General features: G+C 53.1%; 67 protein-coding genes (1 of these 67 cut by a window edge). 20 read left to right on the top strand and 47 right to left on the bottom strand.

The features are described 5' to 3' along the window. Nucleotides 1-930: the 3' portion of an ABC transporter substrate-binding protein gene (locus ORD20_RS02250; protein WP_158246297.1), read on the top strand. The gene continues 381 nt to the left of window position 1, outside the view; only the last 930 of its 1,311 coding nucleotides appear in the window; the start codon falls outside the window, past its left edge; the stop codon is at nt 928-930. 249 nt (nt 931-1,179) lie between these two features. Here ORD20_RS02250 and ORD20_RS02245 read toward each other — a convergent pair whose 3' ends face one another. From ORD20_RS02245 to ORD20_RS02155, 19 genes are all read right to left on the bottom strand, one after another. Further along, the gene (locus tag ORD20_RS02245; protein ID WP_103375816.1) at nt 1,180-1,365 is read right to left on the bottom strand and encodes a hypothetical protein; all 186 of its coding nucleotides are present in this window, start codon (nt 1,363-1,365) and stop codon (nt 1,180-1,182) included. Between the two features lie 224 nt (nt 1,366-1,589). Further along, nucleotides 1,590-2,009, bottom strand: a complete 420-nt coding sequence (locus ORD20_RS02240) for a PIN domain-containing protein (RefSeq protein WP_103375815.1) — start codon at nt 2,007-2,009, stop codon at nt 1,590-1,592. After that, nucleotides 2,002-2,262, bottom strand: coding sequence for an AbrB/MazE/SpoVT family DNA-binding domain-containing protein (locus ORD20_RS02235; protein WP_103375814.1), 261 nt, complete (start codon nt 2,260-2,262; stop codon nt 2,002-2,004). Before ORD20_RS02235 ends, ORD20_RS02240 begins: the two co-directional genes overlap by 8 nt. A gap of 391 nt (nt 2,263-2,653) precedes the next feature. Continuing rightward, a complete protein-coding gene (locus ORD20_RS02230; protein ID WP_103375813.1) occupies nt 2,654-3,913 on the bottom strand; it encodes a flagellar hook protein FlgE in 1,260 nt (419 codons plus the stop codon). Between the two features lie 44 nt (nt 3,914-3,957). Beyond that, nucleotides 3,958-4,428, bottom strand: coding sequence for a flagellar hook associated protein (locus ORD20_RS02225; RefSeq protein WP_103375812.1), 471 nt, complete (start codon nt 4,426-4,428; stop codon nt 3,958-3,960). Further along, nucleotides 4,428-4,865 (bottom strand): flagellar hook capping FlgD N-terminal domain-containing protein, encoded by a 438-nt coding sequence (locus tag ORD20_RS02220; protein WP_103375811.1) that lies wholly within the window; start codon nt 4,863-4,865, stop codon nt 4,428-4,430. Before ORD20_RS02220 ends, ORD20_RS02225 begins: the two co-directional genes overlap by 1 nt. A gap of 38 nt (nt 4,866-4,903) precedes the next feature. After that, the gene (locus ORD20_RS02215) at nt 4,904-6,127 is read right to left on the bottom strand and encodes a hypothetical protein (protein ID WP_103375810.1); all 1,224 of its coding nucleotides are present in this window, start codon (nt 6,125-6,127) and stop codon (nt 4,904-4,906) included. A 16-nt stretch (nt 6,128-6,143) separates the two neighbouring features. Further along, complete coding sequence (locus ORD20_RS02210) at nt 6,144-6,707, bottom strand: flagellar brake protein (RefSeq protein WP_242968553.1); 564 nt, start codon at nt 6,705-6,707, stop codon at nt 6,144-6,146. Next, nucleotides 6,685-7,209 carry a hypothetical protein gene (locus tag ORD20_RS02205; protein ID WP_103375809.1) on the bottom strand — a complete coding sequence of 175 codons (525 nt, stop codon included), beginning with the start codon at nt 7,207-7,209 and terminating at the stop codon, nt 6,685-6,687. Before ORD20_RS02205 ends, ORD20_RS02210 begins: the two co-directional genes overlap by 23 nt. Beyond that, nucleotides 7,163-8,524, bottom strand: a complete 1,362-nt coding sequence (locus tag ORD20_RS02200) for a FliI/YscN family ATPase (protein ID WP_103375808.1) — start codon at nt 8,522-8,524, stop codon at nt 7,163-7,165. The genes ORD20_RS02205 and ORD20_RS02200 overlap by 47 nt, the downstream gene beginning before the upstream one ends. Continuing rightward, nucleotides 8,502-9,221 carry a hypothetical protein gene (locus ORD20_RS02195; RefSeq protein ID WP_103375807.1) on the bottom strand — a complete coding sequence of 240 codons (720 nt, stop codon included), beginning with the start codon at nt 9,219-9,221 and terminating at the stop codon, nt 8,502-8,504. Before ORD20_RS02195 ends, ORD20_RS02200 begins: the two co-directional genes overlap by 23 nt. Then, entirely contained in the window at nt 9,205-9,981 is a 777-nt protein-coding gene (gene fliG / locus ORD20_RS02190; protein WP_430626484.1) for a flagellar motor switch protein FliG, read from the bottom strand. The genes ORD20_RS02195 and fliG overlap by 17 nt, the downstream gene beginning before the upstream one ends. 13 nt (nt 9,982-9,994) lie before the next feature. After that, a complete protein-coding gene (gene fliF, locus ORD20_RS02185; RefSeq protein ID WP_430626483.1) occupies nt 9,995-10,624 on the bottom strand; it encodes a flagellar basal-body MS-ring/collar protein FliF in 630 nt (209 codons plus the stop codon). Nucleotides 10,625-10,633: 9 nt separating this feature from the next. After that, nucleotides 10,634-10,852 (bottom strand): flagellar basal body protein, encoded by a 219-nt coding sequence (locus ORD20_RS02180; RefSeq protein ID WP_430626482.1) that lies wholly within the window; start codon nt 10,850-10,852, stop codon nt 10,634-10,636. Nucleotides 10,853-10,870: 18 nt separating this feature from the next. Continuing rightward, a complete protein-coding gene (locus ORD20_RS02175; RefSeq protein ID WP_103375801.1) occupies nt 10,871-11,617 on the bottom strand; it encodes a flagellar motor protein MotB in 747 nt (248 codons plus the stop codon). Then, nucleotides 11,614-12,453 (bottom strand): motility protein A, encoded by an 840-nt coding sequence (locus ORD20_RS02170; protein ID WP_103375800.1) that lies wholly within the window; start codon nt 12,451-12,453, stop codon nt 11,614-11,616. Before ORD20_RS02170 ends, ORD20_RS02175 begins: the two co-directional genes overlap by 4 nt. Before the next feature lie 45 nt (nt 12,454-12,498). Continuing rightward, nucleotides 12,499-13,074: a hypothetical protein gene (locus ORD20_RS02165; RefSeq protein ID WP_103375874.1), complete on the bottom strand. Its 576-nt coding sequence runs from the start codon at nt 13,072-13,074 to the stop codon at nt 12,499-12,501. Continuing rightward, entirely contained in the window at nt 13,067-13,546 is a 480-nt protein-coding gene (locus ORD20_RS02160; protein WP_430626481.1) for a hypothetical protein, read from the bottom strand. Before ORD20_RS02160 ends, ORD20_RS02165 begins: the two co-directional genes overlap by 8 nt. A gap of 3 nt (nt 13,547-13,549) precedes the next feature. Then, nucleotides 13,550-13,993 carry a FliM/FliN family flagellar motor switch protein gene (locus tag ORD20_RS02155; protein ID WP_103375798.1) on the bottom strand — a complete coding sequence of 148 codons (444 nt, stop codon included), beginning with the start codon at nt 13,991-13,993 and terminating at the stop codon, nt 13,550-13,552. A gap of 181 nt (nt 13,994-14,174) precedes the next feature. Here ORD20_RS02155 and ORD20_RS02150 point away from each other — a divergent pair, with 181 nt between their 5' ends. Both ORD20_RS02150 and ORD20_RS02145 read left to right on the top strand, forming a co-directional pair. Then, nucleotides 14,175-14,873, top strand: a complete 699-nt coding sequence (locus tag ORD20_RS02150) for an SCO family protein (protein ID WP_158246296.1) — start codon at nt 14,175-14,177, stop codon at nt 14,871-14,873. Nucleotides 14,874-14,926: 53 nt separating this feature from the next. Beyond that, a complete protein-coding gene (locus ORD20_RS02145) occupies nt 14,927-15,853 on the top strand; it encodes a hypothetical protein (RefSeq protein WP_103375796.1) in 927 nt (308 codons plus the stop codon). Here ORD20_RS02145 and ORD20_RS02140 read toward each other — a convergent pair. From ORD20_RS02140 to ORD20_RS02130, 3 genes are all read right to left on the bottom strand, one after another. Further along, entirely contained in the window at nt 15,831-16,211 is a 381-nt protein-coding gene (locus tag ORD20_RS02140; protein WP_103375795.1) for an FxsA family protein, read from the bottom strand. The two genes, ORD20_RS02145 and ORD20_RS02140, sit on opposite strands and share 23 nt — an antisense overlap. A 45-nt stretch (nt 16,212-16,256) precedes the next feature. Then, nucleotides 16,257-17,435 carry an MFS transporter gene (locus tag ORD20_RS02135; RefSeq protein WP_103375794.1) on the bottom strand — a complete coding sequence of 393 codons (1,179 nt, stop codon included), beginning with the start codon at nt 17,433-17,435 and terminating at the stop codon, nt 16,257-16,259. A 76-nt stretch (nt 17,436-17,511) separates the two neighbouring features. Continuing rightward, entirely contained in the window at nt 17,512-17,823 is a 312-nt protein-coding gene (locus tag ORD20_RS02130; protein ID WP_242968552.1) for a hypothetical protein, read from the bottom strand. A gap of 275 nt (nt 17,824-18,098) precedes the next feature. Between ORD20_RS02130 and ORD20_RS02125 the strand changes: the two genes are divergently transcribed. Continuing rightward, nucleotides 18,099-18,413: an MTH1187 family thiamine-binding protein gene (locus tag ORD20_RS02125; protein WP_103375793.1), complete on the top strand. Its 315-nt coding sequence runs from the start codon at nt 18,099-18,101 to the stop codon at nt 18,411-18,413. A gap of 84 nt (nt 18,414-18,497) precedes the next feature. Here the strand turns inward: ORD20_RS02125 and ORD20_RS02120 are convergent, their stop codons facing one another. The 3 genes from ORD20_RS02120 to ORD20_RS02110 are packed head-to-tail and all read right to left on the bottom strand — an operon-like array spanning nt 18,498 to nt 20,220. Next, a complete protein-coding gene (locus ORD20_RS02120; protein WP_430626480.1) occupies nt 18,498-19,196 on the bottom strand; it encodes a hypothetical protein in 699 nt (232 codons plus the stop codon). Next, on the bottom strand, nt 19,196-19,804 hold the full coding sequence (gene dcd, locus ORD20_RS02115; protein ID WP_103375791.1) for a dCTP deaminase: 609 nt from the start codon (nt 19,802-19,804) through the stop codon (nt 19,196-19,198). Before dcd ends, ORD20_RS02120 begins: the two co-directional genes overlap by 1 nt. After that, the gene (locus ORD20_RS02110; RefSeq protein WP_430626479.1) at nt 19,798-20,220 is read right to left on the bottom strand and encodes a hypothetical protein; all 423 of its coding nucleotides are present in this window, start codon (nt 20,218-20,220) and stop codon (nt 19,798-19,800) included. Before ORD20_RS02110 ends, dcd begins: the two co-directional genes overlap by 7 nt. Nucleotides 20,221-20,248: 28 nt before the next feature. On the opposite strand from ORD20_RS02110, the gene ORD20_RS02105 reads away from it, so the two are divergent. Both ORD20_RS02105 and ORD20_RS02100 read left to right on the top strand, forming a co-directional pair. After that, on the top strand, nt 20,249-20,896 hold the full coding sequence (locus ORD20_RS02105; RefSeq protein WP_103375789.1) for a DUF1054 family protein: 648 nt from the start codon (nt 20,249-20,251) through the stop codon (nt 20,894-20,896). Next, a complete protein-coding gene (locus tag ORD20_RS02100; RefSeq protein WP_103375788.1) occupies nt 20,893-21,312 on the top strand; it encodes a thioesterase family protein in 420 nt (139 codons plus the stop codon). The genes ORD20_RS02105 and ORD20_RS02100 overlap by 4 nt, the downstream gene beginning before the upstream one ends. Here the strand turns inward: ORD20_RS02100 and ORD20_RS02095 are convergent. Next, nucleotides 21,309-22,304: a LysR family transcriptional regulator gene (locus ORD20_RS02095; protein WP_158246295.1), complete on the bottom strand. Its 996-nt coding sequence runs from the start codon at nt 22,302-22,304 to the stop codon at nt 21,309-21,311. The genes ORD20_RS02100 and ORD20_RS02095 overlap by 4 nt on opposite strands. Nucleotides 22,305-22,482: 178 nt before the next feature. Between ORD20_RS02095 and ORD20_RS02090 the strand changes: the two genes are divergently transcribed. The 10 genes from ORD20_RS02090 to ORD20_RS02045 all read left to right on the top strand — a co-directional run bounded on the left by ORD20_RS02090 (nt 22,483) and on the right by ORD20_RS02045 (nt 31,076). Next, on the top strand, nt 22,483-23,550 hold the full coding sequence (locus ORD20_RS02090) for a 2-oxoacid:acceptor oxidoreductase family protein (RefSeq protein ID WP_430626478.1): 1,068 nt from the start codon (nt 22,483-22,485) through the stop codon (nt 23,548-23,550). A 1-nt stretch (nt 23,551) separates the two neighbouring features. Next, nucleotides 23,552-24,415 (top strand): 2-oxoacid:ferredoxin oxidoreductase subunit beta, encoded by an 864-nt coding sequence (locus tag ORD20_RS02085; RefSeq protein WP_103375785.1) that lies wholly within the window; start codon nt 23,552-23,554, stop codon nt 24,413-24,415. A gap of 125 nt (nt 24,416-24,540) precedes the next feature. Then, a complete protein-coding gene (locus tag ORD20_RS02080) occupies nt 24,541-25,569 on the top strand; it encodes a radical SAM protein (RefSeq protein WP_103375784.1) in 1,029 nt (342 codons plus the stop codon). Between the two features lie 189 nt (nt 25,570-25,758). After that, complete coding sequence (locus ORD20_RS02075) at nt 25,759-26,001, top strand: type II toxin-antitoxin system Phd/YefM family antitoxin (protein WP_103375783.1); 243 nt, start codon at nt 25,759-25,761, stop codon at nt 25,999-26,001. Between the two features lie 81 nt (nt 26,002-26,082). Continuing rightward, nucleotides 26,083-26,379, top strand: coding sequence for a type II toxin-antitoxin system VapC family toxin (locus tag ORD20_RS02070; protein ID WP_207654675.1), 297 nt, complete (start codon nt 26,083-26,085; stop codon nt 26,377-26,379). A 492-nt stretch (nt 26,380-26,871) separates the two neighbouring features. Then, on the top strand, nt 26,872-27,525 hold the full coding sequence (locus ORD20_RS02065) for a MerR family transcriptional regulator (protein ID WP_103375782.1): 654 nt from the start codon (nt 26,872-26,874) through the stop codon (nt 27,523-27,525). A 141-nt stretch (nt 27,526-27,666) separates the two neighbouring features. Beyond that, nucleotides 27,667-28,176 carry an HAD family hydrolase gene (locus tag ORD20_RS02060; protein WP_430626477.1) on the top strand — a complete coding sequence of 170 codons (510 nt, stop codon included), beginning with the start codon at nt 27,667-27,669 and terminating at the stop codon, nt 28,174-28,176. Beyond that, nucleotides 28,083-29,189 carry a helicase-associated domain-containing protein gene (locus ORD20_RS02055; protein WP_430626476.1) on the top strand — a complete coding sequence of 369 codons (1,107 nt, stop codon included), beginning with the start codon at nt 28,083-28,085 and terminating at the stop codon, nt 29,187-29,189. Before ORD20_RS02060 ends, ORD20_RS02055 begins: the two co-directional genes overlap by 94 nt. A gap of 97 nt (nt 29,190-29,286) precedes the next feature. Beyond that, a complete protein-coding gene (locus ORD20_RS02050) occupies nt 29,287-30,054 on the top strand; it encodes a helicase-associated domain-containing protein (RefSeq protein ID WP_430626475.1) in 768 nt (255 codons plus the stop codon). Continuing rightward, entirely contained in the window at nt 30,051-31,076 is a 1,026-nt protein-coding gene (locus ORD20_RS02045; RefSeq protein ID WP_103375777.1) for a hypothetical protein, read from the top strand. Before ORD20_RS02050 ends, ORD20_RS02045 begins: the two co-directional genes overlap by 4 nt. Before the next feature lie 8 nt (nt 31,077-31,084). Here ORD20_RS02045 and ORD20_RS02040 read toward each other — a convergent pair whose 3' ends face one another. Further along, nucleotides 31,085-32,278, bottom strand: coding sequence for an acetyl-CoA C-acetyltransferase (locus tag ORD20_RS02040; RefSeq protein ID WP_103375776.1), 1,194 nt, complete (start codon nt 32,276-32,278; stop codon nt 31,085-31,087). Nucleotides 32,279-32,373: 95 nt separating this feature from the next. On the opposite strand from ORD20_RS02040, the gene ORD20_RS02035 reads away from it, so the two are divergent. Continuing rightward, the gene (locus ORD20_RS02035; protein WP_103375775.1) at nt 32,374-32,877 is read left to right on the top strand and encodes a flavin reductase family protein; all 504 of its coding nucleotides are present in this window, start codon (nt 32,374-32,376) and stop codon (nt 32,875-32,877) included. Here ORD20_RS02035 and ORD20_RS02030 read toward each other — a convergent pair. The 15 genes from ORD20_RS02030 to ORD20_RS01960 form a co-directional block, all read right to left on the bottom strand. After that, on the bottom strand, nt 32,874-33,143 hold the full coding sequence (locus ORD20_RS02030; RefSeq protein WP_103375774.1) for a hypothetical protein: 270 nt from the start codon (nt 33,141-33,143) through the stop codon (nt 32,874-32,876). The genes ORD20_RS02035 and ORD20_RS02030 overlap by 4 nt on opposite strands. A gap of 3 nt (nt 33,144-33,146) precedes the next feature. Then, nucleotides 33,147-34,187: a glycosyltransferase family 4 protein gene (locus tag ORD20_RS02025; RefSeq protein ID WP_103375773.1), complete on the bottom strand. Its 1,041-nt coding sequence runs from the start codon at nt 34,185-34,187 to the stop codon at nt 33,147-33,149. Next, complete coding sequence (locus ORD20_RS02020; protein WP_242968551.1) at nt 34,188-34,799, bottom strand: guanylate kinase; 612 nt, start codon at nt 34,797-34,799, stop codon at nt 34,188-34,190. It lies immediately after the preceding gene. A 28-nt stretch (nt 34,800-34,827) separates the two neighbouring features. Continuing rightward, nucleotides 34,828-36,357: an MDR family MFS transporter gene (locus ORD20_RS02015; protein WP_242968550.1), complete on the bottom strand. Its 1,530-nt coding sequence runs from the start codon at nt 36,355-36,357 to the stop codon at nt 34,828-34,830. Beyond that, nucleotides 36,318-37,673 (bottom strand): MFS transporter, encoded by a 1,356-nt coding sequence (locus ORD20_RS02010; RefSeq protein WP_430626474.1) that lies wholly within the window; start codon nt 37,671-37,673, stop codon nt 36,318-36,320. Before ORD20_RS02010 ends, ORD20_RS02015 begins: the two co-directional genes overlap by 40 nt. 48 nt (nt 37,674-37,721) lie before the next feature. Beyond that, on the bottom strand, nt 37,722-38,480 hold the full coding sequence (locus ORD20_RS02005; protein ID WP_103375769.1) for a glucosamine-6-phosphate deaminase: 759 nt from the start codon (nt 38,478-38,480) through the stop codon (nt 37,722-37,724). Then, nucleotides 38,473-39,327 (bottom strand): glycoside hydrolase family 3 protein, encoded by an 855-nt coding sequence (locus ORD20_RS02000; RefSeq protein ID WP_430626473.1) that lies wholly within the window; start codon nt 39,325-39,327, stop codon nt 38,473-38,475. The genes ORD20_RS02005 and ORD20_RS02000 overlap by 8 nt, the downstream gene beginning before the upstream one ends. Then, a complete protein-coding gene (locus ORD20_RS01995; protein ID WP_103375767.1) occupies nt 39,324-40,499 on the bottom strand; it encodes an exo-beta-N-acetylmuramidase NamZ family protein in 1,176 nt (391 codons plus the stop codon). The genes ORD20_RS02000 and ORD20_RS01995 overlap by 4 nt, the downstream gene beginning before the upstream one ends. 114 nt (nt 40,500-40,613) lie before the next feature. Then, the gene (locus tag ORD20_RS01990) at nt 40,614-41,450 is read right to left on the bottom strand and encodes a GNAT family N-acetyltransferase (RefSeq protein WP_430626472.1); all 837 of its coding nucleotides are present in this window, start codon (nt 41,448-41,450) and stop codon (nt 40,614-40,616) included. A gap of 46 nt (nt 41,451-41,496) precedes the next feature. After that, nucleotides 41,497-42,540, bottom strand: coding sequence for a GNAT family N-acetyltransferase (locus ORD20_RS01985; RefSeq protein ID WP_430626471.1), 1,044 nt, complete (start codon nt 42,538-42,540; stop codon nt 41,497-41,499). 19 nt (nt 42,541-42,559) lie between these two features. Beyond that, complete coding sequence (locus ORD20_RS01980) at nt 42,560-43,063, bottom strand: serine hydrolase (protein WP_430626470.1); 504 nt, start codon at nt 43,061-43,063, stop codon at nt 42,560-42,562. Nucleotides 43,064-43,138: 75 nt separating this feature from the next. Beyond that, nucleotides 43,139-44,140, bottom strand: a complete 1,002-nt coding sequence (locus tag ORD20_RS01975) for an oligopeptide/dipeptide ABC transporter ATP-binding protein (protein ID WP_103375762.1) — start codon at nt 44,138-44,140, stop codon at nt 43,139-43,141. Next, nucleotides 44,137-45,060: an ABC transporter ATP-binding protein gene (locus ORD20_RS01970; protein WP_430626469.1), complete on the bottom strand. Its 924-nt coding sequence runs from the start codon at nt 45,058-45,060 to the stop codon at nt 44,137-44,139. The genes ORD20_RS01975 and ORD20_RS01970 overlap by 4 nt, the downstream gene beginning before the upstream one ends. 6 nt (nt 45,061-45,066) lie before the next feature. Then, nucleotides 45,067-46,059 (bottom strand): ABC transporter permease, encoded by a 993-nt coding sequence (locus tag ORD20_RS01965; RefSeq protein WP_242968549.1) that lies wholly within the window; start codon nt 46,057-46,059, stop codon nt 45,067-45,069. Nucleotides 46,060-46,128: 69 nt separating this feature from the next. Further along, nucleotides 46,129-47,262 carry an ABC transporter substrate-binding protein gene (locus ORD20_RS01960; protein WP_430626468.1) on the bottom strand — a complete coding sequence of 378 codons (1,134 nt, stop codon included), beginning with the start codon at nt 47,260-47,262 and terminating at the stop codon, nt 46,129-46,131. A gap of 239 nt (nt 47,263-47,501) precedes the next feature. On the opposite strand from ORD20_RS01960, the gene ORD20_RS01955 reads away from it, so the two are divergent. Then, the gene (locus tag ORD20_RS01955; RefSeq protein ID WP_158246292.1) at nt 47,502-48,386 is read left to right on the top strand and encodes a MurR/RpiR family transcriptional regulator; all 885 of its coding nucleotides are present in this window, start codon (nt 47,502-47,504) and stop codon (nt 48,384-48,386) included. A gap of 188 nt (nt 48,387-48,574) precedes the next feature. Here ORD20_RS01955 and ORD20_RS01950 read toward each other — a convergent pair whose 3' ends face one another. Further along, nucleotides 48,575-49,426, bottom strand: a complete 852-nt coding sequence (locus ORD20_RS01950) for an NAD(P)-dependent oxidoreductase (protein WP_158246291.1) — start codon at nt 49,424-49,426, stop codon at nt 48,575-48,577. A 151-nt stretch (nt 49,427-49,577) separates the two neighbouring features. On the opposite strand from ORD20_RS01950, the gene ORD20_RS01945 reads away from it, so the two are divergent. Next, the gene (locus tag ORD20_RS01945; protein ID WP_242968560.1) at nt 49,578-50,930 is read left to right on the top strand and encodes an O-antigen ligase family protein; all 1,353 of its coding nucleotides are present in this window, start codon (nt 49,578-49,580) and stop codon (nt 50,928-50,930) included. A gap of 22 nt (nt 50,931-50,952) precedes the next feature. On the opposite strand, the gene ORD20_RS01940 is transcribed toward ORD20_RS01945, so the two are convergent. Beyond that, complete coding sequence (locus ORD20_RS01940; RefSeq protein ID WP_103375756.1) at nt 50,953-51,564, bottom strand: alpha/beta hydrolase family protein; 612 nt, start codon at nt 51,562-51,564, stop codon at nt 50,953-50,955. A 626-nt stretch (nt 51,565-52,190) separates the two neighbouring features. Further along, entirely contained in the window at nt 52,191-52,793 is a 603-nt protein-coding gene (locus ORD20_RS01935; protein ID WP_430626467.1) for a hypothetical protein, read from the bottom strand. Between the two features lie 87 nt (nt 52,794-52,880). Between ORD20_RS01935 and ORD20_RS01930 the strand changes: the two genes are divergently transcribed. Beyond that, nucleotides 52,881-53,231, top strand: a complete 351-nt coding sequence (locus tag ORD20_RS01930; RefSeq protein ID WP_103375753.1) for a hypothetical protein — start codon at nt 52,881-52,883, stop codon at nt 53,229-53,231. A gap of 4 nt (nt 53,232-53,235) precedes the next feature. Here the strand turns inward: ORD20_RS01930 and ORD20_RS01925 are convergent, their stop codons facing one another. Together ORD20_RS01925 and ORD20_RS01920 are read right to left on the bottom strand one after the other, a co-directional pair. Next, nucleotides 53,236-54,390: an aminotransferase class V-fold PLP-dependent enzyme gene (locus tag ORD20_RS01925; protein ID WP_103375752.1), complete on the bottom strand. Its 1,155-nt coding sequence runs from the start codon at nt 54,388-54,390 to the stop codon at nt 53,236-53,238. 26 nt (nt 54,391-54,416) lie between these two features. Then, on the bottom strand, nt 54,417-56,099 hold the full coding sequence (locus ORD20_RS01920; RefSeq protein WP_207654673.1) for a M14 family metallopeptidase: 1,683 nt from the start codon (nt 56,097-56,099) through the stop codon (nt 54,417-54,419). Nucleotides 56,100-56,210 lie beyond the last annotated feature (111 nt).

The raw sequence follows: 56,210 nt of genomic DNA, 5'->3' as shown, positions 1-56,210 counted from the left end.
TCGCATGGCTTCTCGTTATCGCCTTTTTATCCCAACATGCTCAAACCCGGCAAATGGCCAGGCGGCCAGCAATATCTGATGCCGTTCAATCTGGGTGCTGCCATTATGTACTATAATAAGGCCGCTTTTCAGGCTGCCGGCATTACCCATCCCCCGACCACTTGGGCTGAATTTGCCCAAGACAGCGCAAAATTATCTGGCCCGGGCAAGCAAGCGTTTGCCATCACCCTCGTGCATACCTATCCATGGTTGGCATTCTTTGACCAAGCGGGTGGCAATTTTGTTGGTAAGAATGGCGAACCCAATCCTGCCGCATTCGCTGCCAATGGGCCTGCGGTCAAAGCGCTTACGCTTTGGAGCAATATGGTCAAGAACGGCTCAGCCGTGCTGACCCACGGATACGCCTCACAAACCGATTTTGCCAATGAAACCAGTTCGATATTGATTGGCACCACGGGCTTTTACCCCTATTTAGACCAAGCTGTCGCCAACAAATTCCCGATTGGTGAGGCTCCGCTGCCGGCTGACAAGATCGCAGCGACAAGCTTATTTGGTGGTTACCTCGGCATGTTTTCCAAAGCGACCCCAGCACAGCAATCGGCGGCATTTGCGTTCATTAAATACCTCACATCCAAAGCGGGGCAATTATACTGGATGGAGAAAAGCGAAGGATACCTCCCGGTTCGTAGCGACGTAGCACAGGCCGCGCAGTCCTTCTTAAACACCCATCCAGCCCAGCAAGTATCCTTAAGCGTGCTCCCCAACGCCATCGCTGAACCCAAGGTCGCTTGGTGGGACGAGTTCTCCCATGAGGTCTTGCTCAATGCCATTACGGCCGTGTTAATCAACAAAGAAACGCCTCAAGCCGCCATGCACAGTGCATATCAGCAAGCGGTGGCCCTGGCGCAAAAAGACGGAACGTACCAGTAATCACGACACCTACATCAAGCACCGAACGGGTAATACTTCTCGTTCCTGGTCGGTCTAAAAAGCCCGTGGCACTATGCCATGGGCTTTTTTTCTAGCACAATACCAACCCTTTCGTATCTCGGTCAGTTGGGACTCGTATTGCTCTACAATAATTGGGAAAAATTCGGAGGAAATTTGGTACAGATGAAAAGCCCGACGACATATGCTGCAAATAATTCTCTCATAAAAAGCGGCGAAGACAGTAGCCCATTAGCGCCGTAAGACGGACCACGCAATGGAGATGAGTATCAAGGCCGTTAACCCCCACCGCACAATCCATGGCCACCCAGGCCCCGTAGACTTCCAGCCCCCACGATGATGACGCATAGCTGGCCACACGCTTGCGCCTAAAATCGCAACGAAAAGTACTATGACGCCTATCACGGTAGCCTGCATAAGCTATCTCCCTCATTCAGTGAGCTTAACACGGCGACGCCTCCTTGGCGGGTAGCCGCGTCAAAGAGCCTTTTTGTTACGGTCTTACTTTCTTTGAGTCGAAGTACGAAGTACGGCCTTTTCCGATCGATGCTGGAAAGATGGGAAAAATCATGCCCAAAAAAGGCCCAGATGCTGCATCAACGACGCCAGACGAAATCGGACCGTCGCTCTCCTTGACGAGGTTAGTCGGCACGCTTAGGGTGAATTCCCCCCGCAGCCACCATCGCGTGGTCGAAAGTGTAGACGGGGATTTCCGGCGAATATGCGAGTAGAAGACAGTCCACCCAGTCGAGATGTGTTTCCTCAAATTGGTGGAGTGCTTTAAGTACCACGTCGAGGTCTACAACTTCTACACCCTCCAATGCAAAAAACCCACGTAGGACGTCTGCCACCTGTCGTCGTGAATAAGCTGCCAGTCTAGGCGACGTGAGAACGTATATCACCTCAGCGCATACGACTGGATGGATTACTGCAGTGAGTTCTGCTCGCGATGCCCGGTCGAATATCGCCTTTGCAGAGCAGGCCTGGTCCTCCGGTTCCCCTAAGAGAAGGCGCAGAATCACATTAGCGTCAACATGAGCACGACGAGCCTCCTTAGCCATCGGAATGCCCTTCTTTGAGCTTGTCGACCAAGTGGTCCTGATAGTCTTGACGCGCCTCCTTTACATTGACCGACTTGGGCATCCGAAGAATACCAAGAAGGTCAGATGTGGTACGGGCAGGCACGGGAGTCAGAACTACCTTTCCCTCTTGCATGTCAAATACTACTCGGTCACCTGGGCCAATCCCGAGTATATCGCGAAATTCCTTCGGCAGAACTACCTGACCCTTTGGACCAATGCGCGACATAGCCATGGACGTATCACCTCTTACTCAGTGTATTACTATTTTCGAACCTGTGCCACCATATAACAAGAGTCATACCATATTGCTTTTTAACATAATAATTCACCAGAACCCAACTAAATGCGTGCAGCATGATCCGTCACATGGAGTCATTATTGTGTTGACGAGCAGTCCCCAATCATCATTATTTGTGTCTTAGGTGCATAGGGTTAGGTATTTATTTTTCTTTTTCGGCTGATTATATATGATGCTGGTTTTATGGGAAAGAACCCGAGACAGGCGACGCGCTAAAGCATCCTTCACTAAAGGATAGCGTGTCAACAGAATAGAAAAGCAGACACCCATGCAAAAGCCTGGCCGTTAGCCAGGCTTTTCTTGGTAATTGAAGCGCCTTGAGCGGTTACGGCGCGATGGTATTGACCAATGTCGTATCCAGGGCTTGCGCAACCGATATCACCTTGGCATTCGCTTGATAGCCTTGTTGGGCCATAATCATATTGACAAACTGGTTGGCCAAACTCACATTCGATTCTTCGACGGATCCGCCAGCAATGGACCCAAAGTTCCCAGACGCGGGCTGACCTACCTGCGGCGTACCTGAGTTCGCTGATTGTTGCCACATCGTGTTCCCGACATTGACCAGACCCGCGTTATTGCTAAAGTTGGCCAAAGCCACTTGCGCAATAGGCTGCGTTTGCCCATTCGAAAAGGTTCCGGTAATGACGCCATCGGAGCCAACCGTATAGTTGGAGAGGCTGCCTTGGGGATAGCCGTTGGCACTGGCTGTCAATTGCGTGCTGGCGGCGTCCCCAGTCATTCCGCTTAAATTGATGTTAAAGGTCTGCGGACTCGTCGAACCATCCGTAGTGGTTAACGACACCGCCAAGGTCTGTCCCGATGTGATGGCGCCGGTCGGACCAAAGGTGACCGTGCCGCTTCCGAGCGACGTCGTACTAGGCGGTGCAGTGACTGTTGCTGTCCAGCTGGTCCCATTTCCTGAGGAGACCGTTGGATTGCTAAAGTTGATGGCCAGCGTCACCGGATTGCCCAGTGAATCGTAAACGGTCAAAGGCACTGTGCGCTCGGTATTCGTTCCAGCTGGTGCCGATGCTAACGCCGCATTAAGGTTTCCTGTCACCGTCGCACTACTCGTAGCGCTTGGTGGCATCGTCATGCCGGGTTGAATCACGATCGCACCAATATTTCCCGCCGATTCACCGGTGAGCTTGCCATTCACCGCGGTCCACCCCTGGACTAATCCCCCTTGGGGATTGACCAACTGGCCTTGAGCATCGAGCGTAAAGTCTCCCGCGCGCGTATATTGAATGCCTTGAGGAGACCTGACCACAAAAAAGCCGTTGCCTTGAATGGCCATATTTGTCGCAATGCCCGTTGTTTGCAAACTTCCTTGGCTCATGTTGACATTGACACCATCAACCCCAACCGCGGCCCCTGCCGAAATTTGCTCCGGGTTGGTCCCCCCCAGCGTAGCCGTCGGAGCAGTTCCTCCCGACAGCGTCTCCTCCATCGCCTGTCCAAACGTGACATGACTGCTCTTGTAACCGGTAGTGTTAGCGTTCGCAATATTTTCAGACACCACTCCTAATAAGGCCTGTTCCGCGTTAAGACCCGATATCGCTGCGTAAAGACTGCCTGACATAATATCTCCTCCATTGTCCTATAACGAGTCGCCGTTCTTCTCCATCACGTTTCAGGATTTGTAATTAAACTCCAATGCGGCGCGGCGGCGGTTCCGTCAGTCGTTCGGGAACCCGAAGCTTCCTCTATCTCTTGGTGCGAGGTCCGGCTTATATAGACCACTGCGTCGACTTGCGTAATCACTTTCATTCCGTCGGTGGGCGGGTGAATGCTGGTAATGACGGTTCGCGCCGGCGGTGAGACAATATAAATATCGTTTCCCAAGATAATGGCTGCTTGCTTCGATCCTTTGCTATCGACAGCAGTCATCGCTTCACCCAAGCGCTTTGTATCCGCTTCTGATAAGGTCATGTGCCGTGCCTGCATCCGGGACATGGCATGCTGACTCAATGTCACGCGTTCTTGCACCAGGGCTTGAAAGTTAACACCCGTTGCCGAGGCACGGCCTGGTCCACCTTCTTGGGGAACAGCCGTGGCAGAGGGCCCCAAGATGGCACTGGGGTGATGAATCCCCATTAGTTCTGCACCTCTGTAATGTCTGAAATCGGCACAGTTCCCACCCCGTTGATATCGGCCATCAAGCTTTGTCCTTGTTGGGATACCGCGCTCACGGTGCCAGAGCCTTGAGTGGTCGTGACCGTTTTGCCAATTAATTGAGCCATAGCCACGACAGGGTTTTGTTGCTGTAAGGTTGAGAGAATGCTATTTAACGTGGATGTTTGGGTTGTGGTTGCCGCCAATGCCGAAAATTGGGCAAGCTGCGCCACAAACTGCGTATTATCCATCGGTTGCAAAGGATTTTGATACTGCAGTTCGGCCGACAACAGTGTCAAAAAAGCCGATTCCCCCAAGTTGCTGGAGGGCGACGAAGAAGGCGCCGTAGCTGAACCGGTCGCTTGTGACGATGCCTGTGGGGTAAGCAGAGACGAAAGGCTATTCACCGTTGAAGACATGCTTTAAACCACTCCTCTCACAATATTTCTTTGACCAATCATACGCGGTAATCAATGCCGTCTAAGGTCATCGCGGCCGACCCCCAGGGCGACGCGGCACCAACCGACGGGCTTCGTCGCACGAGGTCATATCCATCCCGTCCCTGTGTCTCGGATCCGCTCTGACTCCCACTTTGTCCGGTGCTCGATTGGCCCAAAAATACAGACACTTGCTGCACCGGTACCGCATTGGCCGTCACGGTTTGCCCTGGTGAGAAAGCTTGGGCAATAGTGCCTGCCCAATTGGAAGACGCCACTTGAAAATCCACTTTCCACGCATTATGCAAGGCGGTCAGCGTTATGACTAAGGGCTCGGGATTTTTCGGTACCGTCACCAACCATTTGCTGCTAGAGGCTCCAGCACCTTTCCAATGAATAGGTCGAATCACCCAGCCCTTAGCTGGATGCGGCTCCAAGGCCCCTTGGTTGACAGCCCTGTGCACGGCTTGAAACGTAGACGGTTTGGCCACCACATGTTTTGCAAAGGACTCCATTCCAAGCACAATGGGACTCGTCAAATCTTTCCCCGACGGCGCTTCTTGTTTTGATACCGTGCGAGACGCACCGTGGCTGACAACGGTATGATTGCCGCCCTTGGTCTGGGCACGATAAATCAAGCGTCCGGGGGTCTGCGGCATGGTAATAGCCTCGTCGGAACTTTGCTTCTGACCCCGGGCCACTTGCATATGCAATGGTAGCGACTCACGCCTTAACGGGGTCGTGGTCGTCTTGGCTTGCATGGGCGATGACGCCGCAACCGTGTCAAGACGGTTTGGCTCCTCTGTGCGGTGGCCTGGGATATTCGCATCAGAAGGACCCCCGCCTGGTAAGGGGAGCGTGGGCACCGGAAGACTCATTGTCAAGTCTTGCGCCTTCTTAGTCTTAGAATGCTTATTCTTCGTATCGTCTGAGCTAAAAGAAGACGTTTTGGGCGATGCCTTCGAAGAATGGGGATGAGACGACGCATTAGACTTTGCTTTAGGCCTTTTCTCATGGCTAATCCCAACTCGAGCACTATAATCTTCTTTCACCATTTTCACCAGCACTCGTTTGGCTTTGACGTCCACGGCGACCGGCACATGAAAAGCCGCGGCCTTTTTTTGAGGCGCCTTGTTTGTGCGCACCATTTGGGCAAATCGCCCCGGACTCCTATCCTTATGCACAGGGCCTTCCTTTCCCTGACGCGTAGGTACCTCGGGCAATTCAGGAACCATGTTAATCATTTGGACTCACCTCCTTTCAGTCACTACGCGGGCGAGCGCCTTTCTTGTGTTGTTGCCGCTGATACTGGGATCGTACAAAATTTTCCAAGGTCTGGCGGTCTTGCGGTTTGACTTGGAGAAATGTCACAGCCGTTTCCCACGTTTTATGGCCCCGAATCTCGCGCGGCTTAGCCGATACGCGGTTGACTTGGCCCACGACCTCGACGGCATTGTGATCCACGAGCAAACGCATTTTCAAATGCAAGCCATTCCATACCCGCACAGAGCTCGGAAATCGCAAACCACTCGCAGACAAATCGAGCGTGGTCGTCATCCACACCTCAGAACCCGCTCGCAACAGCCCATACTCTAAGGGAACGGTAACCTTCACCCGCAAGCTCCCACGTTGCTCAATCATGTGCACATCCCCAATGAGTTTGAGCACAATCATAGGAATAGGATCGAGCACTTCCGTAATTTCAGCTGGCTGCTCAAAGAGACAGTCATCAGAGATCCAACGCACCTGGACCGTTTGACCTGGCAAAGGCGTCAATTCCAGGTCGTGGTCTTTTAAGGCTTCAAGATAAATCTCCTGTTTCACGCACCGAATAACCCGAGTGGGCACTACCCGTCCGGGGCGTACCACGAGAAAGACGGATTGATGGGATTCGAGCACAGCCACCAGTCTTTACAGCCTCCCTGCCTATCTGCTGCCGGGTCATGCTGAGGGAAACCATCTCGTCATTCCAAAGCCTTTGGCGCCTGCGTTCCGCAACCGCCTCTTGACGCGCTTGAAAACGTTCCAGCTGTCTTTGGGCCTGGCGAATGGCCATAAGTTCCTCCCGACATTCTAAAATTCGCTGCGCTACGACAAATTCCTCTTTTTGGGCCCGCTCTAATCGGGCTTTTTGGAATAGGCTGTCGGTAAAATAATCGGCAATGTCAAATGCCGTCATTTCGGCTCCCAGGTTAATAAATTGAGGCACAATCCCGCGCGCAATCTCCTTTTGCAAGGCCTTTTGCTGTTCCGACCAATGCTGATATGCAGCCTGGCTCTCACGCTCCCTCCGCCGCAAATGGTTCATCAACCGTTGCCACGTCATGGACATCCTCTTCCTTTCCTGCTAATCCCTCAAGGGCCTGCTGCATCACATGCGGCTGCACAATGTCGCCTACCTCCTGATCGAGGAAGGCGCGAATGTGCGGATAACGCGCCAACGCTTCATCCAAAGCGACATCTTGTCCTGGCACATAGGCCCCCACCGCGCGCAAGTCTTCCGAGTCCATAACGTGAGAGACGTACCGGCGAATCCGCGCGGCTGCCCGAAGATGATCCGCGCTCACCAAGTCGGGCATCAAACGACTGAGACTTTTCACCACATCGATGGCCGGAAAATGGTGCTGTTCGGCTAAATCCCGTGACAACAAGATATGCCCATCAATCAAGCCTCGCACACTATCGCCCAACGGGTCTTCGCGCGCGTCGACACCGTCCACTAGCACCGTGTAAATTCCTGTCAACGACCCGCGCTGATAAGCGCCGGGTCTCTCCAATAGACGTGGTAGAAGATGGAATACAGAGGGTGTGTACCCCCGTGAAGCGGGCAACTCGCCCGTCTCCAACCCAATCTCACGCTGAGCCATTGCCACACGGGTGAGGGAGTCCATGACCAGCAGCACATCTAGGCCTTGTTTGCGAAACGTCTCGGCCACCACCGTAGCCGACCAAGCCGCTTTGAGGCGCAAAATGGCAGGCATATCAGATGTGGCGGCAATAAGCACCGTGCGTTGCCTGGTTGCCATATTCATTTCCCGATAAAATTCTGCAACCTCTTTGCCGCGCTCGCCAATGAGCGCAACCACCATCACATCGGCCTGCACTCCTTGCAAAATCAGTTGCAGAAGCGTAGTTTTCCCGTACCCAGCCCCGGCAAAAATTCCCGTCCGCTGACCCTTACCCAGCGTCAGCAATCCATCGATCGCTTTAATGCCAGTCCAAAGTGGCGTATGCACCCTTGTGCGGCTTAAGGGGGGAACAGGCCCCACCCGCAATGATTGTCTCGGGCCCATGGGTGCGGGCCCCCCATCCAGGGGCTGGCCCAATCCATCCAGCAACCGTCCTAGCACCGCAGGTCCGGTAACCACACTCGCGCTATGGCCGGTCGCTTTAACCCACAGACCCGGCCTCAGCCCCTCGACGTCGTGATAGGGGGTCAGCAACACTTCTTCACCGGGTAAAAACCCGACACACTCCACGGCTAATGAAGCGCCTCCCGCTAAGGCCACTGTCCCCATCTCACCCACGGCCATGCGCACGCCTCGCGCGATTAAGCTTGCCCCCCGCAGAGCGACAATGCGGCCGGCTGGAATAAAGCGATGCGCATCAGACATCTTTTCAATCCTCGTGGTAATCCCCATATAGCACCTCATCTAATACTGCCGTCAGCGTGGTAATGGGGCCTGCTAAAAAACTTTGCCCACCAGGTTCCCCTTGGACCCGGCATTCCAGCGCATCCAACTCACGGTCGACTGCCACGCGCACCTGCTGCCAGGGGCCCGCCCACTCTTTCGCTAGCGATTCCACGGTGGCTTTAAAAGACGGGGAGACGAATAGGACCACCTCGTCGTCATCAACGGTTCCGAGCAACGCCGTCAAATATTCTTTCAGCACTTGGGGATTTTCTCGCGCTTGCTGACTAAAAAATTTTGCACTTAAAGCCGCAGCTTGGGCTAACACGACCTCGGGCTCAAGCCGGTCTGCATAATGCTGCAGACGTTGGGTCCGCTCTAGAACGCCTTGCACCACCTCCTGAATCTTAAGCCATTCCTTGTGCGCTGCTTGTTTTCCGGCTGCGACGCCCTCCGCGTGGCCCGCCTGATATCCCTCAGCATGGGCGGCTTGGTGAATGTGCTGACGCTCCTCGCGCGCCTCATCCAAAATGGCTTGCGCTTCGGCTTTAGCTCGCTCAATGATTTCTTCAGCGGCGTTCATTGCCTCATGCATCGTCCCATCCATCGACGACACCCACTTTACATCGACTGCGCTCCCTAGTTGGACAGGTTCATCCCCGTGTCGTATATGCCCCGCTTTAATCACTTTAGACGACAAAGTCATCACGTTCCCCTCGTGAAATCACCAATTCCCCTTGGTCTTCCAACTGACGGATCGCATTGACAATCTCTCGTTGCGCCTGCTCCACGTCACGAATACGAACCGGCCCTAACACATCGATATCTTCTTTTAAAAGCTCGGCAGCCTTTTGGGAAAGATTTTTCATGACTTTCTGCGACACTTCGGCAGGGGTCCCCTTAAGTGCCAAGGCCAAGGTCTTATTGTCTACCCGCCGCAGCACTTTTTGCATCGCCCGGTCATCAATCTGCACAATGTTCTCAAACACAAACATGCGGTTTCGAATTTCATCCGCCAATTCCGGATCAAACTCTTCTAAGCGCTGTAAAATCAACCGCTCAGAAGTACGATCGGTGTTGTTTAAAATCGGTACAATGGCATTGATTCCGCCAGCACCTGAAATTTCCTCAGCGGCTAAGTTGGTGAGCTTTTTTTCCATCAACGCCTCAATTTCTTTAATGACTTCCGGCGCCGCTCGCCCCATAATTGCGATACGCCGGGCCACATCGCTTTGCAAATCAGGCTCCAACGAGGACAAGACCTGGGACGCTTGGGTGGGATCCATATAGGCCAATACGACGGCAATCGTCTGCGGGTGCTCATTCATCATCAGCGTCATGACTTGACTGGGATCTGCCTTGCGCAAGGCTTCAAAAGGCCGCCGCTGTAATAGTCCGGTCAGCCGTGTAAGAATTTCTTGAGCCCTTGGTCCATCAAACGCTTTTTCGAGCATGTCCCGGGCCATGTCCATGCCGCCTTCAGCCAATTGCGAATCTGCCCGCGACTGAAACGGAATGGGCTACCAAATTCATAATGCCTTTGACCTGGGCCCCACTTAAATTAGCTCCCGGATTTAGATCTAAAAATACCGACGCCGTGGGCTGTGCCGTGCTCTCCCCAAAGAGGGCAGGAGACGGCTCATTAATGAGCACACGGGAATCATGGACGCCATTAATCGAATTAATCGTCGCCTCGAGTTCCGCCTCGACATTCGCCAACTGGCTCAGCGTAATCTCTTGATCCGTCTCCCCCAAACTAAAGGTCAGAGGTTGTGGCAAGCCCACCGTACCGGAGGGAATATTTTGGTCCGCCAAGTCCACTCGCACCTGGTCAACATCCTTTTTGGGAACGAGCACGGTACGACCTTGGTCGGCCAGTTCATACGGCACCTTCATCGACGTTAATTGCGTCGTAATTTGCCCGGCCGTTCGGGCACTGAGATTGGTATAGAGCGGCTGCCAATCAGGACTGGTAACCCAATGCCCGACCACTACCAAGATGCTCGCCGCCATTGCCACAATCACTAAAAGGCGCAAGCGCTTGGTGGACGAAAGATTCTTCCACCAAGCAACGAGCCGTTGTCCCCATTGTTTAATTCGTTCGTTCATCGTCAACCCCTAATCAGTTACACGGACATGTTCATAATGGTCTGATACGCCTGTACCACATTGTTGCGAACGGCCGTTGCCACATCCAGCGTGCTCTGACAGGGTTTCCGTTTTATAGCCAGGGGTATCATAATTGGCCAAGTTGTTGGCGACTAAGGCTTCGGCTTTACGCGAAAGATTGAGCGTCGTGACGACGGCTTGGTTGGTTACGGTATCGAACAACCCCATGATCTCTTCCTCCTCCTATTAGGGTCCATTGCCAATGGCCACTTGCGCCACTTGCGAATAAAGCACCAAGATATTGACCCGCCGATTCTGTTGCCGTCCTTGCGCCGTCTGATTACTGGCCACGGGATGATATCGGCCAAATGCGGCAATGGACAATCGCTGCGGCATAATCCCTGGCACATGCGCCAAAACATAGACGACATTGGCCGCGCGCGCTGCAGACAACTGCCAATTACTCGGATATTGCACGGTCCGGATCGGTGTCGAATCCGTATACCCCGCAACCTCAATATCGTTCGGCACAGTTTTCAGAGCCTGGCCTAGCGTGTCTAATAAGGCTTGCGCTTGTAAAGAAATCCGCGCTGACCCTGGCGGGAACAACAAAGAAGCATTTAAACTGACCTCTACCCCTCGTCCATTGCTACCGACCGATACTTGGTTAGCGAGCCCCTTTGCAGCAATCGCCTGCTGCAACTCATTTTGCAAATGATTCATACTGGCTAATTCCGCATGTGTTCCGGAGAGGCCGTTAATAATCGAAGGGCCAGGCGACGATCCGACCACACTTTTGGAATCAAATTGCTGGGCGAGCGCTTGCGAAACCATGGCGAATTTTACCTCTTGGTTTCGGCTCATGGCATAAAGAATGATAAAAAAGGCCAACAGCAACGTAATCAAATCCGCATAGGTCAACAGCCAGCGCATCATCCCGCCGCCTTCGTTGCCAGCCCCTTCTTCGTCATCTTTCTCCCATAACGTGTTCATGACGCTTGCGCCGCACCGTTCGCGGCTGACGCACCTTGAGCCCCTACATCGGCCGTGGTGCTAGGGGCCGTCTGTGGGGACCCGGAAGGACGAATAATGGACATCAGCTTGTCTTTCAGTAAACTGGGCGCCATGCCTTCTTGAATCGCCAAGAGACCTTCCAAACCAATTTGACGCATCAGCAAATCGTGCTTGGCCTTGTTCTTGAGATTGGTCGCTAACGGCAACCATAACAGATTAGCACTGGAGACGCCGTACAATGTTGCTACAAATGCAAGGCCAATGGCACTGGCCAGGGCATTGGGATTCCCCGTCAATTCTCCTAAGACATGGACCAAGCCCATGACCGTCCCCACAATCCCCATCGTTGGTGCATAACCCCCAGCTTGTTCAAAGATACTGGCCCCCATCTTTTGCTGAGAGTAGCGCGCATAAATATCAGACTCAAGCATTTGGCGCATCAAGACAGGGTCGGCATTATCCACAATCAATTGCAATCCTTTGCTTAAGAACTCATCGTGGGTCAGCGCGATTTCCGGCTCCAAGGCCAAGGGCTGCTGTTTGCGGGCAATATCGGTATAGCCCGCCAACTGATCAATGAGGACGATGGGATCAAAATTGCTGCGCGTCATACCCATGCGGAACAACATGGGGACTTTTTTCAAATCATCAATCGAAAAAGATACCGCCGTCGCCCCCATTGTGCCGCCGATTACGATCAAGGCCGCGGTGCCTTGCAACAACGCGCCTGCCCGGCCGCCCTCTAAGACGAATCCCGTCACAATGGCCAACACCCCAAAAATAACTCCGCCGATAGCCGTGATATCTAAGCGCATAAATCCTCCTTTACTCCCCATCCGTCCAACACCGCGCGTTGACCTCTACATCCAAATGCCGCGTTTAGCGCGGTCAATCGCCAGACGGCGTACCGAAAGATAAGGGCTGGCAAACCATTCGTATTCTTCCGGTGTGGCAAATCCCCGGCGAATAATTTCGCGGCGCAAACGCACCGGATCCATTTCAATTCCATTAAGCTTTCCGACGCCAATAAAGTTGCCCGGTGACACGGTAATTTGGGGAAGCCACACTCCATCTTCGGGAATGTACTCCGCATGAATATCAAACATCCGGCGATTGCCAATTACTTCCCAAACTCCCGTCCACGACGGCGGGCCCAGCACGACGTGATACATGCTCTCCCGATTGCGCTCACGGTTGGGCTTAATGATGTGCTTGCAAAAAATTGGCCCCCCCAAGACAGGATCGATTTGGTAGAGAACATGGTTCAGAATGTATTGGATAAGCTCTTCACGGCCTGGAATCAACTCGCCGCTGGGAAAATAACGGTCACTATCCCGGCGTCGACCTCGCGGACGGGACCGGGGCGTCTGAAAAATTGGTGTGGTCATCGGGACCGCTTGTCCATTCTCAAAAAATGCCAGCGACTTATTAACCAACGTCATCCCTCCCCTCGTGCATTTCTACGGTTTTTCGACACCATTTTGGTAACTTGGCCCGAATCGCTCCACGAAATCCCACCGCGGCAGGCCTTTTCAACACGCGGATCTCCTGGTGTGTCGACTCCTTGTCTCGAGCCACTGGCAACGCCAACGCTTCAAAAGGCCCCTGGGCCGCCTCTTCTAACTGGCGCCAGTCCATCCGGCGGACAATCTCGCCCCCCTCCAACAATAAGACCACATTACCGGTTGTTTGGGCGTAAGCGCGGTCATACTGCTCGGCAAAACTGCCTTGCCAGGCAGGACCCAGGCGACATTGAGACGGCAACTCTACCTGACGATGCCAGGACCCTAACTCCATCCAGACGATGTCCTGCACGCTATCTGCTAGAGGTTCCAACGCCTGCCAAACCGCCTCCACACCCATGGCCCAACTATTTACCAAAATGGTCCACCGCAAAGGCTGTTCCATCCCCTACACCCGACCCCAATCCGTCACTTGTACGCCAAATTTGTTCCCTACCAGCACCACTCGGCCGTGGCCCACGACCTTTCCATTGAGCTTAAGCTGCAAGGGTTCCGTCCAGCGACTTTTCAGCGCAATGCGTGACCCCACTCCAAATTGCATGACGTCCCCTACCACCAGCCGCGCTGTTCCAATTTCGACAGAAAAAGACAACTGCAAGTCCGCTAACGGAGCCCATTTCCCTAAATCGCGGGCCAGATGCCCTGAGTGCTCAACAAGGGGCTCGTTCTGGTAGGGCAGTTCGCTCGATTCGTCCTTGGAGCCGGCCAAATCGGCCGCTTCAGCGGTCGGAGTCCCGACCGGTTCTGGCGCGGGTTCTTCTTGGGCTTCCTTAGAAAGCACCGCCTGCAGCAGTTTATCAATTTCTTCTTGAGAAAGCGGCTCATCACTCATTGTGTGCCTCGTCCTTCATGCGGTTGAAGACCATCATGGCTCCTCGCGCTGTGTATTTCCCTAAAAGCAATCCGGATATATTTTTCCTACTTCTCCCTGCTTCGACATAATTCCTCTTTTAATGGGAAAGAATTTAAGCCGTTGTTACACCCCTGTCGAAAATCCCTTAAGGAGGCTCGTTATGAAGTATCTAACGACTAAGCCTGTCTGGTCCCGCAAAGTCTCAGTGCGGCTCATGCTCCTGCTCATAATGGCAGGGGTTGTGGGCTGGACCTGGGGAAAATTGTCCTCAAAAGGCCCTGCCCTGTCTCCGCCGCCGTTTGCGGGACCCACACAAGGCGCTGCTCAAGAGGGCATCCTCACGCGGTTGCACGGCGAGAAAGCCCCAAATTGGTCGCTTATCGATCAACGCGGACAACGTCTCAGTCTGAGTCATTTTAAGGGGAAAGCCGTGATTTTAATTCCCATTGATCCCGTATGTACCACGGTCTGCCCAGTCGTCGCAGGGGAAATGAAAAACGCAGACCGCCTCCTCGGGTCTTTATCCAAACACGTCGCGATTGTTGGTTTCAATGTCAATCCTTATTGGACCTCAGTTGGTGACATCAATGCCTTCGATGTTAAACACCATCTGACGTCCATGGCGAATTGGTATTTCCTGACAGGATCCGTCCCATCCCTCACGAAATTGTGGTCGCAGTACCACATCCTTGTGCAACAATTTCCCCAGACCCGCTCCGTTTACCATACCACCTATTTTTACTTTATCGGTCCACACGGCCATGAACGATGGCTTTTAGGAGGATCGCCGAAAACGTCTTTAACCACATCCTACAGTACCCTCATCGCTGATATCGTTCGCACCCTAATTGTCAAATGAGAAGCGCGCGACCCCAATTCTAGGCTATACTCTACCAGAGGAGGGGACGAACCATGGCCTTTAATGCACGCCGAACGCTTACTTACGGCTTGGGCAGTTTATGGATTGTTGATGCCTTGCTCAAGCTGCAACCGGCCATGTACCATGCCTTTCTTATCAGCAATGTCTTGGCCCCCGCCGCAACAGATTCGCAGCCTGCGTGGCTTTACCACATCATGCTCGCAGGAGCTAAGTGGTGGGTTCATCTCGGCATTTTATCCAACATCGTCAACTTTGGTATCGAACTGATCATTGGCATTCTCATTTTATGGGGCCCTGATAGGGTCATGGGCCGTACAGGCCTATGGCTATCGTGTGCTTGGGGAATCGTTCTGTGGGTCTTTGCAGAAGGGCTGGGAGGACTTGTATCGGGCTCCCCTACCATCATTCAAGGATCTCCCGGTTCCATCCCGTTCTATCTTGTAGCGGCCGTCCTTTTATTGGCGCCCAAGACCCTTTGGACAAAAGAAAATCGCAGCCGTCTTGCACGTTGGGGGTTCGGCGGATTTTGGCTGCTCGGGTTATTGTGGCAAGTCTTACCAAGTTCTGGGTTTTGGACAGGTCCTGGACTGGCCGCACAATTTGGCGACGTCACGATGAACGGCCCCGAACCGGCTTGGCTGCAAATGACCATCAACGCGCTCGTCATTAGCGCACAGACTCATCCGGTCTTGGATAATGCCATCTTTAGTCTGATAATGGCACTGATTGCCATCCTCAATTTTTGGAATCCCGAGGCTACGATAACTCACATCGTCGAATTCGCTTGGCTGCTCTTCCTTTGGGCGATTCCCCAAGCTTTTGGAACCCTTTTAACGGGCACCGGCACGGATCCTGGCATGATGTGGCCTTATGCTCTCCTTATCGTCGCCCTTGCCTGGCCTACACAGCCCATGAGCACGACCAAGCCTGTAAGCGTTAACGCCAAAAACGCTCCATAAAGCGTCTAGATGCCCATCGCCCAATCATGCGCGCTGCACTTGTGCGTACCTTGGGAATCATAAACAGTAGCCCAATCACACCGGTGAGCGGTCCGGGCGTAATCATAAACGCCATCGAAATTAACAGTAAAGCTCCTTCTCCCAACCGGTGCACAGGAAATCCCTCAGAGGCCCATTCCCGTTGTACAGTTTCCCACCACTGCTTCCCACTGACCCGGGCTAAATACGCGCCCAATAGCGATGACGCCAAGGTAATCGCAATGGTCCATCCCCATCCCAAGAAATGGGCGATCAGGAACAATAACAGTAATTCTGTTAGGGGAACAATGAAAAAGATTGCCAGCAGCCGTTTGAGCATGAAGTCCTCTCCCCTTCCCCGTCTTTTTACCCTTAGTGTATCACGTTAGGGCGTGGTCACAGGGGGCGGTGGAATAGGGCGTCCGGGGAGACCATTGACGAGCCACCACGCGATAAGGCCTGTGAAAAATGCCGCGACTACGAGGGGGGCATAAGGCCAATGCGTATACAAAATCCCTCCGGGTAAAGGCGCCAAAGCGCCTGCGGTTTCAGTTACCAAGTTAAACAATCCATAGGCTGTCCCCGCTTCTTCACGGCGTACCACCCGCCCTACCGCAACGCCCTGAAGACCACGGGCAGACTCGCCTCCTCCGCGGAAAACACCGGAGATAAAGGCCCACGTCACACTGCCAGGAGCCCACAAAATCGCAAGCCATCCCAGTGTCACCAGACCAAGACCCCAGCCTATGGTGGCCGTGATGCCATGTTTTTCTCCAATCTTTCCCCAAATCGGCCCTCCCACGGTGCCACACAAGATGCCGACACTGCCCAAATAACCAATAGTTTGCAAGGAAAAATGTCCCACAGATTTCCAAAACGGTACCACATAAGGAAATGCCATTCCCTGCACGACCGCTAAGACGGCAGCAAAAATCATCCACTGGAACAAACGGGGGCGGCCTTTAGGGGTCCACCGGGGACGATATGACGCCTTGCGCGCTACCGGAGGATGAGAATGGACAGGAAGCACGGTAAGGGTTGAGACGGTGTAGAGAATGCCACTGATGACAAAGACCGTTTGATATGAATAATGCGAGGCCAGGTAGGCACCAACGGGAGGTGCTATGACCATCCCAGCACCAAAAACGCTCATGACAACATTATATGCGGTTGCAAGATGTTCTCCCGACGCTTCTTCCACAATCACCGCCTGCAAAGCGGGCGTCGAAAACGCGGATCCAAAATATAGCAGCACTCCAGGAATTAACCATTGCCAAGAAGGGGCCCATGCAAATAAAAAGGGCACAGGCACGCCTAAAATCCATCCCCACAATACCAATGTACGGCGGTCAATGCGGTCCGCCAAGTACCCGCCGGGAAATACCACCAGAGCCGTCGCGATGCCTGCAATGGTAGACATAATGCCTACAGCGACGGCGCTTCCTCCTAACTTTTCAATATATAGCGGCCACAATATGCCGTAGAGCCCAAAGCCCATTCCCCATAGTCCCATTGACAGCGTCAGCCACCATAGGTCATGAGTCATTCCCAGTTTTTTTAACATCTCATCCCTCCCGGCTGCGCGGACCTGCTTCTTCATTACGTCTACGCATTGGCACGTGGGACTAGACCTAATTCACTTAAGGCTGATTGCGCTTCATAGGCTCTCCGAAAGCCGATTGCAGCATTTTTATGGGAACTCTCGCCATCCCCTCTGCGGCCCACAACATTTCATCTAAACTCTTAGCCCATCCTGACGAGCGTTGACCGGTCGTGCGGCGCACGGCTCGAAAGGGAGTCGCCACCACGACATCCAAATACTTCAACTCTTGGCGAATGGCCTCATTAAGTGATTCCACAGTACCCGGATCGCCGGGATCCCCTGGGCCTTCCTTTTGTTTTCTTTCTGTGTCATCTGATCGGTGCTGCACATCCTTCCGCTCGTCTTCCATGTGCTCCCTCCTTTAGTGAACGTAGTATGCCCCATCAAGCATGCTGCGCATACAGATAGTCATGACCCAATTCTTCGCAGTTGTTGCCCCCTGGCTGCAGTAAATTCTAGGATTCATAAGCGTTGTAACTGCGCCATCTGTGAGCACGCCTCCGCCACAAGGCTTTGTCGCGGAGGACTTTTCCCGATGAAGAATTTCCCGTGATGAAAAATCCTCAAAACAGAAATCCTAGTGTTGGCTTACGTATTACCCCAGCAACGAGGAGGTCTTGCAAAATGGCTGTAGCGGAAATTAAAATCTGGCCTGTTGGAACATCCGATGCCAGTGTGGCGCCTTATATCCGCGAGTGCTTTCGCATCGCGGAAGACAGTCCTTTAGTGGATGCCGTCTTGACTCCGACGTCCACCGTCCTTGATGGCCCGCTTAGCGCTATTTTGGCCCTTGCCGACCAAATGCATCATGCTCCTTTTACGCTAGGTGCCGATCGCGTCCTCACTACCATTACCATCGACGAACGTCTTGATAAAGAGACAGATATGGAAGACATGGTGGACAGCGTCCTCAATGATGAGGCAGGAGTGGATCTGTAAAAGCTCTAAAGAGGCTGTCCCCATAGGGGCAGCCTTAATTTCAGAGAGTATTGAAAGCTTATAGTGAAAACTTTTGTGAAAGAATTAAAGAGAGTGTTCCTTTCCCGTTGACGGTGCAGCCGGCACTGACGAGCGGCTAACTACCGCCAAGGCAATAAGTCCCGCCACCAACAGCAAGTTGCGAGCGGCAAAGATATACACAACCCACGGCATCATCCCAGGAATAGCGTATCCAATAGGATAGCCCACGCTCGTCAACGCATATGACGCGACCAAAAAGCCATTGCCGCGACGCATGGCCAACAAGGGGGCTAGCCAAATCAGATATTGGGCCGAAAAAACCTTGGTCGTCAGCAGTAATATTCCCAGTGTATACGTCACAGCCGGGACCAATTCAAGGCGGCCACGGTATTGCTGATAAAAGACCGCCAGCCACGCGACGACGCCCGTTACGGTCAAGAATACGCCCACACCATGCGCTAAACCATGGGCTTCGACGTCAATCGATCCAAAGGCATAAAAGAGGTGGGGATGCGCTATCATCGCGGTGACACTCGCCGCCAACGAACCGATTTCGACCGGGCGATCTAACAGGTAACGATACGAGGTGAAGGCCTGATGAGCAGCACCTAGCGCCTGAAAACCAACGACAACAAGCCCAGTCCCGACACTGTAGGCTAAACGGTCCCAGTGCCAGCGCCCTGTCTGACGCCATTCTTGGATGAGGAACACGGGCCAAAATACAGCAGGAAACAGCTTTAATAAAAATCCTATCACCGGCATTACATCTCCTCCGGCTGCATCCGCTGAATCGCCTGCCAATCCTCATCCCATGACAGTTTAGAGAACTCAGGACCTACGGGTCCGGTATACTTCCCTGCTCCCGCATAAGCAGAACTGGCGCCATCCACTTGATGAAAGACCAATTGCGCCACCCGAGTTCCTGGGTACAAGTAAACGGGCGTATCAGCAAGATTCGCTAGCTCCAACGTCAAACTACCACGGTACCCTGGAGACACCATCACCGCGGTCGCCACCATGAGTCCCAAACGCCCCCATGAAGATCGTCCGATGACATAGGCCATCAAATCTCTGGGCACCTGAATAAATTCCAAGGTCACACCCAAAACGAGTTGGTTCGGATGTAAAATCATCTTCTCCCCAACTTCGACGCGCGCGCGTTCTTGATAATCGAGAACCCCTGTGCGCATCGCCATAGGGTCAATGGGACCCGCGGCGGACCGTTTCATGAGAATGAAATCGGTGCCTAGGCGGACATCGATAGAAGCGCCTTTAACCTGTGCATCACTGAGCAACGGGGTGACCACTAATCGTTCCTGGATCACGGGATGCTGCATTCGCTCTCTAAGCTGAGCTTCGCCCATTACCATTGTGTCTGCTCTCCTTCCTGGGGACCCGTCACAGCTCTGTGCCAAGCACGTGACAACAAGTGTCCTTCTAACGCTTTGGTCGCCAAGTGCGACGCCATGGAGCGCACCGGTGTCGGAACAAAGTGCAAAGCCAACAGCACCGCCGCAATATCGTGCGGACTGGCTCCCCCCGGATCGTGCGGGACGACGCCATAACACAATTGGTCGTAATAGGCCTGGTAATTCGGAAAATCTCCCCACGCAATCTGAGGCACGGGAACGTCCGCGTGGGTCACAGAGGCGAAAAATTTCTGAACGGGCGCATCCGTTCGGTCCTCGCCAAAACGCGCCACAAAGCTGCGCCATAAGCTCGCACCCACAAGAACACTCATTTGGCCTTCCCACGCTATACAATCTAGAAAATTTTGTTTCCACATAAGTCCCCCTTCTCCTAAAGGACAAACCATGTATCAGTTCGCAGGATTCGCCCCGGATGATTTCAATATTTTTCTCATTCCCGAATTTCATGATCGCATGACCGCTGTCCGTACACATATTCGTCCCAAATTGGCCATGATTGGCGAAGATCTCGCGCCACAGCTCTCAGATCTTCTACATCATCCGATCTTCCCCCATACCGCTTCTCACGCCCGTCGGCGGGTTAACCCGCCCGATGATACGTGGGTATCGTTTTCACGCAACGAGCGCGGTTATAAACGATTTGCCCATTTTGAGGTCGGCATTACTCTAAATTATGTGTTTGTCCGCTTTGTCGTCAAGCGAGAAGGCGAAGACGACAAGCCGCAGCTCATGCAACATCTCCGTAGTCATGGCATAGACGCCTTTCGGTTGTCGGACCCCGCCCCTATTTACTGGTACAAGGATGACCACGGGGTCGATCCCTTTCCGCTATCGGAAATCTCGCCGGCCAAAGTGCAAGAGATCATCCGACATACGGACGTAAAAAGTCATGGCTTCACCGTAGGCGTCACATTCGACCGCACAGATCCCATAGTGGGCACAGCCGAACTGATTACGCGTACTTATAATGTCATCGCTCACTTGGCTCCCCTGTACACCGCAACGGTCCCCGTGGAGGCCCTAAGGCGATGACCTGTGCGCTTGAACATATTCCATCCCAACTGCGTCATACGATTCGGCGTATGGTAACCGAATCGATGACTGCCATCGCCGTGGGCAACCCCACGGCCGTGCCCGTACTGGGCACCCCCATCGTTCTGGGGTGGTTCGAGGTGGCCGCTGCGGAAGCGTTGGCCCCGTTTCTAGACGCCTCGTGCGTCATTGTCGGTGCCCACGTGACGCTAAATCATACCAGTCCCACCCCTGTCGGCTTCGCTGTCGAGATCACCGCTCAGCTGCAAGCACGACATGGCAACAAGTTTACATGGGACATTGTTGCGACCGATAGTCAAGGCGAAGCAGCGCATGGCACGCTCATCTCGGCCGTTATTCCCAAAGAAGCCTTGAACCGCCGCATTCGCCAAAAAGAAGAAGCCAGGTCTTCTTAACTATGCGTGGATGGATGCCGGGCCGTCGAGCGAGGAGCACTCCACGGCAAGGCAGACTCTTCGGCCCGGGTCTCCCAATACCATCCCGGCCACAACCGGGGCTCCACTTGATAATGGTCAAAAAATGTGGCCAGAAGCGCCATCAGGCCCCCGGTCCGCGGGGGATCCTTGGACAAAATCAAGGAGGTGGTACGCGCCAATGGCGGCAATTCGGGTACTTCGATAGCTGTCAAAGTCCCATTGGCGAGATCTTCGGCCACCACGGAATCTGGGACAAAAGCCACTCCCAATCCGACTTTGACCATACTTTTGACTAAGTCATGGCTGTTGAATTCCATTAATACGTGGGGGATAATCCCATGTTGCTCTAGCATCCCATCCATAAACGCGCGGAACCGGGACGGGGTTTGATATGAAATAAAATCCATATGGGCAAGCTCTTCCAAGCTGATCTGAGAGGGTAATTTTCGAGCCCGGTCAGGATTCACAACCAACCGTACCGTATCTTGAAACAAAGGAATGGAGTCGACTTGGGGATGGATAATCGGGACCGTAACCAATCCTACCGCTAGTTCTTGCCGGATAATGCCGTCCAATGTGGTTTGAATATCCCCGATGTGGACCCTAATCCGCAATCTAGGAAAATTGCGCGTAAAAATCGCCAGGACTTTGGGCAAAGAAAACACCGCTACCGTGGACACTGCACCGACATCAATTTCTCCTTGTCCAGGCCGTTCCACCTCTGCTACCGCTTCATACGCCTGTTCCGCCAATGACTGAATTCGCTTGGCGTAATGATAAAGCACTTCTCCCGTCGCAGTGAGGCGCATACGCCGCCCTTGACGAATCAGCAAAGTAGTCTGAAATTCTTCTTCGAGCGCCGCTAATTGTTTGGTCACGGCCGGTTGTGTTAAGGACAGTTGCTCCGCAGCCCGGGTCAAGCTCCCTGCATCGACAATCCGCACAAATGTTTTGAGATGTGATAAGACCACCCCAAGCGCCCCCTCTTGACCTGTTCTCCGGTTGTTATTGTAACTCACCCAAGACTATTCCACTTCGTTATGCCAACAATAAATATTTGTCATTTTCAATCATCTCACACGGGGACTACAGTAAAGATACGCGCAGCACAATGTGCAATAGCGGGCGCCTTACAAGGAGGGATACGGTATGATCGCGTGGAAAATTGGCGGAGATCAAGGAGAAGGCATTGACTCCACCGGAGATATTGTCATTCATGTGGCGAATCGTCTTGGCTACTATGTCTACGGCTATAAATCGTTTTCTTCCCGCATTAAAGGGGGGCATACCCACTACAAGGTGCGCCTTGGGACGCATCCCATTCAAGCCGCTACACGCCATACAGATATTTTAGTGGCGCTCAATCAAGAAACTATTGAGTTAGAAGGATCGGAACTCCAAGGCGGCGTCATTCTTGCAGACAGTGCCTTTTCGCCCGTTCTGCCTCCAGGCATCGATGCGCAACTGTTAGCTTTGCCGATGACCCAAATGGCCAAAGAACTCGGATCTGGCCTCATGCGCAATATGATTGCCGCGGGTGCTTCGGCCGCCTTGATGGGACTAGGCATACAACCCTTTTACGATTATGTGGCCAAACGCTTTGGCACCAAAGGCGCTGAGGTCGTGAAGGCTAATCAAATGGCCTTACAGCGTGGATACCAAGCGTTATCCGAATCGGCTCACACCCTCAAAACAACATGGACGCTTACTCCGCCCATACCCGCAGACCGCTTGGTAATGACAGGAAATGACGCCGTAGCTCTTGGAGCATTAGCTGGCGGATGCCGCCTGATGTGCGGATATCCAATTACCCCCGCCACCGACATCATGGAATCCCTCGTGAAATGGTTCCCCTCCGTGGGCGGAGCCGTCGTACAAATGGAAGATGAATTAGGATCCATTACTGCCGCCATTGGCGCAGGATTTGCAGGAGCCCGAGCGATGACGGCCACCTCGGGCCCAGGTCTCTCGCTTATGCAAGAAGCCATAGGGCTTGCGGCTATGACAGAAACGCCGGTTGTTATTGTGGACACCCAGCGCGGTGGACCCAGTACGGGTATGCCCACCAAACAAGAACAATCTGACCTGCTCGCCATGATTTACGGCGGACACGGGGAAGCGCCACGCATTGTGATCACTCCCTCATCCCTCGAAGCGGAAGACGTAGCTCAATACGCCCAACAGCTCATTGCATCCTCCATGGAGGTGACCCATTAACATGGCCACATTACAAGACTTTAAGACGGAAGAGAAATCGTGGTGGTGCCCCGGTTGCGGAGATTTTGGGGTTTTGGCAGCTTTACAGAAAGCCTTGGTCAAAGTTGGCGCCGAACCTGCCACGACAGCCATTATTGCTGGAATTGGGTGTTCGGGAAAGATTGGCAACTACATCAACTCTTATAATATCCATGTGACCCACGGCCGAACGCTGCCCGCGGCTTTAGGCGTTAAGCTGGCCAACCGCGCCCTAAGAGTTTTAGCCGTGGGAGGAGACGGCGATGCCTATGCCATCGGAATGGGGCATTTCATGCATTCGCTTCGGCGCAATGCCGACATCACCTATATCGTCATGGACAATCATGTCTATGGATTGACAAAAGGCCAAACGTCTCCAACCTCTGAGACAGGCTTTCACACCAAAACCTCGCCACAAGGCAGCATTGAAGCGCCCGTTCATCCTCTCATGCTCGCGGTTGCGGGCGGCGCCACCTTTGTGGCTCAAGGCTTCTCGAGTTGGCAACCCCAACTCGCTGACTTGATTGTGCGAGGCATGGAACATCCCGGATTTTCACTCATTAACGTGATTTCACCATGTGTAACCTATAACCGCGTGAATTCCTATGACTGGTATAAAAAGACCCTGGTCAATTTGGATGAAGACCCGACTTACGATCGATCGAGCCGAGCTCGCGCTCTGACCCGCCTTGAGGAAACCGATGAGCTGGTCACCGGGCTGATTTATCAAGAAGCTTCCACGCCTTACGAAGAAAAGATTCCCGGCTTCCTTAAGACGCCCTTGGCTCATCATGACGGACACATTGCTCAAGAGGCGTGGGGCGCCCTCCTTGAACAGTTTGAATAGGACGATATGGGCCATTTGGGTACCTCAAAAGTAACCCTAATGGTCCTGTGTCTTCTCTACCCTAGGCGGCATAATCAAATACAACAAGACGAACAAGCAACGCCGACATAGGGGAGGACACGACCATGAACTTTAACGAATCGCCCCATATTATCACGTGGGAACTCACGCGCGCTTGTCAACTGCACTGCCGCCATTGTCGGGCGCGCGCCATTCCGCGGCGTGATTTTCGCGAATTAACCCTCTCTCAAATTGAAGGAGTGCTGGATGATATTGCCCAAATGCATCCCAAACCCATGGTCATTTTTACGGGCGGAGACCCCTTAGAACGCGAAGACCTGCCCGCCATTATCAAAGCCGCCGTGCGCCGCAACATTCGCACCGCCATCGCGCCAAGCGTCACGCCGCTTTTGACACCGGAAGTGATTCAAACATGGAAGGATTTGGGCGTAAGCGCCGTGTCTTTGAGTTTAGATGGGGCCACCCAAGCCGTGCACGACCGCTTTCGTGGCGTGCTCGGGACTTTTGCACGCAGCATAGAAATAGCCCATGCGATTACAGAGAGTGGCATGGCGTTGCAAATCAACACCTCGGTGTCTCCTTTTACGCTAAATGACATGCCTAAAATGGGTCGATTGGTGCAAATGCTGAAAGCGCGCAGCTGGGAGGTGTTTTTTGTCATTCCCACGGGGCGAGCACGTGCCGCTGAAAGTTTGGATGCTGAAAGCATTGAAAAGGCGTTACATTGGCTCAAAGATTATGCCCAGACCGTTCCTTTTCGCGTCACATCGGTAGGAGCCCCTCAATTTTCTCGCGTCTTAAGGCGGCCTCTTGATTCCGCACCCACGATCCGTGAAGCGCAAGGATTTGCTTTCATTAGTCATTATGGCGACGTGTACCCGTCTGGTTACCTGCCGATTTCTGCGGGCAACTTGAAGCAACAAAGCTTTAGCGAGATTTACCGTCATTCCGAACTCTTTTGCACCTTGCGGGATTCTAGAAACTTCGAAGGACGCTGTGGGATCTGCGACTATCATGATATCTGTGGCGGGTCACGAGCCCGCGCATATGCCGTGACCGGAAACTATTTGGCCCAAGATCCCGGTTGCCCTGAGCCCTCAGACGAAGAACAAGACGCTGTGCTCCCCGTTTAGCCTAAGAGTCTTGTTGGGCCTTTCGGGCGTGTGAGCGCGTGCCTGTGCCTCGCCGTAGTGTGTCATCTTAATATCACCTTAAGTTGAGAATCGGGGACATGACACAAGTCTTGTTCCCGGTTTTTTGGTTGACCCCATTCCTCTGTTAGACTAAGACTAAACTATGTTCAATCATTCGAGGTGACTTGAGTGAAGTCTGTAAACATTCACGAGGCAAAGACTCACCTTTCGCGGCTTCTGGATGAGGTGAGTCGGGGTGAAGCAATAACAATTGCCAAGGCGGGCAAACCCATTGCGCGGCTTGGCCCGGTAACGGCGTCTCGACCAACTCGAACACCTGGCTTTTTACGTGGAAAGATCCGGATTTCCGATGATTTCGACGAACCATTGCCCGTCGATATCCAAAAGAGTTTTGAAGGGTCTGATGATTGATGCTACTGCTCGATACACAGATCTACTTAATGGTATCTCATGGATTCTCCTCGTATTACGCAGGAGATTTCCGATCAGATATTGAACGCCGATGTGGTTTTTGTTAGTGCAGCCTATATCTGGGAAGCTGCCATCAAAGTCGGTCTAAGAAAACTTGATGCCAAGATTTCTGATATTGTCAACGGTATCGAGGCCAGCGGTTTTTCAAAACTGCCTGTAACCGCCGAGGATGCAAGTATGGTCGTGAGCGTACCGCCAATTCATAACGATCCATTTGATCGGCTACTCATTGCCCAAGCCTTAACCGGCCCATTTCGCCTACTCACTACCGACTCGACTGTTGCCCAATACTCTGACGTGGTGAAACTGGTGAGGTAATAGGAAGCTCAAGGTTTCCCGTTCTTTTCCTGTTCTAAAGAGAGAATGATTATCCGTGCTTGAGACGGCGAATTTAGCCCCGCGATACAAACTCCGTTCTTGTTGCCACCGTGAGGTGAAGAAACACCGGTTGACAATATGAGATTCGTACAGATTACGACTAGCGCGCTCGCTAGCATCCCTCTTTCTTTTCTTTATGTATAAACAGCATAGAGAGAATCCTATTGTGACTAAATTTAGCCTCCTGGTCGCACAAGAAGGTTTACGCGGCGGCGGGCGACCCGAACACGGATCGACAGGCCCTTAATCGAGAACTCTAGGACCCCCTGCCAATTCTCTCGGAACATTGAGCGATCTGCCCATCGGGTTCTGGACGTTTGACATTGTGATTCATCGCAACGCCTTCTGGTTGTCTAGAATATCATAAATTTATTTATAGGATATTCTTGTAATGGAATAACCTTCGGTATATACTGCAAGGGAGGTGAGAACATGTTTGGCCATTACTTACGTGTCCAAGAAGTCGCGGTACTGCTTGGTGTTTCGCCCGCCACGGTGCGGTGGTATGCCAAACAATACAGTCTGCCGACCTACCGCATCGGTCAAGGACAAGTTCAACATCGGCGTTTTAAATATGAAGATGTTCAACGCTTGGCGCTTCAATTGGGAAAGGCGTTGCCACCAGAACCTCTGTGGGATGCCAATGGCCCCCTTAGTCCCGCCGATGCGGCCAAATATCTAGGCCTATCGCTCAAATTTCTCGTCGATGGGCACTATCTCATCCCCGGACAAAAATTGACGGCACAGGATTTGCAACAAGTGGAAGCCGTTATTTACCACCTTGATCCGGATGAGTCAATACAATCTACCGAAAAAGGGGAAATTGCGATGATGAACCACGCAGAACAATGTTGCCAAGGACGACACGGGATGCACCACAACATGGGACATGGCGGACACGGCATGCAAGGAGGACGCAGAAATCACCGCGGAGGCATGATGCCCAATCCGTTTTTTGATCCCGAGGATTTACTCAGCCTGAAAAGCATGAAACGACACCTTGAAGCCCAACAGGCTGACATCGCAGACCGCATCAGCGAAATTGAGAAACTCATTGCCAATCATCCAGACAATGAGCAGCAATAACCACATGGGCTGATACCATTCAGCCCTTTTTCTTCGACTAGTACCCCGACAAGAAACGGCTTAGAATGGAGTATTTGCCCTGTGAGTCCCTGAGCGATATGCTACAATGCGGACAAGAAGTACGATAAGGGGGGCCTCCACGTGGCCATGACCATCAATATTCCTGGCATCGGCAAACAAACCTATGAACACGTTGTCTTTGACCTTAATGGTACACTGGCTACCGATGGCCATATCAGCGAAACCTTGGCTATCGCCTTGCAGGAATTGAGCACGCACCTCGAGGTACATATTCTCACCGCCGGCACTCATGGCGGGGTGGACGTCATCGCTGGCATCACCGGGATTACCCCGGTCATGATTCAGACCGGCGAGGATAAAGAGCGCTACGTGCGGCGTTTAAGCCACGTCATCGCCGTCGGCAACGGCGCTGTCGATACGTTTATGCTCAACGCGGCGGACTTGTCTATTTGTGTCCTCGGGGAAGAAGGCGCTTATACATCCAGTGCAATTTTGTACAATATCTTTATCATGTTGTCAGTTAAGGGAGGGCCTTGGTGGACCGTCTACCTCTTATTGTTCAATCAGACCGCACCTTATTACTTGAAGTCGATAACGCCCTGTTTGAGGAAGCACGCGATAGTTTGGTAGGATTTGCCGAGCTTGTCAAAAGCCCGGAACACGTTCACACCTACCGAGTCAGTTCCTTATCGTTGTGGAATGCCGTCGCCTCTGGGATGACAACGGCCACAATCTTAGACAGACTCACGCGATTTTCGCAATATCCGGTTCCTCAGGAAGTTATCACCTTTATTGAGGACCAAGGACGCCGCTATGGCAAACTCCGTCTGGAAATCTCTCCAGACGGCCACGGCTTGTGGTTGACATCGGACGACTCCCATTTGTTGACGCAGTTGACCCATCAAAAGGCGGTGCAGCCGTATTTAGGCGAAGCCTTGCACCCTGGATACCGCATTGATCCCAGCCACCGGGGCCTCCTAAAGCAAGCCTTGGCCAAAATCGGCTGGCCGGCCGATGACCGCGCGGGCTATTCGCCGGGCCTCCCCTTGACCATCGCCTTACGTGAGCGTGAGCCAAATGGTCAACCATTTACTTTACGCCATTACCAGCAAGACGCTATTCGTGCTTTTTGGGGAGACGGAGGGATTGACCGCGGTAGTGGTGTAGTGGTCCTGCCATGTGGCGCGGGAAAGACGATGGTTGGCATTGGCGCCATGGAGAAGGTCCAGGCCCACACGCTGATTTTGACCACGTCTGTTGCGTCCTTACACCAATGGCGTGACGAATTGCTGCACAAGACCACGCTGACCCCCGAAGAGATTGGCGAATACAGCGCGCGCACCAAGGTGATCCGCCCTGTGACCTTGACTACCTATCAAATTCTTAGCCACCGCCAAAAGGGAGAATTTGTGCACTTTGCGGCCCTTGATGACCATGATTGGGGCTTAATTATCTACGACGAAGTGCATCTACTGCCTGCACCCGTATTTCGTCTGACGGCGAGTTTGCAAGCCCGTCGCCGTTTGGGATTAACCGCTACGTTGATTCGTGAAGACGGCCGCGCTGACGACGTCTTCTCCCTTATTGGCCCCAAACGGTTTGACATGCCGTGGAAAGATCTCGAAGCTCAGGGCTGGATCTAAGATCCCAGGAGCCTATGATTCTTATAGCCTCGAATATTCCCTGGCCAGCCTCATTGCCGCCGGGATTTGGGAGAATCACGGCCGCTTCTTAGGGCGATTGACGGATGCTTATTATTACGGAGGATTTCGCCAGCAACTGTTAGCTGAGAAAGAGCGAACCCTGCTGATTGAACCCACGGGCGATGTGTTAGCTCCTCCGGAAACCTCCCCCTACGTTTTATGGACAATCAGCAGCATGGCGCAATTGGTGAAATATGATTTGATGACAGTTTACCACATTGACCGCCCTGCCATTTCCCAAGCCGTTATGCAGCAATGGGATGCCACCACCTATCTCGCTGAGTTAAAGCACATGGCGCGCGTCGATATTCCCACCAACTTGCAGCACAATATCCAAGACTGGTTCAAACAGTTGACGCGTCACCGGCTATTGCATGCTACCCTTTTGCACAGCGAAGATACCAAGGATTCTGTGGCAGCTGAGAAAATTCTGCAGCACTTTGTAATCGCCCGCCTATCGCCGACCGATCTCATTGTCCGGGCGGATAACCGCAAAGCCTTATTCAAAGCGCTCGAACAATCGGGAGTCCCCGTCATCCCCCACATCGAAGAATATGACGACCCAGATGATTTAGCCTATGACGACTTTTTAACCACGCCGTTTGACAGCACCTTGCACCGCGCTTTGGTTCGCGCCTTAAGAGGGCAACAGTGGGTGGTCATTCAACATATTGGCGACAAGAACCCAGTACGCCTATTGCCCATTCATATCACGCTCATGAACGTAGAAGGCGTCCTTGAGAATCGCGATATTGTCACAATCCCCTTGCCGGACATTCAAACCGTAGAGGTTGTTCCCTCATGACGCACCGGTTTTCTAAGCGGCGCATTAAGCCTCGGTTTTTTGTGTTTGTGCTCGCGGTGGTGGGCGTGGCCGGATGGGGTGTGCATATTCTCAGCTTTCGCCCCAGCCGCATCGTAAACGCATCACAGCGTATGCACCAAGGATCCCTAAACCCTCCCCTCATCCAAAGCTGGCCAACCACCCGTCAACTCCAGGCCACAAGCTTTGATCTTCCCCAACCCTTGTGGGGATTTGCTTCGCTTGCTCAAGGCTCCCTTTTAGAGATGGCAGGGGGCCACAATTCTCAAGGGCTGAGCTCATTCTCCGCTACGATTACCCCTCAAGGACTCATCCAAGGCCCTTCGGGCACTTTTGCACGCGGAAGCTTCATGCTGGTTTCGCACGGTCATTTCATTGTCGCAGGCGGCGTTGAACACGCGCAGCCCATCACTGCCGGAGTGGCTGTCGCTAGTGGACACACCGTACCCCATGTGTTGCCTGAAGCGTTAGCCTATGCGGGAACCGCTATAGGGCCCCGCGGATCAACGTGGATAGCGGGAGGGCAAAGCACCCCAAGCCTCTCTCGCCTCATCTGGCGTCTTCACCGGGGACACTTTAGCGTTTGGGGTCATCTGCCACTCGCCGTTGAAAACCCTGCCATAGCCGTATCTCGGCAGTTTCTTGTGGTCGCTGGGGGTCTCACCACTCAAGGGCAGGACAACCCCGACATTTGGATTTTTGCAAGAGACAGCCATCATCTGGTAGCGACTTTGCGGTTGCCATCTGGCCTCGAAAATGCTCGGTTAGTTTGTGTCCGAGGCAATGTGTGGCTCTTAGGTGGTATGCACGGTTCTCGCCCCTTGAGTACCATCTGGTTTATTCATCACCAACACCTCTACCGTTCCTCCGTCACGCTCCCGACGCCGCTATCGGGCTTTGGAACCTTCGTCACCGGGTCAGTCATATGGCTCGTAGGCGGTATGACCCCTCATGGACCTACAAACCACATCGAAGGCTTACGCCTTGTACCCCATCACCAATAAGCTGGTCTTTAGACGGATTCGATCACACACGCAATCCCCTGCCCACCCCCAATGCAAAGTGACGCAAGGCCAAACTGTTGATGACGACGGCGCATCTCCAGGGCTAGCGTGAGAAGCAAGCGTGCGCCGGAAGCGCCGACGGGATGCCCTAACGCAATAGCGCCGCCATTGACGTTGGTTTTGTCTCGGTCAAGCCCTAGTTCTTGTTCGACGGCTAAATACTGGGAAGCAAACGCTTCATTGATTTCGACGAGCCCCACGTCTTCAATATCAAGCCCGGCATTTTCCAGGGCAATACGAGAGGCAGGAACGGGGCCAATGCCCATAATCCGGGGGTCGACCCCCGCAACGCCGTAGCTGACAATCCGAGCCAAAGGGCGCAATCCATGGGCCTGCACAAAATCACCGGTCGCTAAAACCAACATGGCGCTGCCGTCGTTGATACCCGATGCATTGCCGGCCGTGACCGTACCGGGTGTCTTAAAGGCTGGCTTCAGGTGCGCCAACGTTTCGACAGTCGTCCCCGGACGCATGTGCTCATCAAGAGCAAACTCCGTGATTTGTCCTTTGACGCGCACTGGCACGGGAACAATTTCTTCTTGCAAACGCCCCGACACCTGCGCCTGGTAGGCCCTTGCTTGACTCAGCGCCGCATAGGCATCTTGGGCTTCCCGCGTGATGCCATATTGTTCTGCGAGATTTTCAGCCGTCGCTCCCATCCCTAAACCGCACCCCATATCCGTAAGCACATCAAGCAACCCGTCGGTCAACACCGGCGCCCCAGCCTTGACGCCAAACCGACTATTGCGGAGGTGAAAAGGCGCTTGACTCATATTCTCCGTTCCCCCTGCCAGAGCCACCTGCCCTTCTCCAAGCACGAGAGATTGCGCGGCCGATATGGCAGCTTGCAGACCCGACCCGCACAGGCGATTGACCGTCAAAGCCGGGGCGCTCAAAGACATTCCCGCATTAAGCGCGACGTGGCGCGCGGTATATGCCGCATCGGGACTGGAAGGCAGCACGTTGCCAACAATCGCAAAATCCATGTGAGCCGGCTCTAACCCCGCACGCCGGATCGCTTCTTCTGCCGCAATACGTCCAAGTTCTGTCGAATCGATGTCTTTTAGCGTGCCACCGTAGGTTCCAAATGGCGTACGCGCTCCCGCTAATAAATAGATTTCGGTTGACCGAGAAACCAGCATCGCGCACCTCTTCTCTGCCCGCTCACCCCATGTCCGCGGGTTTTCATTTCGTTGAGCCCATGATACCATGAGAATGTCAGCTAGAAAGGACTATCATGGTGAATAGCCAACTTTTCCGAAAAACTATGGGACATTTTGCCACAGGGGTTAGCGTCATTTTGGCCGAATTGACGCCCGATTTGCATGCCATGACGGCGAACTCCTTGACATCGGTGTCATTGGATCCGCCGCTGATTTTGATATCGGTCGATCATAACGCCCGCATGCACACAGCCATGACACTGGGGGCTCCTTTTACCGTAAATATTTTAAAGGCCTCCCAGAGTCAACTGAGTACCCGCTTTGCCAACCCGCACCCTCCGGCTAATCTCTTTGAAAATCTCACGCTAATTCCAGCGCCTCACGGCATTCCCTATCTCGCCGCAGCACTGGCCTATATCGCCTGCCGCGTTGAGGCGATCTACCCTGGGGGCGACCATTCTGTCGTGCTCGGCCGCGTCGAGGACATGGCGGTATTATCGGAGGATCCTCCGCTACTGTTCTATCAAGGCCAGTACCGTACGCTGGAGAGCTTAGCCTCGCCCGGGCCGTTGACCTAGGCGGGCGGGGCTACAGGCAAATCCTCAAGGTCGTTTTCATCCAACACAATGCCCCCCAGCGGCAATACCCCGTTATGACGGGCGATTTGCCGCGCAATCAAGGCGTCAATGACGGGTCGTAACAACTTGGGGCGATACGCCTTATAGCCCAACTTTGCTAGCGCCGCTTTCGGCATGGTAATACGGCAATGCAATAAATCCACCGAGGTATTGGCGATCACGACATCTGGTCGAGACCGGTCTACACTGACCACGACGATATCCATCTTTTATCCTGCCTTTCGTTGCACTTGTCTGTAGAGCTCTTGTATCTGTCCTAAATTATGAGCAAAATCATACCGTTTGGCGACCCAAGCAGGCCCTTGCGCGCCCAACAGACGAATCGCATCCGGATCTTTGACCGCTTGCTGTAGCACTTGCTGCCACAGACCCGGGACTTGGGGATCCACCAACAGGCCATTGACGTGGTCATCAATCACCTCACCCAGTCCCCCGATCCGGTGTGCGATAGCCGTTCGTCCCAAGGCCATCATTTCTAATGGTGCCACCCCAAATGATTCACGCCGTGACGCGTATAAACCCACATCGGCCCATGCCAGTTCTTCTGGCAACCGAGACGCCGGTACGATGCCACGCCATTGCAGACGGTCATCCCAACTTGCGTCGTGCGCCATTTGGCGCAACCTCTGCTCTTGACTGCCTGTACCCAACACCCGTCCCTGCCAAGGGCCCTGGACATGGCGCAGCGCTTCAAAAATGATGTCAATCCCGTACACCGGCTCTAGTGCCTTATTGATAATAAAACGCAGGGGGCCAGTATTGGGCGCTTGAGGTCGAAATCGATTTAAGTCAATGCCAAACGGGATAATGGCAATAGGTTTCGCGGTATATTGTTGGGTCACCTTTTGAAGATATTGGCTAGAAACCGTAATCGCATCGGCTCTTTGCAAAATCCATTGGACAAGACTTCGGGTGAGCCGCCCACGACTGTGCGGAAAGCACTCAATATCGGCCCCCCATACAGACACGACCAGCGGGACGAGGTGCGCTGCAGCGCCTAAAAGCCCGTAATGGGAAAGATAGTGGGCATGCACCACATCAGGATGGAAAGCCATGACTTGCTTGCGAATTTGCCACACCGCCGCCGGCGTATCTAACCGCCCGCGGCGCGGAGGCGGCAAACGTCGAATGTCTCCAACCGGACCCGGACGCTGTGACCAAGTCACCACACGATGCCCCTGCTCTTGGAGTCCTTGAATCCAGCGCTGGGTATGCACACTACCGGCATCCGCTAACAACGCAATTCGCATTTAGCGCTCATCCTGCAACTGGTGCATCATATGGTCTAAGGCATATTGTCCCGATCGTCGAGCCCGCTCTACCGCAACAATTGCTTGCACCTGAGCGATGCAGACGCTTAAATCCGTATTTTGCACAATATAGTCATAGCTCTTCGCATGGCGCAACTGCTCCACCGCATTATCCATCCGCGCTCCAAGGTTCGAGACAGCCGACCGTGCCACAATCCGATTTTTAAGTTCGTCCAAACTGGGTGGTAACAGAAATATCGACACAACACGGCGGTGCCGTTCCTGATATTTGAGCCGACCTTTGTAATCAAGCTCAATAATTCCGTCATGGCCTTCCACAAACAGTTCGCGCGGCGACCCATAAAAATGATCGCGATAGACGTTTTCGTATTCAAAAATCTTCCCTTGTGCAATCAACTCCTGAAACTGTTCCGTCGTCACAAAACGGTAATCAAATCCATCCACTTCCCCGTCTCGTGGCGCACGCGTCGTATACGTCACCACCTTACGCAAGGAGGGATCGTCTGCTAGCAGCGCTTGCATCACCGACCCCTTGCCCGCACCTGAAGGGCCGGTAAAAATAAATAATATCGGTTCCACCATATCCTCCATTATGAGCCTCCTGCTCGGCGCTCTTTAATCACGAGATTTCTTGAGGCTGATGCGTCTTAGGCAGCCACCACTCTAATGCAATAGCGAGCACACTCACCAACAATAAAGCCCAAAAAATTTGGTGAATGCCCCCATATAAGCCTTGACGCACGTAGAACACCGCCGATTGCGGCATATTGAGATGTGTCTGAGTTCCTGACGTTAAAGCCGCCACATTTAAACCAGGCGGTAATATGTGCGCAATCGCCCTAGGAGCCCGACGCAACCACCCCAGCAAAAAGGCGTTAACCAGCGTGCCAAAAATCGCAACACCGACCGTAGACCCTAGAGTCCTGGTAAACATATTGCTCCCCGTCACCACGCCGCGTTGATTCCATGCCACCATCGACTGCACGCCGACCAATAGTGATGTGGAGTTGAGTCCAAGCCCTGCGCCCATCAGCAACGATGCCAGCGCCACCTGCCATGGGGCGGAATGCAGGGTAAGAACTAAAAAGCCCAAGCTGGCTAAGATCATGACACTCGAACCAATGAGCGCTGTCCCCCGAAACCCAATGCGCAAATACAACTTTCCGGATAAGGCAGAAGCCACAGGCCAACCAATGGACATTGCCGCCAAGGCAAACCCCGCGACTAATGGTGTACTGCCCAGCCCACTTTGCACGAAAATAGGCAAATAGGAGCTAAGCCCCATTGATACCACACCCACGACCAAGCTACCGGCATTGGCTAAGGCAATAAAGCGGTGGCGAAAAACCCAGATCGGCAATATCGGCTCTGAGGTTCGCCCTTCGTGGCCGTAGAATATGCCCAAAGACACAATACTCACGGCAAAGACCATGATACTTGGCCAGGACAGCCACGGCCACCCCACACCGCCTTCTAAAAGGCCTAAGACCAATGCCCCGGTGCCAATCAAGAGCAGACTCGCTCCCAAAGCATCAATGCGGTGCGCATGCGGCGCAAGCCGTTCGTGAAGATAGCGCCCAATCATGAACAGCGCGGCAAGGCCTATGGGCACATTAATATAGAAAATCCAGTGCCACGACGCGTACTCAACCAAAAATCCGCCAATGGCTGGCCCTACCACCGCCGATATGCCCCATACACTGGACAGGTACCCTTGCATTTTAGCCCGTTCTTGAAGCCCAAACAAATCACCCACGATTGTGGTCGAAATCGGGATAATCGCCGCGGCGCCAATACCCTGAATGCCCCGAAACACAATAAGCTCAATCATACTGCCCGACAATCCAGACAACGCAGAACCCAATAAGAAAATGGCGCTGCCGACCATTAGCATGGGTTTTCGGCCAAACAGGTCGGCCAGCTTCCCATAAATGGGCACCATCACCGCTTGCACTAATAAATAAATAGAAAAAACCCAAGGGAACAACGAAAATCCCCCTAAGTCATGAACGATCGTCGGAATGGCGGTCGCGACAATGGTTCCATCCATTGCCGCAAGCGCCATGGCCAGCATCAAGCCGACCACAATCAGCCGACGCGACAAAGGGCTTATCGGTTGGTCGACATGTTCTGGTTGAGTTGATCCCACGCATCTACCGCCTCTCGCTCCATTCGGTCGAGCAATTGTCTGACCGTCGGAATATCTGTAATTAAGCCGGTAACCTGCCCGGCCCAGGCAAAGCCCTGGTCCCAATCCCCATTTAGTGCCGCTGCCGCATTTTTCTCTCCCGCTACCCATGGCCACAAGTCTTCGGGTTGGGTCACCTGCTGTTCTTGCGCTAAAATCTTATCAACATAGGGCGATGACAATACCCTCCCCGGCCGTCCAATAGAGCGTTCAATGACGACGGTCTGGTTTTCCGGCGTTTGCAGCGGCATTACCATTAAGGCCCCTAGGCCATTGGCCAATCCCAACGCCACTCCGGAGCCCATAGCCGGATTGTCTGGAAAAATATCTTGTCCCATGAGCATCGTCAAAGATGACGTACCAAATAAGGCCACACCGAGCACGGATAAAATAAGCCATAAATAAGCTTGGGGCAAGGCAATATACAAGGCTAACGCTACCGCAGCCAACACTGTGGTGACCCATACGATGGGACGGCGCCCCGTCTTGGCACTTAAATATCCGCCGTAAAGATTGCCCGCAATTCCCACGCCAATAAAGACGGTCACTAACGATGCAGCGCTGACCAAAGAGCCGCCTCGCGCATGCCATACAATAGGCGACAATGTCACAATTTCATAAATCGTTGCGGACCGTACCGACGAAAAGCCAATGAGCCATCCGGCCCGACGTCCGTGTCCACGCCAGTGAAACGTGGCCGAGCGCGCTTTGTGCAAAGACGTGCCCAATGGAATGTACCGGAACAGCGCCGGCAATGACACCAACAACGGCAGAGCCATGAGGCTCAATGCCGTCAGTCCCATGTGTCCCACCAGATATCCCGCGGCAGCCGGAGAAAGGGCCCGCCCCAGTTCGCCGCCGACTAAAAATACGGACATGAAAAGTCCGGGATGGACCGTCGCCAACTTGCGGGCTTGGGACAAGGCTTGCGGATGAAAGAGCGTATTGCCTAGCCCCGTTAAAATCAAAACAATAATCATCACCAGAGGCCGATGAAAAATGCTGAGCAGTAGGGCTCCTAACGCCGTCAACAAAACTCCACCTAAAATAAGGCGCCGTCCTCCCAAATGGTCCGCCCACAATCCTGACAACGGCTGAAGAGTCTGAGCCAGTAAGAGTGCCGTCATAAGCGATCCCACGAGAGGCAACGGCATATGGCGATCAACGGCTAAAAAAGGCAAAATCCCGGGCAGAAAATTAGCCAGCCCATCATTCATAAAATGCGTCCACGTCAGAGCCGCCAATCCTGACTTCCATGTTGTCGTGCCAGCCGCCATATAGTCACCCCATCATATTATACCGAGACGGCTTGGAGTTTTGAAACATTAGGTTCCTGCGCGCCCCGCCAAGGCATTGATACGCGACGCTGCGGCTTGATCGGCAATCACAAGGACATGAGGATGCTGCGTCAACACCGACGCCGGCACAGCCGGCGTGGGAGGCTCTTTCAATAGTTTCTCTAATGCCCACGCCTTGCTCTCCCCAAAAGCGGCTAACACGATGGTGCCAGCTGCCATAATTGTGGCCAGTCCCATGGTCACCGCCTGTTGCGGCACATCATCCAAATGACCATCAAACCACGCGGCATTAGCCTGGCGCGTAGATTCGGAAAGGGTCGCCACATGCGTCAAACTATCAAAGGGTGTCCCCGGTTCGTTAAAGCCAATATGCCCATTGCGTCCAATGCCTAACAGTTGCCAGTCAATGCCGCCATGATCAGCGATTGTCTGGTCATAACGTGGTGCTATCTGAGCTAAATCGGGCCCACAATGCGGAGGCATAAACCATTTCTGTTTCCGCATGCCTAACGGCCCAAAGAGATGCTGTTGCATATAATAGGTAAAAGAATGCGGATCGGAGGCACAAAGGCCGACATATTCATCAAGATTAAATGTCGTCACCTGATCCCATACAACGCGCCCAGCCCGAACTTGGCGCACAATATCTTGGTAGATCGCAATAGGCGTCGAGCCCGTCGCCAGTCCCAAAACCGATGCGGGCCGCGCCGCGACCTGTTCCAAAGCGAGTTCCGCGACGCGGTGGGCCGCATCAGACGCTGTCTGAAAGATTTCGAGCTCAATCATCAGACCCCAACTCCTTTGGTGTCACATCATCGCTTATCGCTTCCACCATCACGGGCAGATGACCTTGGCCAGATTCTTGAACCTCAAACCCCAAGCGCTCGCGTAAAAGGCCCGTTAACACGGTAGGAGATATCGTTGCAGGCCGCTCGGGGTCAAGTTGTTCGAATACAATATGCGCCGTCATCACGGCACGCACGCCCGAGTCGATAGCGGCTTCAAACGGTACTAATTCGGTACGCTGCATACGTTCGAACGAATGACGGATGATAGGAAGGTCGAGATGGGAATCGACTTGCGTATCCCCGTGGCCAGGAAAATGTTTAGCACAGGCAATCACCCCCGTTTCCTGCAAGCCTTGAATCATACGCGTCCCCAGTCGGCTCACTTCCTGCGGGTTATCGCCATAAGACCTCACACCAATCACGGGATTTTCCGGGTTATTATTGATGTCCAATACCGGGGCCAAATTCATATTAATGCCGCAAGCGGCCAAGAGCTTCCCGGTCATGATGCCGATTTGATAACTGAGTGCCGGATCATGACTGGCCCCCACCGCCATATTGCCTGGCAATCCCGGCACATCGGGGCTCAGGCGGCGCACTAAGCCATTTTCTTGATCTGTACAGATCAGAAGCGGATGGGTTTGGCCATTCGCGCGCGCCAAGTCTTGCAAATCTGCGGTAAGTTTTTGCACCTGTTCCACATGGTGGATATTACGGGAAAAAAGAATAATATTTCCCACATGATGCTCTTCAATTAAGCGACGTGCATGATCATCGAGCATATCTTTTGCAAATCCACAGACCAATACTTGTCCAATAAGGTCCCGTAATCCCGAATCAATCACAGTCCCACCTCCTTGGGGTCGGTCGTTCCATATAAGCGGTCCTCTGCCGTTTCTTCCATAAAGCGCGCGCGTTCATGGCTCTCTCGGGTAAAAATTTCCTCAATATGGCCTAAAGATAGGGCCGTGCGCAAATCCTCCGAACCGGCCAACAGATCAAAAAACAAGGGACCTCGCTGGTGGGGATTCAAAAATTCCACCTTATCCGGGTAATCTTTCAAAAGTTGATATAGTAACATGACCCCCGCGCGCCATGCCGCGACTTGACGCCGATGGGTCACATGCAGCTGTACGCCTTGGCATAACGTCCCTTGGTACTGCGAACGCCACGGCACAAAGAAGACCGGCCGCGCCCGGATCCCCGCCATATCCCAATGATTAAAAGCATCCGCCAAGGCAAACCCGTCAATAAAGGGGGCTCCAATCATCTCAAACGGTTTAGCCGTCCCGCGGCCGACCGAGACATTTACCCCTTCAAACAAGCACGTGCCAGGATAAAGCGTCATCATATCCAGTCCGGTCGTATTGGGCGATGACGGCACCCAAGGTAGACCGGTCTCATCCCAGTACATCTTCGGGTTCCACCCGCCAAGCGTCATCACCGACAGATCCAACCCTACAAAGCGCGTGCGGCGTAGCCATCGCGCGATTTCTCCCAGCGTCAGTCCGTGGCGCGCTAGCACGGGAACCGCTCCCACAAACGAGCGACACTGCTCCTCTACCAGCCATCCTTCGGCGCGGTCGGCAATGGGATTGGGCCGGTCCAAAACCAGAAGGCTCACCCCTGCCGTTTCACACGCCTCCATCACACCCACGAGCGTGCTTAAATTGGTATAATATCGACTACCGATATCTTGTAAATCAAAAATCACCATGTCCAACCCACGAAGCATGCTCGGGTCCGGTTTTCTTACCTCCCCATATAAGCTCTGCACGGCAAGCCCTGTGTGCCCATCACGGCTTGAGGCGACGTGTTCCCCTTCCAGTGCGGCATTATAAAGCCCATGCTCAGGGCTAAACAATCGCAGCAGTTCGTGCCCAAACGCCTGATACAAACGTTCAATGACAGGCTGCAACTGCCCATCACACACGCTGTAGTTACTGACCAAGCCCACCCTACGTCCTTGTACACGCTCGGGTTCCATTAATAGACGATCAATGCCTAAGGTCACCATACTCAATATCCCGTCCCCAAGAGACTCATTTTCCGGTGCAGATCGCCATCTGGGACCATAAAGGCCTGCGCCATCGGAAATCCCCGAGGAGCCCCCCGCACCACCATCAACGCGTTATAGTAGGCAATAAAGGGAAAATGACTGGTCGTACAACAACACCTTGCCAAGACCAGTGCCCCTTAGGTCTTTGGCGACGCCAAAAGGCCCAAACCGTTCGCCTATGTCGTCATAACCGCCAAACATGGCAAAGCCTGCAACATCCCCAGCGTCCCCTCGGGCTATCATGATGCGGGAATCCGGTACACCACTAGACAATCCCTCGCGCACCGCCCGCAACCAGTCGGGGTCAAATTCTTGCTCAACGAATCTCAACAAAGGCCAGATCGTCGTGGTGGACAAAGTCTGAAATGTATACCCCTTCTCCATCAAGCGCTTCTCTACGGCGCGCACGTCGGGGTCAACCCTAAAGGTGACTAAGCTTTTGTCCATTGCGGCAGCTGTATAAAGCAGGCGGAAGCCTTCGCGCTGAAAAAATTGCTGTGCCTCGGGATATACCACCGCATCGAGTCCTGGAACAAAATAGTGGGGGGCATAAGACGCAAAGAACACATGGGAACGTCCTTGCCTTAGAAAAAACTCATAGGCCTCGGAAAATAAGGCGGTCGCAATATGTTGACGGCGAAAATGGGGATCGACCCCAAACGCGGTAATCCACCCATTGTGTGGCTCTAAGTCTTGACCGTATAAAGGCAGTCGGCGCACAACGGCTAAGACAAATCCCACGATCTGGGCACCTTGCACCGCCACCAACAGCCCTTGCGGATTGAAATTAGCGTCGAGCAATACTTTGCGCCGCCACCGTTCTTCCGTCATGCCATCGTAGGGCGCAGCCCGGTTCCATACATCGATGAGAGCCCGGTCGTCACCAGGTTGATAGGGTCGAATAATCATGCGAGTTCATCCTCGTCCTATTGACATTAAGAGGTTTTACAACCCCTCAAATATAGTTGAGATCATCCGTTAACATTAACGGCAGGTTGTATTGGCCCTTATTTCTGCCAAAATAGCGAGCCGTCACATCGCCCCAATCCCCCTCTTCCCTGGGCCAGGGCTCATACTCCGCAAGCCATGCACGATAAGCACTGCGTAACACGTCCTCATTGACAACCTTGACCGTTCCTTGCAAAGGACCAGGGACTAGGGTCCATCCCTTCTCATCGGCTAGTCGGTGCATAGAGAAATCCGCCTCATGAATATGAAACTGCAAATGTCTAATGTTCATATGCGTCATCACATAAGGCAACGCTTGGACAATGGCGGCCCGGTCCCCCGCCCACTCCATAATCGTGCCTTGGTCAATCGAGCGCGCGGACACATAGACCACCACGTAAGCCACCGGATGGTCCTCGGGGCCAATGACAAACAATTGTTGGTCAAATCCGGGACGTTGAAACCACAGTGCGTTCAGCAAAACTTCCATGTGTGCCGTCGTCCGCATAAAGCGGTAGGGCTCTTGCCGGTAGAGACGGATTAAACGCGAAGCGTACGAGGCTCTGAGGTGCGCCGGAACTTGGCGCAAAGGATAAGACAATCGGGGCATGGATGGTGTCAACTCGATAAAAACGGTCTCCATCTGGCCCACGGCGATGGCCCCTTGGCGCAAGTATAAATCCCGGTCTCCAGATATCAAACATAACGCTTGCTGCTCATCGCGCATGGTATCAAATACGACTTGGAGGATGCGAGAAGCCAGGTGGCGCCCGCGATATTCCGGCACAGTGGCCACCGACCCAATAGATGCCACTGGAACCGCCGCCCCCGGCACCATGCCAATTTGCTTCAGCACCCCCACCATGCTCACCGGACGCCCCCGGTCCTCAACAAAAAATAAGTTGGCCGCATTGCGGGGGTCAAACAAATGAGGGAATTCTCGGGGCATTCCTTCTCCCGGCGGCCGCTGGGGCCGGTATATGCGGTCCACCATCTCTCCTAATGCCCCGAGATCGTCTGGGGCGGCACGCTTCACCCTAATCGCATCCATTATGCCTTCGTCCTTTCACCTACTCAAATAACGTTTGGGCGACGGCGTTATGAAATCGCCGACGTAAATCACCAATTTCCGTTTGCCGTCCAAAATGGACGCGATTCGTCAAGAGAATCGCCCAATGGCGACTGATGGGATCAAAGATGCACGACGTTCCCGTAAACCCGGTATGTCCTGCCGTGCTCTGGGGCCACAAGTCTCCCGTGACGCTTTGCGGATCGCCCGGCAGAACCCATCCCCATCCTCGGCGCCCATGGGCCATTTCGGTATGCAGTAAAACGGCTCGCTGCCTCACCGCACGGCCGAGGACCGGGGTTTTCTCATCGGGATCTGCGGTCCACAAGCTTAGATACTTCGCGAGATCCTTAGCCGGTGCAAATACCCCTGCATGTCCCGCCACTTTGTCCATGGCCTCCGCGTTTTCGTCATGCACGATCCCCACTTTGGGCTGGCCGTTAATTACCTCGGTCGCTGCAATAATTCTCAATGCCACAAATTCCCGGTGCCTTGTCGGGACCACGAAACCAGGGTGCCTCCTTTCTCTTTTTGGGGTCTTACTGCAATTGTGTGATGGTGTTTCGTCCAAAGGCCTGAGTTATTCGCTTAAGGGAACGGCCACGACATGGCGCTCCTTAGGATAATGACAGGCATATTGATGGGCCGTCCCCACAAGTTCTGGTTTTTCTTGTCCACACAATGGTTGTGCATAAGGGCAGCGCGGAGCGAAGGCACACGCGTGTTCCGGAGGTTGACCATGTCCAAATTCTTTTAAGGGGATATACCGATCAGGCCCTGGCTCTTCTAATCCTTTGAGCACGGGCACGGCGCTTAAGAGCGCTTGCGTATAAGGATGCTGCGGATGCAAGATGACCTCATCGGTAAGCCCGTGCTCGACAATCCTGCCCTTGTAAATAACAAACATTTGCCCGTCATCCCCGACGTAACGGGCAGAAGCCACATCGTGGGTGATAAACAAGACGGAAATCCTAAAGCGCTCCCGTAAGTCCCGCAACAGTTTCAACACCCCTAGCCGCAAGGACACATCAATCATAGAGACAGCTTCATCCGCCACCAGCACCGATGGGTCCACCGTTAAGGCCCGAGCAATCACAATGCGCTGACGCTGTCCCCCTGAGAGCATATGCGGATATTTATAAATGACTGCATCGGGATCAAGCCCTACCAACTCCAGCACCTCGTGCAACCTGTGCATAATCCACGCTTTGTCCGCTCCCCGCTCTTTCGCAATAACTTTTAACGGATCAGTCAAAGCTTGTTCAATCGTGCGCGCCGGGTTGAGTGCCTGATAGGGATCTTGCTGAATCAATTGCACCCGGCGTAACAACGCCGCACGCTGACGTCGGGGCAACTGTGCGAGGTTCTGTCCGTCCATGACCACCTCGCCGGCGGTATAAGCCTCTAATCCGGCCAAGATGCGACCGATGGTGGTTTTCCCGCACCCCGACTCTCCAATAAATGACACCGCTCCGCCGTCAGGAATGTGAAACGAGACATCATTTACGGCCTTTATGGCATCATGGCCTAGTAAGCCGCGGGTTCCGGGAAACGTCTTCTCCAAATGTCTGACCTCAATCATTTCGACATCACCTTAAAACATGCGACTTTGCGGCCAGGACCTGCCATCTCATAGGGAGGCCGATGATTTTCGCATTGGGCCATGCGTTCGGGGCAACGATCGTAAAATAAGCAAGCGTTTTGCACAAACGTCTGAAGATCTGGGGGCGAGCCCGCAAGAGCCACGGCCTGATCAAGATTTCCCGAAATTCGGGGAATCGCTCGAATCAGCCCGCGCGTATAAGGATGTTGGGGATGGGCCAAGACGTCCTCGGTCTTTCCTTCTTCCGCCAGTTCGCCACCGTACATAACGATGACGCGGTCGGCTAAGTCTGCCACCACTCCCATATCGTGCGTAATCAAGATAATGGTTAGGCCGCGTTCTTCCTGGATACTCCGCACAATTTCTAGAACCGATGCCTGCGACAACATGTCAAGGGCCGTTGTGGGTTCATCGAGAATCACGATTTGGGCGTCGAGCACCAATGCAAACATGATGCCTACCCGTTGGCGCATTCCACCGGATAACTCATGCTGATACGACGTTAAGACCCGGTCCGCATCCATACCCATGCGTTCCAAAAGCTCCTTAGCGCGGCGCAACAACGCCCGCAAGTCTTTGACATTATGGGAACGTCCTAAATCCAGCACCTGATGTCCAATGCGCGTTAAAGGATTCAGAGAGTTTTGAGCGGCTTGGAAAACAAATCCCACATGACGGCCCCGCGCCCTGCGCTGACTCTCCTTGTCCAGCGTCATCATATTGCCGACACCATCGATAATCACGGAACCTTTGACAATTTTGCCTGGATGCGGTACGGCATTCATCATAGCCATTGCCAATGTCGACTTGCCCGATCCCGATTCCCCGATGATGCCGGTAATCTGACCCCCGACAATGTCCAATCTAGACGAACTGCTGGTGCTAACGGCTAAAGACATCTCGGCTCACCTCCGAATCCTAGGATCGACGACCGAATACAAGAAATCTGCGACAATGTTCGCGACAATGACCGCCACCGTAATCAGCAAAAACGCTCCGCTCATCAAAGGGTAGTCGCGCGAATCAATCGCATGCAACAACAGATTGCCAAGCCCCGGATAATCGAAGATATCCTCAATGAACAAAGAGCCGCCGAACATAAAACCAATCGACAGCGCAAAGATCGTAAACAGCGGCAAAATCGCATTGTGCGCAATATAGCGTAAGCGCGTCGACGCTTTGATTCCACGCACCTCAGACGCCAGGATAAAGTCATCACCTAATACGCTGATAACGCTGGATTTCATGGTCAAAAGCCATCCCCCATAACTGGATAACGCATACGTCGCTACGGGTAAAATGGCATGCCGGATCAAGGACATGATAAAGGGGCCATTAAATCCGGGTGTCAACGCAGCATTATAGGGCGCACCAAACGGTAATAGCGCCCATATCGTCGTAAAGACATAGGCAAGAAACAGTCCCATGACAAACTGCGGAATTCCATGCATAATCGACCCAGAGAGCGTAATCGCGCTTCCCACCGGTGAGGAACGTTTGACGGCTGCAATGACCCCCGCTAACACGCCCACAATAAAGCTAGCAATCAGGCCTGTCGTCACCAAGATAATGGTCCAAGGTGCTGCGTTGAGAATGATATGAAGCACTGGGACCCCTTCATAAGAAATTGATCGCCCCAAATTCAAGTGCAAGATTTGCCCAATGTAATGCAAATACTGCTGCCACAGCGGTTGATGAGGGATAAAGCCATACATCACACGCACCGCATCCATCGCTTGCACTGGTGTCATTCCGCGCATAATCAGCTCATTATACTTGGCGGACACCGGATTTCCCGGCATCATGCGCACAAGGAAAAAGGTAAACGACGCAACGACCAGCACCATAACGATTCCCGCCACGATCCGTTTCGCTAATCGGATGAGGATGTTTTTCACGTGTGGTCCCTCCGCATACACCATGATGAGCCAGGTCAGGCCCAAAAGACCTGACCCGACACTTTTCCCTTATTTCGGCTGCACGTAGCCGCTCATAATCCACACACCCGGGGGGTTGTCTAGCATGCCATTGTTATGCACGGGGAAATCCGTAAAGCGGGTGGTATTAATAAACTGCACATTGATATAGTTCCACAGCGTGATCATCGGCAAGCTTTCATTCGTGGCCAAAGCCAGCTTTTGTACAATAGGACGCTGTTGCGCAGCGGTCAGGCTGTTGAGATCATAGGTCAACTGGCCAGGATTGACCATTTTCCCGTTCGGCAAGGGAATTTCTTGCGGAGAGTCGACCCAATTGCCTTCCGTCTTGTTACTGTATGGATAATACACCAACTGGCGCTGGTTGCCTGTATAGTTGCGAAAGACCACTTGTTTGATATGAATTTTATTCGCAGCGTAGAAGTCAGGGTTTTTGACAAGCAGCGCTTCACCCGGGTTCAAGTTCTTGATCAAAAAGGGTCCGGCCGAAATATCGGTCTTGGGCGCGTAGTCCACCACGGACTTGCCAATGTTCGTCAGTTCTGTCTGCGCTTTCGTTGCTAAGGCTTTCAGCGCTGGGTTGCTGCCGGTATACATCGATTCGTCAATAATCGTCCAGATGTTCTTGCCCATAATGGGGTCGTATTCAAAAGCGGGTATAATGGGTTGCTGCATAAGCGAATTGAAAAACAAATTGTAGTTTTGGCCGGGCACTTGCGTAAACTGCACTTCTGTCGGCGAAATGACTTTGACACTGCCCAAATAAAAAGCTTGCGAGTTGCCCTGGGTAAAGCCTGCAGCCATGGACGCCTTGACATCCTGCGCTGTAACCGGCTGCCCATTCGACCATTTTGCATTAGGCTGCAGCCACACGGTCACAGTTCGCCCGCCATCAGAAATTTGCCATTTCTTAGCTAATCCGGGATAGAAGTCATTGGGATTCGTCGCCGAATTCGTGAACCATCCCAATTGCATCACATCAAAACTCATAAAACTGTTCCCATTAGTGTTGAAGGGGTTCATCGGAGCCCCGTCGGTAATGCCGTGCGCTTCATCAATCGTGGTGAAGGTCTGAGCTGCGGCACTGTGTGTTGGGGAGGCGCCACAGCCTGCCGCCAACACCCCTAAGCTAGCAATTAGCGCTAGAGGAAGCACTTTCTTCATGATGTCTCTCCTTATCATTCGATTGAAAAGCTGTTTAATCGCCAAATTTTCCGACATAAACACGCTGCATACTGTAAAATTTCAGGGAATTTGCTATAAGCTGTATAGAAATCTGGGGCTTATGTTATCATATTTCAAAAGTAGAACCAATAGAGTGAAAAAAATATTCATCTTCAATTACAAAATATTTTTTCATTCCACATTTCACCATCATGGTTAGGGGAAAGAGAGGACAAGCCATGGCTATCTCTGGGGTATTAGACCGTCTGAGCAGCACGTTACCAACCTTGGCAAACTCGGAGGCACGCATTGCTCGCTGGATTTTAGAAAATCCCCACCAGCTCGTTGACTTAACCGTTAAAGACCTAGCGCAACTGACTGGAAGCAGTCAAGCCGCCGTCATTCGCCTGTGTAAATCGATTCAGGTCCCAGGCTATCAAGCTTTAAAGGTGGCTATTGTCGCCGATATTGCTCGCGAAGATCCACCAGCGGGTAACCGATTTGTCGAAATCGATCCGGCCGCCTCCCTTTCACGGTCCATTCAGTCTTTGCGCCGCAACGCCATCATGGCCATCAATCGCACCCTAAATGATGTGCGCGAGCATGATATTGAAGAACTGGTGACACGCATTCAGAAAGCCCGCTGGATTGTACCGTACGGCATTGGGGCTTCCGCGGTCGTTGTCAAGGATTTTCAGCAAAAACTTTGGCGCCTTGGCCTCCCAATCTTTTTCTCTGAGGATTTCCATGTGATGGCGACCATTGTCGGGCAGCTTTCCGACCAAGACGTGTTCTTTGCGGTGTCCTATTCAGGCGAAACCGCCGAAGTGCTCGAACTCGCTCAATTGGCCCGGTCTAAAGGGGCAAGCGTGGCCGCTTTGACACGTTTCGACCGAAAAAATCCCTTAGCCCGCATGGCCGACTTGCCATTTTACGTCTATGCCTACGAAGCCTCGCCCCGCATTGGCGCAGGTTCGTCGCTCATCGCGTCGTTGGTGGCTCTCAACGTACTGCTCCTTGCTCTTGCCAACGCCTTCGCCGATGATGCGCAGTCAAAACTGTCGGATAGCTTACAAGCGGTGCTAACGCACCGCCGTCCTCCACGCACAACTGGAGAAAACTAGCTTTGCCAAATGCTCAAAATGAGCCTATTATGGTAAGCAACTTTGGTCGGGAGGTCATCCAACATGCTCTGGATTCTCGGAGGGATTGCCATGGTCGTTGCCTTGATTATTGGCATCCGGTATATGAAAGACCATCAAGAAGAAGAACCCTAAATGAGGATGGCTTTCCAAAAGACCGGGACGGCCTGTTATTCGCCCCGCCCGGTCTCTACAAAGGCCATATCTTGTCCGCCTCTCTCACTTTGTCCGTCCTGCCGAAACACAGATTCTAAGCATGCTAATACGGGGAGTTCTACACCGATACGTGCTGCGAACTGCAAAGCCAGTCCTAAATCCTTGGCCAGCATGCGAATGGGAAACTCTGCCGATGCATCGCCTGATTCCCATTTTGGCCGCTTGACGTGCATCACAGGCGCATCTAATGACGACATTTGAAGAATATCAAGAACTTGACTGCGTGTCACTTGTGCTGCGTCCGTAATTTTTAACATTTCCGCCATTCCGTCCATATAAAAACCCAACAGCGTGTTCATGGCCAATTTCACGGCTACCGCCTGTTCTGCACGTTTTGTTTCAACCACCCGGCCAAACCGCTCCAATGTGCTCATGACCCCTGAAATCGCTGACGGCGTTCCTCCAGCTATCACCACTAAATTCCCGGCTTCTGCCGGCTTTAAAGAACCGAGCACCGGAGCTGCAACAAAATGGGCTTCCCGATTGGCGCAGACGGCCTCATACCGTCTCGTGCTGGCCACATCTCCCGTTGTCATATCCACCCATGTAGACCCCGGCGCTAAATGCCCATAGAGCGCTTGTTGCCCGATGTCTTCCACCGCATGATGGTCTGTCAGCATCGTGATCACGCACTGGGCCTGCGCAACGTCTTGCGCCAGGTTTGATGATACCTGATACCCATAATCGTGATGCAGCTGCAACGCCACATCCTCGGTACGGTTGTATATAATCGTGGTCGCAGGATCTAATCGCCGCACCATGCGCCGCCCCATTTGTCCTAGGCCAATAAAGACTGTGGTTTGCACGAACCATGCCCCCTTATGACAACATTTGTATTTAATGGTAACACACAGGAAACCTACCTTGATTGGCGAAACATTAAGAACGAAGTAAGATAAGGCTAATGCCACCGTGAAGCTCATTTTAGCCACCCTAGGGAGTGTTCCGTGTTTGACTATGAAAGCCGCAGTGTATAAGATTTGGTTTCTTCTTCTCGCGCTCTATGTGATAAGTGCTCCGTTTGAAGGGTATATTGTGGTGCCAGGAACCGGCGGGCACTCCATCGTCTCTTTGCTTCAGCGCCTTATTGTCCTACCTTTGCCTCTTTACGTGCTGTATCAGACCCTGCGCCAAGAGCCCCATACTCCCTGGTGGTATCTCGTGCTGTTGACTGCATGGCTTCTCTGGGTCGGATTGACGTTTGCTATCTTTAGTCCCCATACCTACTATTATGTCTATTACACGTGGGAGCAAATCGCCGGATATCTTCTTGTTCTTAGCCTTTGGACATTAAGTCGACATCGTACATGGGCTAAAGCCACCGTGCTTTTCACCTTGTTTCTCTATTATGGCGCCACACTCATGGTAAGTTTCTGGGAAATTCGCACGGCACATCATTTGGGTCATTCCAGCGAAGGGGGCGCCCACCCCAAGCCCATTCCCACAGCATTTTTCTATGGTCCGAATCATTTAGGCGCAGCGCTTGCCTTAATCCTGCCGTTTATCGCCTTCGCCGCCTCCTTAGTACGCACCCGCTGGGCATATATCATAAGCAGCCTTTTTACGCTAGCCGGGCTGTATGTGCTCTATAAAACAGGGAGCCGGGGAGGAGAACTTGCAATTATCATCGAATTCGCGGCACTGCCGTTCGTCTTGCCTCGACCCTATAAACGCCTCGCACTAGTAGCCCTAGCCGCGGTGCTGGTTGTCTTTACGAGTCTGATGCTCTACATGCAGGCCTTACCTCAGACCGCTCACCTGCCTTTTGCCTTGACGAAAGTCCGTCACATTGCCGATTTATTTGCGTATCACCCACACCGCGTCACTGCGCATCAGGGGCCTGGATCTTTAGCGATTCGATTAGCGTTGTTGCACAGTGGTCTTCAAGCCTTAAGCCACCATCCGTGGGGATTAGGGCCCCGGGGAGCCGAGCGATATTACTTATATTATGTCCACCATAAAAGCCCTTATAATACCTACGGTGTCATCGATGCCCATAACATGTGGCTAGAAATCGCCATCGATTTTGGCTGGCTCGGCTTAAGCCTGTATGTCGTCTTTTATGCCGCCTTGCTACAAGGACTCTACCGTCTGCGCCATGCTTCCGACGCCTTTCAGCGCTATGTGGCGTGGAGTGGCTTTATCGCCCTCACCGGTTTTATCATCGGGTCGGTATCTCCCTCGAGTGTGATGATTGGGTTTAATATTATGTGGATTGTCTACGGAACAGCCCTCATAGCCATACGCCAAGGAACAGAAGATGGCGCAATCAACAAAAAAAGGCACCGTCAAGACACGGCACCTTTTTAATACACCACTCGAATTTCGGCAGTTACTCTTGCTGTGCTGAGACAGTGGCCAAAAACGCGGACACCTCGGCTTCCAACAGGGAACGGTCAGGGCCCTGCCAAATCTTTTGGGCGTGACGTCCGCCCGGAATCTCTTTGAGAGTTTTCGGCTCAGGGGCAATCCGAAACACCGCTAAGGTTTGATCATGCATCATTTCACTCTCACTCACGATGAACAGTTTAGGCATGGTTCCAAGACGAACAGCGGTCGCGTCAGGCACAGCCACCGTGGACCATGTAATCAATGCCGCAAAAAGTTCAGGACGTAGGGCAGCCGCGCGCAAAACCCCGCCGCCACCGCGAGAGGCGCCCAAAGCCACCACGTGGTGGCCGCGTGAACGCAATTCGCTCGCTACGGCAATAACGTCAAGCTCAATGGCGTCGGGCCCTTCCGAACCCACTGAAGACGCCCCGTAACCCCGAAAATTAGGAATAGCGACCGTATAGCCAGCTTGTTGCAGCGTCTCGCCATATTCCACAAAACTATCGCGGTCAAAAGCCTTGCCGTGGCACAAGATGACCCCGACCTTACCCCCTGTGGCAAAATAGGTCTCAATGCGCGCCCCATCGGCCGCGACGACGGTAAATTCATCCATGAGCTTCACCTCTTTCAAAATATTACCATACTTTAGTTCTCTCGCCCAATGAATCAACCTCACCCGATTGAACAATGTTGCTTGGCCAAATCAGTATGGTCGATCCCAGGTACTCGCATCCGATTCCGCGGCCGGATGCTAAGTTTTCTGGGTGCCCTTCTCGCCATCGCGGCGCGTCTTGACGCGCCCGACGGTCCATGAACTCTTTCGCCACCTGCGAGCGCTCCAACAGCCTGATGGTTCCCGCACCGTGTCGCTGCCGGAGCCCTTTCATGCCATGTTTTGGGCCTTCTTGAAGGTCTTGCGATTATCTGAACGGTGTGTTACGGAACCTCCGCCCCCGGCGCCCTCGAGCTAGCCGGATGCCCTGAAATTCCTGTATAGGAGAGGCTCAGGTGCGAAATGCGTGCTACCATTGGGCGACCCACAGAGGCTAGGACGGGGACAAGGGCCACAGTGTTACCGTCGCCTTGCCCCCGTCTCCATTGCCATATGGTCTTGTTCCGCCCCAGACGTCGGAGCGAAAAACCTCATAGGTGTCTTAACGCTCACTTTTACACAAAAAGAAAGCAGCTCCGTGGTGGCGGGAAGCTGCTTTGCTTTGAAATCTCCCTAAACCTCTTTAGTTATTCGGCAACGTCAAACCATTCCCTCATCACATCAAACCATTCCTCAAATTTCTCCTCGACCTCGCGCGTTTCCTTTTCCATCATCCACACCTCCACCTCATCTGCCCACGCCAATTCTTGGCCCCATCCCAAGAGAAACAAACGCAAAACCGTTGTTCCGCGCCATCTTCGGCATTCTGGGCTACCAAATACCACACGCTCTAAGTCTTCGGCGATAATGGAGGCAAGCATTGCCTGGACCGCTGGGTCGCGCATGTCCACCGCATAAGCCCACCCCATTTGCACTCCCCACAGGAGGAGAATCCATGCCAAAATGGGTATGCCTACGGCCGGAGACAACGGGCCCGCCAATTGACTGATTCCCATCTCACCCAAAATATACGCACGGTAACGCCCGCGCAGGAGCGTAACCCGATACTCGCGCAACGTATAAGGTACCGATGCGATATCTCCTAACGTATTGACCTTATATCCCTTGGCCTCATAGAAATTCCAAATTCCCCGCGGGTCCACGTGCGTTGTCATGATCTGAATAGCACGCTCGAAGGCTAATCGCGTATCCACCCAAAATCGTGGACGCTCTATAGACGGCTGAATCATCCCCTCGCCTCCTCTTTGTGGTACCATACGGCACAGAGGGATTTCGGGTTCCATCAACACGCCACGAGCGTAGAAAGAAGGGGAACAGTGGGTTTCGGTCCGACAACCAATGACCCCCAAAAAGGGGTCCAAGCCATTTTAGATCTTGTCGAATTGCTCTATCCCGAGCGCAGTACCGCCTCTTGCCAAACGTGGCTAGGCCATATCAGTCTGGCCGTGCTGAGCGCCCACGCCCCTTTATCTTTTGTTACGATTGACCGATTTTTAAAAGACGCGGAGTATCGGTCTATGATTCTTAGCCACCCCGCCGTTCCCGAAGCCCTTGCCGAATTATGGAAGGATTTTTCGGGACCTCTGGATGCGTCGCAGCTTGACCCCGATTTAGCTTGGCTGATAAACGACCGTTTATCCACTCTGCATGACGAGGAAGACCACTAGCGGCCTACGCATCAATTGTACGCAAGCCTTCCATCAAGGCGTGCACATCTTGGCTGGTATTAAATAACGCAAAGGAGACCCGCACGCCTTGATAAGCATTGACAGGCTTGACCACGATCCCTCGTTGCCACAGTTTTTCCGCTAAACCTGCTCCATAGCGTTTGGACCGAATCGTCATCAAGGCCGTAGGGCGATATTCTGGTCTGGGACACGGCACCACCTCACATTCTGGGATTAGGGCCACCTCTCGCGCCGCTTCGAGCGCTAAACCACTTTGATAAATCGCATGGGCGGCAAACCCCTCTTCTTCGAAATAATCCCAGGTGACCGACCAGCCGACAACCCGGAGCCAGTCGCGACTACCGTATTCCAATCCCTGCCCCGTCACGTGATCCACCGGCCATAACTCCTCGCGCTCGAGAACATGCGGATCGTAATCACCATCTGGCGGCCAGCAGGTGACGAGCTCTTGAAGGCGAGTATGGCGCACCCACAGCCCCGCCCATCCCACGGGCGCCATCATCCATTTGTGGCCACAAAATACGTAGTAATCGGCCCCCGTGCGCAAGGGATCTACCGCAATATTGCCCAATGCTTGGGCCCCATCCACCAACACGCGGGCATCGGGCTTTTGGCGCATCACACGCGCTAAGGATTCCACGGGCAACTGCCATCCCGTGAGATAGGACACGTGACTCACCGCTAAGAGCTTAGTTCGAGGACTCAGTCTTTGTTCAAGCTGATCTGCCAGACTGACGGAGCTATCCACACGCAAAACCTTTACTTTAACACCAAACTGACGAATAAGTGACGAGAGTGCAAAGATCATTGCCGGATGCTCGTGATCTGTGGTAATAATTTCGTCACCAGCACTCCAATGGAGTCCCCACAAAACCCGCGCAATGGCTTCCGTATTATTATGAACCAAACTCACCGTGCCTTTAGGCATCGTCTGTTCAATCCGAAGGGCAAATTGACGTGCTTTGTCGCGAGCACTGAGATAATAAGGGACATGCCCCGGCCCCATCTCCTCCCACTCCATCTCCGCAGCACAGGCGGCGGCCGATGCGGGAGTGGGGGTCGGGCCTAGTGTTCCCGTGTTTAAATACGTTTGCCTAAGGGCAGCCGGGATTAACAACCGCAAGTCTTCCCCAAACACGCAATCCCTCCTTGTCTAGTCCCCATTTACAGTACGATCAATTCCTGCACCGTCCCCGCACGGGGTGCCGAAAAGGTCAACGTCAGGTGCGTACCGGGTTGTGCCCGCACAACCCACTCGGCGACCTTGCGGTTTTTACCAGGCGGCATCGCTGAGGTGATTTCCCCATACCCTGCTAAATGCCCTAGTTGACAAGGTGATTCCCCCGCAATCATTTCAAAATTACCCGCTAGCTCAGCTTTCACTCCCATGACACGCTTCATCTCTCCGCCACGTTTGGTCGACGAAGTCGGTAAAAATCCCTGATTTTTCACCATCGCGGCAATGCGGTACACATTATCTCCAATTCTCTCGCTCGTAATAGGACCCACCTGCAATTGGGCTGTGCTAAGACCCAAAGTGGTAAGAAATCGTCCGACGCGTTCGCACTCTTCTTCCAAAAAACAGAGGGGAGGATTTTGCACAACAAATTTGGGATCCAAGCCGCCAATTTCCACCATCCCTAAATCGGGGTGATGAAACGGCATCCACGGGAAGAAGCCCTGAGTTGGCACCTTGTCCTCAACAAAATGGAGAATCTTACGCAAGTCCTCTTGGCGTTCTTCCTCAGAAAGTTTCATGAGTCCTTTAACCCCATATTCTGCATATCCTCTGGCTCCTGCGTGGCGAGGCAAATCCCAGATTTCCACGGTAAAGCCTAGAACTCCTTGATGATCATACATCCAATCATCCGCAGCACCCGGCATTAACACGGGATCATAGCCGTTATGAAAGGTCTCGTAATTGGAACGTGAAAAATACCCGCTAACGCGTGCCCCTTCTTCTCCCATGCGGCGATATAGCACCGCGTCGAGCGTCGGTATCGCGCTGTCATCTCCCGTAGAAGGTTGCCGCAAGATCACGCCCCCTGACGTGTGCAATGCCACATACGCCGCAATATTGGGATGCACTTCAATAAATTTAGCGAGCGCGTAGATTTCTGGCTCAGACAATGGGAAAGGGCCAGCCCCATTTTGGATATCTTCTGTAGCCCAGCGAATAGGGAAATTGCGATTAAAATCCATCCCTTGCCGCACACTTAAATCAAGGCGGCTGCCTTCCAAATCTTTTCCGTGATAAGTGGGAGGATGGACACGCCCTTCCGTAAAGACATGGTAGTAGCGTTGACCAAACTCGCCCGGACGCCTGGACCGCATCAACCGGGGATCGTGTTCATCTATGGCGTAGGCTCCATCAGGACTCGGTACCCGCATCTGCAAAATATGACCATTGCCGTCCACATCACTGGGCACCCAGCCCGCGGGCGGTTCACTTAATGGATAATCATGTGGACTCGAACGCAACCGTGCTGGCGTTGTCAAATACTCTTCCGCACCGTCAACGGCAATCCGCGGAACGACATATACTGCGCGGGTCTGCAAGAGTTGTTGAATGGCCGGCGCATTCCCAAATCCTTCAAGCAATGTCGCAATCCAGTGCATGGCCACGGCATTGCCAGCCACTTCCCCTGCATGAATATTGGCATCCACCAAAAGACCCGGATAACGGTCGGCATGTTCTATATCGGCGCATAGCGTGACAGCCCATAAATCCCGGCCGCGCCGACTTTTTCCGATAGACGTGAAGGAAAAAATGTCGGGATAGGCACGTTGCCAATCCTGTAATGCCTCTGTCATGTCTTGGTAGGTCCAGTATCTGGCTTCTGTCACCGTATGATTACGCCTCCTGTAAGCGGTCCGCACACTCGCTATTCTTTTCCCTTAATTGTTCTCTCTTGACCCGCCTAATTCCTCTAAATTTGTGACGTCTTTGCTCACGGC

This window comes from Sulfobacillus thermotolerans (assembly GCF_039623705.1).
GTDB classification, from domain to species: Bacteria; Bacillota; Sulfobacillia; order Sulfobacillales; family Sulfobacillaceae; genus Sulfobacillus; species Sulfobacillus thermotolerans.
The sequence above is the reverse complement of the archived record's forward strand: the minus strand, read 5'-3'. Positions and strand labels throughout refer to the sequence as shown.

Coding starts and splice junctions, on each gene's coding strand:
- ORD20_RS02245 (WP_103375816.1), bottom strand. CDS start 1,365: ATGCAGGCTACCGTGATAGGCGTCATAGTACTTTTCGTTGCGATTTTA.
- ORD20_RS02240 (WP_103375815.1), bottom strand. CDS start 2,009: ATGGCTAAGGAGGCTCGTCGTGCTCATGTTGACGCTAATGTGATTCTG.
- ORD20_RS02235 (WP_103375814.1), bottom strand. CDS start 2,262: ATGGCTATGTCGCGCATTGGTCCAAAGGGTCAGGTAGTTCTGCCGAAG.
- ORD20_RS02230 (WP_103375813.1), bottom strand. CDS start 3,913: ATGTCAGGCAGTCTTTACGCAGCGATATCGGGTCTTAACGCGGAACAG.
- ORD20_RS02225 (WP_103375812.1), bottom strand. CDS start 4,428: ATGGGGATTCATCACCCCAGTGCCATCTTGGGGCCCTCTGCCACGGCT.
- ORD20_RS02220 (WP_103375811.1), bottom strand. CDS start 4,865: ATGTCTTCAACGGTGAATAGCCTTTCGTCTCTGCTTACCCCACAGGCA.
- ORD20_RS02215 (WP_103375810.1), bottom strand. CDS start 6,127: ATGATTAACATGGTTCCTGAATTGCCCGAGGTACCTACGCGTCAGGGA.
- ORD20_RS02205 (WP_103375809.1), bottom strand. CDS start 7,209: ATGACGTGGCAACGGTTGATGAACCATTTGCGGCGGAGGGAGCGTGAG.
- ORD20_RS02200 (WP_103375808.1), bottom strand. CDS start 8,524: ATGGGGATTACCACGAGGATTGAAAAGATGTCTGATGCGCATCGCTTT.
- ORD20_RS02195 (WP_103375807.1), bottom strand. CDS start 9,221: ATGACTTTGTCGTCTAAAGTGATTAAAGCGGGGCATATACGACACGGG.
- fliG (WP_430626484.1), bottom strand. CDS start 9,981: ATGGCCCGGGACATGCTCGAAAAAGCGTTTGATGGACCAAGGGCTCAA.
- fliF (WP_430626483.1), bottom strand. CDS start 10,624: ATGAACGAACGAATTAAACAATGGGGACAACGGCTCGTTGCTTGGTGG.
- ORD20_RS02180 (WP_430626482.1), bottom strand. CDS start 10,852: ATGGGGTTGTTCGATACCGTAACCAACCAAGCCGTCGTCACGACGCTC.
- ORD20_RS02175 (WP_103375801.1), bottom strand. CDS start 11,617: ATGAACACGTTATGGGAGAAAGATGACGAAGAAGGGGCTGGCAACGAA.
- ORD20_RS02170 (WP_103375800.1), bottom strand. CDS start 12,453: ATGCGCTTAGATATCACGGCTATCGGCGGAGTTATTTTTGGGGTGTTG.
- ORD20_RS02160 (WP_430626481.1), bottom strand. CDS start 13,546: ATGGAACAGCCTTTGCGGTGGACCATTTTGGTAAATAGTTGGGCCATG.
- ORD20_RS02155 (WP_103375798.1), bottom strand. CDS start 13,993: ATGAGTGATGAGCCGCTTTCTCAAGAAGAAATTGATAAACTGCTGCAG.
- ORD20_RS02150 (WP_158246296.1), top strand. CDS start 14,175: ATGAAGTATCTAACGACTAAGCCTGTCTGGTCCCGCAAAGTCTCAGTG.
- ORD20_RS02145 (WP_103375796.1), top strand. CDS start 14,927: ATGGCCTTTAATGCACGCCGAACGCTTACTTACGGCTTGGGCAGTTTA.
- ORD20_RS02140 (WP_103375795.1), bottom strand. CDS start 16,211: ATGCTCAAACGGCTGCTGGCAATCTTTTTCATTGTTCCCCTAACAGAA.
- ORD20_RS02135 (WP_103375794.1), bottom strand. CDS start 17,435: ATGTTAAAAAAACTGGGAATGACTCATGACCTATGGTGGCTGACGCTG.
- ORD20_RS02130 (WP_242968552.1), bottom strand. CDS start 17,823: ATGGAAGACGAGCGGAAGGATGTGCAGCACCGATCAGATGACACAGAA.
- ORD20_RS02125 (WP_103375793.1), top strand. CDS start 18,099: ATGGCTGTAGCGGAAATTAAAATCTGGCCTGTTGGAACATCCGATGCC.
- ORD20_RS02120 (WP_430626480.1), bottom strand. CDS start 19,196: ATGCCGGTGATAGGATTTTTATTAAAGCTGTTTCCTGCTGTATTTTGG.
- dcd (WP_103375791.1), bottom strand. CDS start 19,804: ATGGTAATGGGCGAAGCTCAGCTTAGAGAGCGAATGCAGCATCCCGTG.
- ORD20_RS02110 (WP_430626479.1), bottom strand. CDS start 20,220: ATGTGGAAACAAAATTTTCTAGATTGTATAGCGTGGGAAGGCCAAATG.
- ORD20_RS02105 (WP_103375789.1), top strand. CDS start 20,249: ATGTATCAGTTCGCAGGATTCGCCCCGGATGATTTCAATATTTTTCTC.
- ORD20_RS02100 (WP_103375788.1), top strand. CDS start 20,893: ATGACCTGTGCGCTTGAACATATTCCATCCCAACTGCGTCATACGATT.
- ORD20_RS02090 (WP_430626478.1), top strand. CDS start 22,483: ATGATCGCGTGGAAAATTGGCGGAGATCAAGGAGAAGGCATTGACTCC.
- ORD20_RS02085 (WP_103375785.1), top strand. CDS start 23,552: ATGGCCACATTACAAGACTTTAAGACGGAAGAGAAATCGTGGTGGTGC.
- ORD20_RS02080 (WP_103375784.1), top strand. CDS start 24,541: ATGAACTTTAACGAATCGCCCCATATTATCACGTGGGAACTCACGCGC.
- ORD20_RS02065 (WP_103375782.1), top strand. CDS start 26,872: ATGTTTGGCCATTACTTACGTGTCCAAGAAGTCGCGGTACTGCTTGGT.
- ORD20_RS02045 (WP_103375777.1), top strand. CDS start 30,051: ATGACGCACCGGTTTTCTAAGCGGCGCATTAAGCCTCGGTTTTTTGTG.
- ORD20_RS02040 (WP_103375776.1), bottom strand. CDS start 32,278: ATGCTGGTTTCTCGGTCAACCGAAATCTATTTATTAGCGGGAGCGCGT.
- ORD20_RS02035 (WP_103375775.1), top strand. CDS start 32,374: ATGGTGAATAGCCAACTTTTCCGAAAAACTATGGGACATTTTGCCACA.
- ORD20_RS02030 (WP_103375774.1), bottom strand. CDS start 33,143: ATGGATATCGTCGTGGTCAGTGTAGACCGGTCTCGACCAGATGTCGTG.
- ORD20_RS02025 (WP_103375773.1), bottom strand. CDS start 34,187: ATGCGAATTGCGTTGTTAGCGGATGCCGGTAGTGTGCATACCCAGCGC.
- ORD20_RS02020 (WP_242968551.1), bottom strand. CDS start 34,799: ATGGAGGATATGGTGGAACCGATATTATTTATTTTTACCGGCCCTTCA.
- ORD20_RS02010 (WP_430626474.1), bottom strand. CDS start 37,673: ATGGCGGCTGGCACGACAACATGGAAGTCAGGATTGGCGGCTCTGACG.
- ORD20_RS02005 (WP_103375769.1), bottom strand. CDS start 38,480: ATGATTGAGCTCGAAATCTTTCAGACAGCGTCTGATGCGGCCCACCGC.
- ORD20_RS01995 (WP_103375767.1), bottom strand. CDS start 40,499: ATGGTGACCTTAGGCATTGATCGTCTATTAATGGAACCCGAGCGTGTA.
- ORD20_RS01990 (WP_430626472.1), bottom strand. CDS start 41,450: ATGATTATTCGACCCTATCAACCTGGTGACGACCGGGCTCTCATCGAT.
- ORD20_RS01985 (WP_430626471.1), bottom strand. CDS start 42,540: ATGGATGCGATTAGGGTGAAGCGTGCCGCCCCAGACGATCTCGGGGCA.
- ORD20_RS01975 (WP_103375762.1), bottom strand. CDS start 44,140: ATGATTGAGGTCAGACATTTGGAGAAGACGTTTCCCGGAACCCGCGGC.
- ORD20_RS01970 (WP_430626469.1), bottom strand. CDS start 45,060: ATGTCTTTAGCCGTTAGCACCAGCAGTTCGTCTAGATTGGACATTGTC.
- ORD20_RS01960 (WP_430626468.1), bottom strand. CDS start 47,262: ATGAAGAAAGTGCTTCCTCTAGCGCTAATTGCTAGCTTAGGGGTGTTG.
- ORD20_RS01955 (WP_158246292.1), top strand. CDS start 47,502: ATGGCTATCTCTGGGGTATTAGACCGTCTGAGCAGCACGTTACCAACC.
- ORD20_RS01945 (WP_242968560.1), top strand. CDS start 49,578: ATGAAAGCCGCAGTGTATAAGATTTGGTTTCTTCTTCTCGCGCTCTAT.
- ORD20_RS01940 (WP_103375756.1), bottom strand. CDS start 51,564: ATGGATGAATTTACCGTCGTCGCGGCCGATGGGGCGCGCATTGAGACC.
- ORD20_RS01935 (WP_430626467.1), bottom strand. CDS start 52,793: ATGATTCAGCCGTCTATAGAGCGTCCACGATTTTGGGTGGATACGCGA.